Origin of the sequence: Pseudomonas sp. B21-047, assembly GCF_024748775.1 — a bacterium.
In the GTDB taxonomy this organism is placed as follows: Bacteria; Pseudomonadota; Gammaproteobacteria; order Pseudomonadales; family Pseudomonadaceae; genus Aquipseudomonas; species Aquipseudomonas capeferrum.
On sequence record NZ_CP087169.1, the window covers coordinates 4,674,450 to 4,732,120 of the forward strand.

Here is a 57,671-nt window from a genome sequence, read left to right on the forward strand (position 1 = left end):
GCGAATGACCCGAAAACCCTGGCGGCACAAAGCTTCGACCACGTCGTCCGGCCAGTGGATCAGTTGCCCGCCCAGGCCCATGACCAGCAGCAGTGCCGGGTCTCGAGGCGCACCCACGCTCTGGTAGACCAGGCTCAGGTTGCCCAGCTCCGCCCGCTGAGCCGCCACGTGAACGTCGCAGCGCTGCTCGGCGAAGCTAGCCGGCACGCTGACAAGAAGGAACAAAAACAGCAGAAAAGCCCGCATGAAAGAAACACCAGAATGCAGATCCCCAGTAGAACGCGAGTCTGATGAAAATCATTCAAGCGCGCTGCCACAGTTCAATGACAATTTCGTGAACCTCGCCAGGCGGTCAGTGTGGCAACACACGTAAACCCTGATGACAGCCAGGCCAACTTGAGCCAGACTCAACGACTACCCCGTTTCCTCCCGTATTCCCAATGGAAAGTCGTTGTGCTTGAAATTCGCCACCTGAAAACCCTTCATGCCCTGCGCGAGTCCGACAGCCTGGTGGAGGCCGCCGAGCGCCTGCACCTGACGCAGTCAGCCCTGTCGCACCAGTTCAAGGAGCTCGAAGAGCGCCTTGGCCTGCCGCTGTTCGTGCGCAAGACCAAGCCGATCCGCTTTACCAGCGCCGGGCTGCGCCTGCTGCAACTGGCCGATGCCACCTTGCCGCTGCTGCGCGGCGCCGAACGTGACATCGCCCGCCTGGCCGGCGGCACCGCCGGGCGCCTGCACATGGCCATCGAATGCCATAGCTGCTTCCAATGGCTGATGCCGACCATCGACCAGTTCCGCGATGCCTGGCCGGAAGTGGAGCTGGACCTGGCCTCAGGGTTCGCCTTCGCCCCGCTGCCAGCCCTGGCCCGGGGTGACCTGGACCTGGTGGTCACCTCCGACCCGCTGGACCTGGCCGGTATCACCTATGTACCACTGTTCACCTACGAAGCCATGATTGCCGTCGCCAACCAGCATCCGCTGGCCAGCAAGCCTTACATCGTGCCGCAGGACCTGCTCGACCAGACCTTGATTACCTACCCGGTGGAACGCGACCGCCTGGATATCTTTACCCGCTTCCTGGAGCCGGCCGACATCGAACCGGCCGCCGTGCGCACCTCCGAGCTGACCGTGATGATGATGCAACTGGTCGCCAGCGGCCGCGGGGTGTGCGGCATGCCGCACTGGGCGCTGCACGAGTACAGCTCGCGCGGTTATGTGAAGGGCAAGCGCCTGGGCGAAAAGGGCCTGTTCGCCACGCTTTATGCGGCCGTGCGCACCGACATGCTCGACGCACCGTACATGCGCGACTTCCTGTTGACCGCCAAGGACACCTCGTTCGCCACCCTCGACGGGGTCAGCGCGGTACGCTGACCGCTTTGCGGTAGAGCGGCAGGATCAAGTCGCGGGTCAATGGCGCCAGCTCAAGAGTGGGCGCCTGGTCGGCGGCCAGCCAGACCACTTCTTCGATTTCCGCCGCTGGCACCACGGCCTCGGCGCTGTCGACCCGAAACAGCTCGGCCTGTACCTCATGACCTGGCTCGTTGGCCGCCGGGGCGCTGAAGCGGCCCAGGGGGATGGCCTGTGCAGGGTCGATGCGCAGGCCCAATTCCTCGTGCAGTTCGCGCACCAGTGCGGCCACCGCTGTCTCCCCTGCATCGATCTTGCCCCCAGGCTGCATGAAGGCCCGGGTGCCGCGTTTGCGGACCAGCAGGGTGCGGCCCTGGGGGTCGATCAGCAGGGCGGCGGCAATGCGGATGGTCTTGGTCATGGGATGGGCTCACAGGCAAAGCCAGAGAGCATCCCATGGGGCTCATGGCCAGACAAGCACAGGTAGCCTCCCCCATGCACAGACGAACGGCCCCTTGCCAACCCGCCGCCGACCCTCCATAACCAACACATGAACCTGCCCGCCCAACAGCACCCGGTGCTCGCACTGTTCCACCCCGCCGTCGGCACCTGGTTCCGTCGCCATTTCGCCACGGTCACCGACGCCCAGGCCCGTGCCTGGCCATTGATTCACGCCGGTCAGTCGATGCTGCTGGCCGCGCCGACCGGTTCGGGCAAGACCTTGAGCGCCTTCCTCGCGGTGCTCGATGAGCTGTTCCGCCAAGGCCTTGAACACGGCGGCGAACTGCCCGCACAGACGCAGGTGGTCTACGTCTCGCCGCTCAAGGCCCTGTCCAACGATATTCGCCTGAACCTGCAGGCCCCGCTCGAAGGCATCAGCCAGGCGCTCGAAGACCAGGGCCTTGAAGCGCCCCGTATCACCACCGCCGTGCGCACTGGCGACACACCGCAGAAAGAACGTGCAGCCATGCGCAAGCTCGCCCCGCACATCCTGGTGACCACGCCGGAGTCACTCTATGTGCTGATGGGCTCGGCCTCGGGCCGTGCCGGCCTTGCCAATGTGCACACGGTGATCGTCGATGAGATTCACGCCCTGGCCGGCAACAAACGCGGCGCCCATCTGGCGCTGACCCTTGAGCGCCTGCAAGCCCTCGCCGAACGGCCCTTGCGGCGCATCGGCCTGTCCGCCACCCAGCGGCCGGTGGAGCGCGTGGCGCAGTTTCTGGTGGGTCATCAGCGCCCCTGTGCGATCGTCGACATCGGCCACGCACGCACGCGCGACCTGGCCCTGGAAGTACCACCCGTGCCCCTGGGTGCGGTGATGGCCACCGACGTGTGGAACCTGGTCTACGACCGCCTGGCAACCCTGGCCCGCGAACACCGCACGACGTTGGTATTCGTCAACACCCGGCGCCTGGCCGAACGCCTGACCCGCCACCTCAGCGACCGCCTGGGCAAAGAAGCCGTGGCCGCGCACCACGGTAGCCTGGCCAAGGAGCTGCGCCTGAACGCCGAACAGCGCCTGAAGCAGGGCCAGTTGCAGGTGCTGGTGGCCACGGCTTCGCTGGAGCTGGGCATCGATATCGGCGATGTCGACCTGGTCTGCCAGATCGCCTCGCCAGGTTCGATCGCGGCCTTTTTGCAACGTGTCGGCCGCTCGGGCCACCAGGTCGAGGGCATTCCCAAAGGCCGGCTGTTCCCGACCTCGCGGGACGACCTGATCGAATGCACGGCCCTGCTCGACTGTGTGCGCCGAGGCGAGCTCGACCAGCTGCACATCGCCAAGGCCCCCCTGGATGTACTGGCCCAGCAAATCGTCGCCGAAGCCAGCAACCAGCCGTGGCAGGAGCAGGCGCTGTTCGACTGCCTGCGCCAGGCAACGCCCTACGCCGAACTCGACGTGCAGCATTACCAGGCGCTGCTGAGCATGCTTGCCGAGGGCTACAACGGCCGCCAAGGCATCCGTAGCGCCTACCTGCACCGCGACGCGGTGAGCGGCACCTTGCGCGGCCGTCGCGGCAGCCAGCTGACGGCCTTGACCAGTGGCGGCACCATCCCCGAGACCGCCGACTACGCCGTGCTGCTCGAACCCCAGGCGCTGAGCATCGGCAGCGTCAACGAAGACTTCGCGGTAGAAAGCATTGCCGGCGATATTTTCCAGTTGGGCAATGCCTCGTACCGGATCCTGCGGGTCGAACCTGGCCGCGTGCGGATCGAGGACGCCCATGGCCTGCCGCCGACCATTCCGTTCTGGCTGGGTGAAGCACCAGGGCGCAGCGATGAGCTGTCAGCGGCGGTCGCCCGCTTGCAGGCACGCATCGACGAGCGGCTGGGGTTGCCGGGTGCAGATAGCGCGGCGGTGGTGCAATGGCTGCGGCGCAGCTTCGAACTGGGCGAAGACAGCGCCAGCCAGTTGCTCGATTACCTGGGGCGCACGCGGGAAGTACTGGGCGCCCTGCCCTCGCAACAGACGCTGATCATGGAGCGCTTCTTCGACGAGTCCGGCGGCACCCAACTGATCATCCACTCGCCCTATGGCAGCCGTATCAACCGCGCCTGGGGCCTGGCCCTGCGCAAGCGCTTCTGCCGCACGTTCAATTTCGAGCTGCAAGCGGCGGCCAGCGAAGATGCCATCGTGCTGTCGTTGTCCACCAGCCACAGTTTCGCCCTGGACGAGGTGTGGCGCTACCTGACCAGCCGCAATGCCGAACAGGTCCTCATCCAGGCCCTGCTCGACGCGCCGCTGTTCGGTGTGCGCTGGCGCTGGAACGCTGCCGTGGCCATGGCCTTGCCGCGCTTCGTTGGTGGGCGCAAGGTGGCCCCGCAGATCCAGCGGATGAAAAGCGAAGACCTGATTGCGTCGGTGTTCCCCGACCAGATCGCCTGCCTGGAAAACATCGTCGGCGAACGGCAGATCCCCGATCATCCGCTGGTCGAGCAGACCCTCGACGACTGCCTGCACGAGGCCATGGACAGCGAAGGCTGGCTGGCCCTGCTGCGGCGTATGGAGAGCGGCGAGGTGCGAATGATCAGCCGCGACCTGCCGGCACCGTCACCGCTGGCCTCGGCCATCCTCAACGCCAGGCCCTACGCGTTTCTGGACGATGCACCGCTGGAAGAACGCCGAACCCAGGCGGTACTCAACCGACGCTGGAGCGACGTGCGCAGTGGCGATGATCTGGGCGCGCTGGATGCCGACGCCATCCGCGCCGTGGAAGACGAGGCCTGGCCGCAACCGGTCAACGCCGATGAGATGCACGAGGCGTTGATGAGCCTGGGCGCCATCACCCAGCATGAAGCCCAGGCCAACCCCAGTTGGGCCCTGTTGCTTCGGCAACTGGCCAAGGCAGGCCGAGCCTTGCACCTGCCCGATCAACAGCTCTGGCTGGCCCGTGAGCGCCTGAACCTGCTGCAGGCGCTGTATCCAGGTGCAGCCACAGAGCCGGCCTTGAACCTGCTGCCCGGCTTTGATCAGGCCATCGACCCCGACACTGCGCTGAGCGAGCTGCTGCGCGCCCGCCTGGGAGGTTACGGCCCGCAGACCTTGGCGCAGATCGCCAGCCCCCTGGGCAAACCCCTGCCGGACATCGAGCAGGCTCTGGCTCGCCTGGAAAGCGAAGGCTATGTGCTGCGCGGCCATTTCAGCCCAGGTGCACACGACCTGCAGTGGTGCGAGCGCCACTTGCTGGCGCGCATCCACCGCTACACGGTCAAACGCCTGCGCCGGGAGATAGAACCGGTCAGCCTGCAGGACTTCATGCGCTTTCTGTTCGATTGGCAGCACCTGGCCGCAGACGAACGCCTGCGCGGGCCGCAGGCGGTGGCCGAGGTACTGGGTCAACTGCAGGGGTTTCCGAGTGCTGCGGGTGCCTGGGAAGCCGAGCTGTTGCCTGTGCGGATCAAGGACTACAGCCCGCACTGGCTCGACGACGCGTGCCGCAGCGGGCAGTTCGCCTGGAGCCGCCTGGCAGCGACGCAGTCGAGCAGCACGTTGGCTAGCACCCCGCTGGTGTTGTTGCCCCGGGACCAGCTCAATACCTGGCGCAGCCTCGCGCCAGCCCCTTCCCCCGAGGCGCTAGGCCCGCGCGCGCAACGTGTGCATGAAGCGCTGAAAACGGAAGGTGCGCTGTTCTTCGATGAACTGGCCAAAGAGGCGCACCTGTTGCCCAGTGAGCTGGAAACGGCACTGCAGGAACTGGTGGGCTCAGGCCTGGCCGGCGCCGACAGCTTCACCGGCCTGCGCAGCCTGATCACACCAGCGGCCAAACGCGCGCCACGCCACAGCCGCCGCGGCCATGCGCCGTTTTCGAACAGCATGGCCCACGCCGGGCGCTGGGCGTTGTTGCGGCGCGGTACCGCCAACCTGAACGAAGACCAGCGCCTGGAACACATTGCCCGCACCCTGCTGCGTCGCTACGGGGTGATCTGCTGGCGCCTGCTGGAACGCGAGAGCGATGTGCTGCCCCCGTGGCGAGCGTTGCTGCGCTGTTATCACCGGCTGGAAGCCCGCGGCGAAATTCGTGGCGGGCGGTTTATCGCCGGGTTGGCCGGCGAGCAGTTCGCCTTGCCGGAGGCGGTAGGCCTGTTGCGGCAAGTGCGACGGCGTGAGCCGGAGGGCGCCCTGGTGATGGTCAGTGCCAGCGACCCGCTGAACCTGGTGGGCTCGCTACTGCCGGGGGCCAAGGTACCGGCAGTGAGCGGCAATCGGTTGCTGTACCGCGATGGGGTACCCGTAGCGATGCGGGTTGCCGGGCGATACCAATTTCTCATCGACGCGTCGTTGGAAGAACAGCAAGCCTGGCGCCACCGCCTGTTACTCAAGCAGCACGACTGAGCAACCAGCCCGTTGTGCGAATGATTTTCGATACCCCGATTTTCATTTTCACTACCGCCCAACCGGGCTATGGTCGGGGTTTGCCCCAGGCCCCTGAGCCTGACCGCGCCATCGCAAGGACCCCGTATGAGCCTGTCACTTCTCAGCCGCTACGCCTTCTTCGCCGCCTGTGTACTGTTCACCCTGGCGAGCCTGCCGTTCACCCACCACGAGTGGTTGTGGCCCTTCACCCTGACCACTGCCGTACTCAGCCTGATCGGCGTGTTCGACCTGCTGCAAAAGCGCCACGCAGTACGCCGCAACTACCCGATCCTCGGCAACATCCGCTACCTGGTCGAGGGCATTCGCCCGGAAATCCGCCAGTACCTGCTCGAAGCCGACAGCGACGCCCTGCCCTTCTCCCGCGCTCAGCGCTCGCTGGTGTATGCCCGGGCCAAGAACGAAGCCTCGGACAAACCCTTCGGCACCCTGATCGACGTTTACCAGTCCGGCTTCGAATTCATCGGCCACTCCATGCGCCCGGCACCGCTGACCGACCCTGCGGGTTTTCGCATCGTCGTCGGCGGGCCGCAGTGCAGCCAGCCGTATTCGGCGTCGATCTTCAACATTTCGGCGATGAGTTTCGGTTCACTCAGCGCCAACGCCATCCGCGCCCTGAACGAAGGCGCCAAGCTGGGCAACTTCGCCCATGACACCGGCGAAGGCAGCATCAGCCCCTACCACCGCGAACACGGTGGCGACCTGGTGTGGGAGCTGGGCAGCGGCTACTTTGGCTGCCGTACCGCAGACGGGCGGTTCGACCCGGAACGCTTCGCCGCCCAGGCACGTACCCCCCAGGTACGGATGATCGAAATCAAGATGAGCCAAGGCGCCAAGCCCGGCCACGGCGGCATCCTGCCCAAGCACAAGGTGACCCAGGAAATTGCCGAAACCCGCGGCATCCTCATGGGCGAGGACTGCATTTCGCCGTCGCGCCACAGCGCCTTCTCGACGCCGATTGAAATGATGCAGTTCATTGCCCAGTTGCGCGAGCTGTCCGGCGGCAAGCCGGTGGGCTTCAAGTTCTGCCTGGGCCACCCATGGGAGTTCATGGGCATCGCCAAGGCCATGCTGGAAACTGGCATCCTCCCCGATTTCATCGTCGTCGACGGCAAGGAAGGGGGCACTGGCGCGGCGCCAGTGGAGTTCACCGACCATATCGGCGTGCCGCTGCGCGAAGGCTTGCTGTTCGTGCATAACACCTTGGTCGGCCTGAACCTGCGCGACAAGATCAAGCTCGGTGCCAGTGGCAAGATCGTCAGTGCTTTCGACATCGCCAGCGTATTGGCCATCGGCGCCGACTGGGCCAACGCAGCGCGTGGCTTCATGTTCGCGATTGGTTGCATCCAGTCGCAGAGCTGCCATACCAACAAGTGCCCGACCGGTGTGGCCACTCAGGACCCGTTGCGCCAGCGCGCACTGGTGGTGCCGGACAAGGCCCAGCGGGTACTGAACTTCCACCACAACACCCTGCGCGCCCTGGCCGAAATGCTCGCTGCGGCCGGCCTGGAACACCCGGCACAGCTGGAAGCCAAGCACTTGGTGCGACGGGTATCGGCCACTGAGATCAAGCTGTTCTCGCAGATGCATGTGTTCCTCAAACCGGGGGAGTTGCTGACCGGTGAGGTGGATGGGCAGTTCTATTCGCGGATGTGGCAGATGGCGCGGGCCGACAGTTTCGAGCCACAAGCGGCCTGAGGCGGCTCACGGTTCAGCGATTGGCTTGTTCTGGCACTGCAAACAACAATGCCTTGAACGAGCCCTCGACGATTTCATCAACTTTCACCCACCCGTCGAGGGGCATACGCGGCGTGTAAGCAGACGAAGGTTCAGTCACCAGCCAGAGACGTTTGAAGTGGTTCGCCAGTCTCTGTGGCGTTGTTACGTAAAGCTCATCCGAGCGTTGATAAAACAACGTCAAGGTACCGTAGGTGGTCGCCGCCTTACCGGTCGCATCAGGTTCAATCTGGGTATAGAGAAATGCCGGGCGTCCCGTGGCATTGTAGTACTCGATCGAGAGGTAGTGCCTTTTGCGATCGCCTAACAAAGCATCCCCTGAGCGCCAGTACTTATTAACATGTGCCATCACCGTACCCAGATCACCCCCCGGCTTGGCCTGGTAATTGTAGGCATAGGCCAGCCCTGCAAGTTCGATGAACAGACAGCCAGCAACCGATGCCAGTAACGTTCGCCTCGGCCACGTATCAGCGGCGACCGCTACCAGCAACGGCAGCCCCATGAGGGAGAAAAGCAGATAACGGTTGATGAATAACGGCATGGCATAGGAGACCAGCCAGACGACAAGGATGGGAACAAAGCAATAACTCAATAGCAATACATTCGGCTGCCCACGCGTCGAGACATGGCGCAATACCCGTAGCGAAGCAAGCACGAGAAAAATGGACAGCAACACAGACAAGACGTCTGCATAGGCAGCCTCCTCACATTGGGTAAACGCATTCCAGAACGATCGCGGCATGCTCAAGAGGGAAGCCGGATAGTGAACAATCCAGGCCACCAACTCACGGTGATGCAGTTGACGATACAAGATGGGCAGCCAAGGCAGATAGGCCAAGACGATTCCCACATGCCCCACCCACCAGGCACGAGCCAACACAAGTCGCTTGCCATGTGAATCCCTAGTCACTGACAGGTAGACCCAATTGGCCAATGCGCACAAGGCTGCAAAGTAGTGGGTGTACAACGCGGCGACCATGAGTAGGCTGTAGGCAACCAGGTAGAGGTTTTTTTGCCTGGATACCCACTGCCAAAGCATGTAGATCGCCGACAGCAGCAGCAGACTCAGCAACGCGTACATTCGGGCTTCCTGGCTAAAACGTATGGCCATGGGAAAGAATGCCAACAAGAGGCCAGCAATCATTGCGGCACGCCAAGACGCCAGGTGCCTTGTCAGCAACATACCCATGCCTACCGAAGCGACGCCCGCGCAAACGCTCAAACTACGCACCGCCAGCGCATCGCTGCCAAACCACTGCATCCAGTAATGCAGAATCAAGTAATACAGGGGCGGATGGACGTCCCGGGCGGTATGAAACAGTATCTGCTCAGGCGACAGGCGGCTGAGTAAGACACTGAATGCCTCATCCAGCCAGATAGTGCGCGTCGTCACCTGATGAAAGCGCAAGGCAGCACTCATCAGCAAAATTGCCACGACCACGCAAGCTTTTGCACGGGTCTCTTGCCAGCGTAGCGAAACGGCCATTATCTCTCCTTGATCAACACCCGCCCTGATTGCGCCGGGTCACACCCGACCTTGCCCCTGACGACATAACGAGGGCGATGCTTGGATTCCATGTAGATACGGCCAATGTATTCACCCAAGACTCCGATCCCGATCAACTGCACGCCACCGAGAAACAAGATGGCCGTCATCAGCGAGGGATAGCCTGGGACAGGGTTGCCAAAGATCAGCTTGTCAGCGACCAGCACCGCTGCGTAAACCAACGCTGTGAAGGCGATAGTCCCGCCCACATAGGTCCACAGCCGCAACGGTACAGTGCTGAACGAGGTGATGCCGTCCAATGCCAGATTCCATAACTTCCAGGCGTTGAAACGGCTACCGCCCTGAGCCCGTGCAGCGCGCTCATATTCAACCACCGTGGTGCTGAACCCCGCCCAGGACAGCATGCCTTTCATGAACAGCTGTTGTTCAGGCATCGACTTGATCACGTCCACGACTTTGCGGTCGAGCAGCCGGAAGTCACCGACGTTCTCTTCAATGTGTATCTGCGATATCCGCTTGAGCAAAAAGTAGAAGCCTCCGGCCGTTAATCGCTTCAAGTAGCTGTCACTGGAACGGTCCCGGCGCTTGGCAAGCACCACTTCAAAACCGGCTCGCCACTGCTCGATCAACAGGGGTATGACCTCTACCGGATCCTGCAGGTCGACATCGATAGGGATAACTGCATCGCCACGGGCCATTTCCAGCCCGGCGAGGAGTGCCGCTTCCTTGCCAAAGTTACGTGAGAGGTCGACCAGCATGACATCCGGGTCACCCGCAATCAGCTGACGAACCTGCTGTTCACTGCCGTCCTGGCTGCCATCATTGACGAAGATCACCTCGACCCTCGCCGGTTCCCCGTGCAGCGCACGGCGCACCGCGTCATAGAATGGGCGGATTGCCAGTTCTTCATCGAATATCGGGACGATCAGCGAAATAACCATTTGCGCTGCTCCGTGAAGATCCACCGCGACACCAGGAAACCCAGCAGCAGACTCATGGCTGAGTACAACGTGACAGTGACAACCGGCCGCCACTGCTGATTGTCAGCGATAGCCCCCAGCGTCAGGCTGAGGCTGCCCATACCGGCCACGAACACCAGATACCGCAAGAGCGAAATACGCACCTTGAAGGTATATCGGGAGTTGGCCAGAAAAGAGAACGACAACGCTGTGAAGAAGGCAGTGAGGTTACTGATCGCCTGGTCAGTACCGGCAAACAGTTGCATGGCAGTGAACACTGCCACGTGGATGGCGGTATTGAAGATACCGACGATCACGTACTTGAAAAACGCGGGTGCTCTGCATCGCATGGTCACAGATGCCCTTCCTTGCCTGGCCTGAACGCCACGTTAGGCAATAAATCTAGGGCGTTCTACTGACAAAAATGCCAGTTGACGAGCAATGACCCAGAAGGGCTGTAGCTGAAAGGGCCGCCCGAAGGCGGCCCCCGGCCTCGTCAGGACGCTGGGCTGACGATGCCCTGCGGCTGTTTCGGCGCCAGGCGGAAGGTGTAGTACAAGGCGGTCAGCAACACCAGGAACGCCGGGCCGATATACAGCGCCACGCGGGTGTCTTCGAAGTACGCCATCAGCCCTACCACCAGCACCAGGAAGGCCAGTGCCAGGTAGGAGCTCAGTGGCCACAGCCACATGCGGTATTTCAGCGCCTTGCGCTCGGCAGTGGTGAGCCCGGCGCGGAACTTCAGCTGCGCCAGCAGGATCATCACCCAAGTCCAGATCGCGCCGAAGGTGGCGATCGACGTCACCCAGACAAAGACCTTTTCCGGCACCAGGTAGTTGGCCAGCACGCCCAGCAGCAGCGCGCCGATCGACAGCAGCAGCGCATTGCGCGGCACGCCGTTTTTCGAGGTGCGGGCAAAGGTGGCCGGGGCCTGGCCATTCTGCGCCAGGCTGTACAGCATGCGACCGGTGCTGAAGATACCGCCGTTGCACGACGACAGTGCTGCAGTGATGACCACGAAGTTGATGATGCCGGCAGCGGTCTTGATACCAAGGCGTTCGAAGGTCATGACGAACGGGCTGCCCTGGCTGCCGATCTCGTTCCACGGGTAGATCGACAGGATCACGAACAACGCCCCTACGTAGAACAGCAGGATGCGCCAGAACACCGAACCGATGGCCTGCGGAATGGTTTTTTGCGGGTTGCGTGCCTCGCCGGCGGTCAGGCCGATCATTTCCACGCCCAGGTAGGCGAACATCACCATCTGCAGCGACATCAGCACGCCGGTCACGCCGTTGGGCATGAAACCGCCATTGCTCCACAGGTTGGAGATACCCATGGCCACGCCGTCGTTGCCCAGGCCGAAGGCAATGATGCCGATACCGCCCAGGACCATGGCAATGATGGTGACGATCTTGATCAGGGCGAACCAGAACTCGAACTCACCGAACGCCTTGACCGCCACCAGGTTGACCGCGCCCATGCTGCCCAGCGCCGCCAAGGCCCAGATCCAGCGGGGGACGTCGGGGAACCAGATGCCCATGTAGATGGCCACGGCGGTGATTTCCGCCACGCAGGTCACCAGCCACAGGAACCAATAGTTCCAGCCGGTGAGAAAGCCCGCCAACGGGCCGAGGTAATCCTGGGCATAGCGGCTGAACGAGCCGGCAACGGGGTTGTGCACGGCCATCTCGCCGAGGGCACGCATGATCACCAGGATGGCCAGGCCACCAATGATGTAGGACAGCATGATGGCTGGGCCGGCCATTTCGATGGCTTTGGCCGAACCGAGGAAAAGACCGACACCGATACAGGCGCCCAGCGCCATCAGACGGATGTGCCGTTCGCCAAGTTCACGCTTCAGAGGGCCGCCCTGAGCGGTCTCGGCGTGGGCAGGGTGGTTGCCGACGGGCATAGCAATACAACCTCATTTTGTTATTGGATTTGACCTTCGTGCAGCACCGGCCGCGCCGATAGGCGGGACGTAGACTTGCCGGGCTGGCCTCGTGGGCCGGCCCGTGTGCCGGCGTAGAGCGTCCGGCAGGGCGAAGGGGGCGAGCAGTATAGGAAGCTCCCTGTAGGGATTTTCACTGTATAAACGGGGAAATTCGGCGAGAAATCTCGCCCCTGCGGGCGCGGCCTTGAGTCGCGACAAGGGCTGCGAAGCCGCCGTAAAAATCCTGTAGCCACCTTAACAACATCGCCTCCCCCCGAAACCCACACCAAAGCCGCATATCCCTACGCCACTTTTCTCGCCCTCTTACAAATTTTTCACCTAACCCGGTCAACGTCTAAGCTTCAGACAAGCAAGACGAAAATACCTGGCCGGATTGAAGACTATGGGCGCACTGTGGCAATCGGAACCAACCAGAACGGAAGCACCCGCAACCCCTCCGGCCGAGACGCCACCTGTAAAGTCCCCACGTCAGCGTCGGCTCTGGTGGCGGCTGATCATCCTCATCCTGCTGGTGGCCATCATCGCCCTCGGCTTTGCCGCCTATGACGAATTCCGCACCTCCAATCTGCAATCGCGGGAATTCAGCAAACTGGCCACCACCCTGACCTATTCGCTGCAGCCAGGGCCCAGCGATGCCATCGTCTACCCCGGTGAAGGCCCCTTCGACAAACGCCTGGGCTACAGCGCGCTAGGCGAATTCCTGCCGCGGTTGCTCAAGCGCGACTACCTGATCAGCGAACAGGTGAAGTTCTCCCCCGCGTTGATGAACTACGTCGATCACGGCCTGTTCGCCCCCTATATCGAGAAGATCCAGGCCGGCCTGTCGATCACCGACTGCCGTGGCGACACGCTCTACCAATACAACTACCCGCAACACCTGTACCCGAACTTTGCGGCGATCCCGCCGGTGATCGTCAACAGCCTATTGTTCATAGAAAACCGCGACCTGCTCGACAGCAAGGACCCGCGCAACAACCCTGCGGTCGACTGGCCGCGCTTCGCCAAGGCGGCCTACAGCCAAGTGGCCAAGTACTTTGCCCTGCCCGGCCAGTCGGCTGGCGGCAGTACTTTGGCAACGCAGCTTGAGAAGTACCGCCACTCACCGGATGGCCTGACCGTTTCTGGCGCCGAGAAGATTCGCCAGATGATTTCTGCCAGCGTGCGCGCCTATCAAGGCGGCCCGGACACCACCGAGGCGCGCCAGCGCATCGTGCGCGACTACCTCAACAGCGTGCCGCTTTCGGCAGTGCCGGGCCACGGCGAAGTGCATGGCATGGCTGAGGGCCTGCGGGTGTGGTACGGCGCCGATTTCGACCAGGTCAACCAGGCCCTGACCTCGACCGCCCAAGACCCTGAAAGCCTGGCCGCGCGTGGCCTGGCCCTGCGCCAGGTGCTGTCGTTGATGATCGCCCAGCGCCGCCCCTCGCATTACCTGTCCAAAGGCCGGGTCGAACTGGCCGAACTCACCGACTCGCATGTTCGCGTACTCGCCGCCAACCAAGTCATCGACCAGCCGCTGGCCGACGCGGCGCTGGCCAGCAAGGCGGTGTATCGCGACTGGGTGGCGCAACCGACCATCGTTCCGATCATCACCAACAAAGGCATCAGCCTGGCCCGTAATCGCCTGGCGGCCATGCTCAACCGCCCGCTGTACGACCTCGACCGCCTCGACCTGTCGGCCACCAGCACCTTGCAGGCCGACCTGCAGATGCAAGTAAGCCAGTACCTGAAAAACCTCTCCGACCCCGAGTTTGCGGCACAGATCGGGCTGATCGGCGAGCGCCTGCTGACCGCCAAGACCACCGACCAGGTGCGCTACAGCTTCACGCTGTTCGAGCGCACCGAAGACGGCTCGCGGGTGCGGGTGCAGACGGACAGCACCGACCAGCCCTTCGACATCAACGAAGGCAGCAAGCTGGAGTTGGGTTCTACCGCCAAACTGCGGGTGCTCACCACCTACCTTGAGATCATTGCGGAGTTGCACGACAAGTACGCCGGCAAACCTGCTGCCGAGCTGAAAAAGGTCGAGGTGGCCGAACTGGACCGCCTCACCCAGTGGTCGCTGGAATGGCTGATGCAAAACAGCAAAAACCAGAACCTCGATGCGATGCTCGACGCCGCCCTGGAACGCAAGTATTCGGCCAATACCGGCGAAGCCTTCTTCACCGGGGGGGGCATGCACGTGTTCAACAACTTCCGCAAGGAAGACAACGGCCGCAACCCGACCCTGAAGATTGCCCTGCGCGAGTCGATCAACCTGCCGTTCATCCGGCTGATGCGCGACGTGGTGCGTTATGTGACCTACCAGCAGCCGTTCAACCGGGTACCGCTGCTCAAGGACGACGCCGACCCACGCCGCCAGGAATACCTGGCCCGCTTTGCCGACAAGGAAGGCACCAACTACCTGATGCGGTTCTGGAAGAAGTACCAGCGCAAGACCTCACAGCAGCGCCTGGACACCTTCCTCGACAGCATGCGCGTGACCCCACAGCGCCTGGCGGCAGTGCACCGTTACCTGTTCCCCGAAGCCGGCCAGGAAACCTTCAATGGGTTTGTGCGCGCCCACAGCAAGGACGACAAGATCGCCCTGGGCAAACTCACCGACGGTCGCCTGTCGGAAATGTACGACGCCTACGGCCCAGGCAAGTACGACTTGCCCGACCAGGGTTACATCGCTAAGGTCCACCCCCTCGACCTGTGGCTGCTCGGCTACCTGCTCAAACACCCAAGCTCGACGCTGACCGAAATGGTCAATGCCAGCCGCTTCGAACGCCAGGAGGTGTACGGCTGGTTGTTCAAGAGCCGTCACCAGGGCGCCCGCGACAGCCGCATCCGCACCATGGTCGAGATCGAAGCGTTCCTCGACATCCACCAACGCTGGAAGCGCGTGGGCTATCCGTTCGACCATCTGGTGCCGTCACTGGCCACCGCCATCGGCAGCTCGGGCGACCGCCCGGCCGCCCTCTCCGAGCTGGTCGGCATCATCCAGAACGACGGCGTGCGCCTGCCCACGTTGCGCATCGATACCCTGCACTTCGCCGATAACACGCCCTACGAGACCAAGCTGGTGAGTGACCCGGACCGCGGCCAACGGATCTTGCCGGTGGAGGTTGCTCGTGCGCTCAAAGGGGCCATGTCGCAAGTGGTAGACGCGGGTACCGCGCGGCGTATTTCCGGCAGTTTCAAGCTGCAAGACGGCACGCCACTGGTGATGGGCGGCAAGACCGGGACCGGCGACAACCGCATCGAAAGCTTCGGCGCTGGCGGCCGCTTGATCGGCTCGCGTTCGCTGAACCGTACCGCCACGTTCGTGTTCTTCCTGGGCGATAACCACTTCGGCACATTGACCGCATTCGTACCGGGGCGCACGGCGGAAGCCTTCAAATTCACCTCGGCATTGCCGGTGCAGGTGCTCAAGGGCATGGCACCGATCCTCATGCCATACCTGCAACCGGGCAACCCGAATGAGTGCAAAGCGCCCCAGGTAGCCATGCATGGGAATAACCCATCAACTATTTAGTTGATAATCATCTGCATCTAGGGCTTGTCTTTAGATATATCTTGAGTAATATCTTAAGATATATCGCACAAGACGGAGCCCATGATCATGCGCGAACATTCACCCCACGACCCTTTCGAGCGACGCCCCGGCCGCGGTGAACGCGGCCCACGCGTATTCGCCCCCGGCGACCTCAAGCTGCTGATGCTGGCCTTGCTGGCTGAGCAACCTGGCCACGGTTACGACCTGATCCGCCAGATCGAGAACCAGTTCGACGGCAGCTACAGCCCAAGCCCCGGCGTCATCTACCCGACCCTCAACTTCCTTGAGGAAGCCGAGCTGATCAGCGGCCAGCCCGAGGGCAGCAAACGCCTCTATGTCATCACCGATGCCGGCCGCAACGCCCTGGCCGAACAGGCTGTGGCCCTTGACGGCGTGCGCATGCGCATCGAAGTCAGCAAGCGCGCCCTGCGCGGCCACGACCGCCCACCCGAGATCCACGAAGCGGTCGGCAACCTGCGCCATGCCCTGCACATGCACAGCGGGCGCTGGACACCCGAAGAAATCGAGCGCGTCCGCGACCTGCTCAACACCACTGCCAAGGCCATCGCCTCCGGGCCGGCCAACCCTGTTTCGGAGAACACCCCATGAGTGACACCATTCACCGCGTCAACCATGAGATACGCCAACGCCGCCTCGAGGTGCTGCGCGTCACCGACCTGACCCCGCGCATGCGCCGTATCACCCTGGGGGGCGCGGAACTGGCGGGCTTTACCAGCGTCGGCACTGATGACCACGTGAAGCTGTTGTTTGCCGAAACGCCGGAGCAACAGCAAGCGATCGAAGCACGCAATCTGGGCCGCGACGGTGGCGCACGCCCCACCATGCGCGAATACACCCCACGGCGCATCGACCTGGTCGGCCATGAGCTGGACCTCGACTTCGTCCTGCACGGTGATGGCCCTGCCTCCACCTGGGCCGCCCAGGCTAAACCGGGCCAGTACCTGAACATCGCCGGCCCACGGGCCTCGATGGTGGTACCGGACATCTTCGACAGCTACTTGCTGATCGGTGACGAAACCGCGATTCCTGCAATCGGGCGGCGCCTGGAAGAACTGCCTGCGGGGCGCCAGGTGCTGGCGGTGATCCAGATCGAAGACGAACAGGAGCGCCAGCCGCTGCCAAGCAAGGCACAAGTGGACGTGATCTGGGTACGGCGCCAGGAAGAAGACCTGCTGGCGCTGTTGAAGAACCTGACCTTGCCGCAAGGCAGGCTGTACGGTTGGGTAGCCCTGGAAAAAGCCCTGACCCGCCAGGCCAAGGCCTTGTTGCTGGAGAAAGGCGTGCAGGAAGATGCGCTGAAAGCGGCTGCCTACTGGCGCGCCGACGGTACTGCGGACGACGCGTGATGGGCCCGGGTACAAACAACCTGACAGTCACCAGAACCCCGCTAAATCAATGATTTAGCGGTTGTTCCATGACAGAGCGGCCGCGCCACCGGTCCAGGCCAAGCAGCACCAGGCCAATCGCCCAGAACCCTGCCAACACCCCCAGCGCATTGAGCATCACCTGCCCATACCCGAGGCTCGCCACGTCGATGAACGGGTAGGCATAGACGCCAATCTCACTCCCCCGCCACAGTGCATAGGCAAAATACAGCGCCGGGTACAGCGCCCAGGCCGCCAGGTGCCACAGCCGCAACCTGCCCTTGGGCACGGCAAACCACCAGTACACCACGAACAGCGCGGGCATCACATCGTGCAGCAACTCGTCCGCCAGCCACTGCCAGCCCTCGGGCTGCCACAGGTGGCGCAACAGCACGCTGTAGGCCAGCGCGACCAGCACGATACTGGCCGCTACAGCAGAACTCACCGACGGCAGTAGAAAGAAGCGCCTGGCGCGACCCTCCCGGCCGAATGCCGCATAACTCAGCACCGTCGCCACCAGGGTGTTGGTCAACACGGTGAAGTAGCCGAACACGTTGACCAGGCCGCCAATCAGGCTGGCCTGCTCCTGCCAGCGCGCCAGCAATACCAGGTAGACCTGCACGGCCAGGCCGAACCAGCCGAGCACGGCGGCCAGGCACAGCCACGGGTGGCGCCGCATCTCAGGCGTTGCGCTGCAGCTTCACGTACAGCTGCTCGACCTTCTCCCGCGCCCAAGGGGTCTTGCGCAGAAAAGTCAGGCTCGACTTGATGGTCGGGTTGCTCTTGAAGCAGCGCACGTCGACGCGCTCGGCAAGGCCCTGCCATTGGTAGTGAGCCACCAGCTCGGTGAGGATCTGCTCCAGGGTCTTGCCGTGCAGCGCGTTGTGTTGGGCCGTGCTCATGCCAGTGCTCCAGCGTGGGAAAGGTGCGCACCTTACACGAGTGTAGTGGCCGGGGAACCTCAAGCCGCTTGAAAAACCGCTGGCCAGAGGCAAAACCCTTGTGATGAAATAGCAATGTTATACAGTTACATTACAACCGCCTCTGCCAAGGAACGCCCCATCCCCATGCTGTACATCCCGCTCCGCCTCTCCCCCCTCGCCGTCGCGCTCTGGCTGGCCTCATCCCCCAGCCAGGCCGTTGAACTCGAACCCCAGGTGATCACCGCCAACCCGCTGGGCAACCGTCAGCTGGCCGCCCCAAATACAGTGCTCGAAGGCGACGACCTGCTGCAGCAGCAACAAGGCAGCCTCGGTGAAACCCTGAACAAACAGCCCGGTGTCGCCTCTACCTGGTTCGGCCCAGGCGCCAGCCGCCCGGTGATCCGCGGCCTGGACGGCGACCGCATTCGCATTCTGCGCAACGGCGTCGGCGCCCTCGATGCGTCGTCGCTGTCCTACGACCACGCCGTGCCGCTCGACCCGGTGACCGTGGAGCGCGTCGAAATCGTCCGCGGCCCCGCCGCCCTGCTGTATGGCGGCAATGCGATAGGCGGGGTGGTCAATACGTTCGACAACCGCATCCCCGATGCCCCCATCGAAGGCATCCACGGCGCTGGCGAGCTGCGTTATGGCGGTGCCGACACCACCCGCAGCAGCGCCGGCAAACTGGAGGCCGGCAACGGCGCCTTCGCCCTGCACCTGGACGCCAACAGCCGCCAGTTCAACGACCTGCGCATCCCCGGCTACGCCCGCAGCTCTAAAGTACGTGATGCCGACGAGCCGGGCAGCAAGCACCGCCTGGAGAACAGCGACGGGCGCCAGGATGGCGGAGCGATCGGCGGCGCCTACCACTGGGATCACGGTTATGCCGGCTTGTCCTACAGCCGCTATGACAGCAACTACGGCTCGGTGGCCGAGCCTGGCGTACGCCTGGACATGCAACAGGATCACTACGGGTTCGCCTCCGAACTGCGTGACCTGGACGGCCCGTTCAGCTCGGTCAAGGTCGATGCCGGTTATACCGACTACGAACACCGCGAGATCGAACAAGGCGAGGTGCACACCACCTTCAAGAACAAGGGTTACGAGGCGCGCATCGAGGCACGCCATCAGCCACTCGGGCCCGTTGAAGGGGTGATCGGCGCCCAGGTCAGCCGCAACGAGTTCTCGGCACTCGGCGAGGAGGCTTTTGTGCCGCAGACCGATACCGACAGCCTGGCGCTGTTCATGCTCGAACAATGGCAGGCCACCGAGCGCCTGAACCTGAGCCTGGGCGCGCGTCTGGAACACACCCGGGTCGACCCAGATGCCAAGGGCAACGAAACCTTTTCCGCCGCTGACAGCGCCAGCAGTTTCAATGCTTTCAGCCTGTCATCGGGGGCGGTGTATCAACTCGACCCCATATGGTCGTTGGCCGCCAACCTGGCCTACACCGAGCGCGCCCCCACCTTCTATGAGTTGTATGCCAACGGTGCGCATGTGGCCACGGGGGCCTTTGAGGTGGGCGATGCCAGCCTGAACAAGGAAAAGGCCATTTCCGCCGACCTGGCCCTGCGCTTCGACAATGGCACCCACAAGGGCAGTGTCGGCGTGTTCTACAGCCACTTTCGCAACTACATTGGCCTGATCGGCACGGGCAACCTGCGTGAAGGCCATGACCACGACCATGGCGAAGATGACCATGACCACGATCATGACCACGACCACGGCGGCTTCCCGGAATACCAGTATCAGGGCGTGCGGGCGCGCTTCTATGGCATCGAAGCGCAAGACCGCTGGCAACTGGTGCAGAACCGTTACGGCAGCTTCGCGCTGGAACTGTCCGGCGACTACACCCGGGCCAAGAACCTCGACAGTGGCGAGCCACTGCCGCGTATCGCACCGCTGCGGTTGAACAGCGGCCTGGTCTGGGAGCTGGATCGTTGGCAGGCGCGGGTCGATGTGCAGCACGCCTCGTCGCAACATCGCAAGCCGGGCAATGAGACCAGCACCGATGGCTACACCACGCTGGGCGCCAGCGTGGGCTACCGCTTCGACATCGGGCAAAGCCAGTGGTTGGCGTTTGTGCGGGGTGAAAACCTGACGGACCAGACGGTACGTTATGCCAGTTCGATTCTGCGGGACATCGCGCCAGCGCCTGGGCGCAGTGTGCAAGTCGGGTTGCGTACGTCGTTTTGAAGTCCCCGGAGGGGGCGCTTTGCGCCCCTTCGCGGGTCAACCGGTCCCACAGGGTGGGCAAACGTCAGTACCGCCTGGGACACTGTTACAAGTTCAACAACAATCAACTGCGACAATTTGTCTTTTTTTCTTACAACTTCCCCTATATCCTCCCCGCCGCAAGCTGAATCGCTTCATCGAATCCACCTTGTTGCCATTTCCATTGACGGGCTCGCCCTTCGATGCCCTTGCCGTTTGTTCAATAATCAAAAGATAGCGCTATCTCATGTTTCTGTTGCCCAAAAACTGTTTCATCGGCCTCGCCTTGACCACACTTGCCGCCCCCACCAGCGCCAGCGAGATGTTCGCCAGCGATTCCCCCTGGATGCTGGGCGACTGGGGCGGTACCCGCAGTGAACTGCAGGCAAAAGGTTACGACTTCACCCTCGGCTACACCGGCGAGATGGGCAGCAACCTGCACGGTGGTTACGACCACGATCGCACCGCGCGCTACAGCGACCAGTTCACCTTCGGCAGCCACCTGGACCTGCAGAAGATTTTCGGCTGGAACGACACCGAGTTCCAACTGACCCTCACCGAGCGCCACGGCGACAACATCAGCAACGACCGTATCAACGACCCACGCGTCGGCGGCTTCACTTCCGCCCAGGAAGTCTGGGGCCGTGGTGAAACCTGGCGGCTCACGCAGCTGTGGGTCAAACAGAAGTATTTCGACGGCGCGCTGGACGTCAAATTCGGCCGCTTCGGTGAAGGTGAAGACTTCAACAGCTTCCCCTGCGACTTCCAGAACCTGGCCTTCTGCGGCTCGCAGGTGGGCAACTGGGTCGGCGGCATCTGGTACAACTGGCCGGTCAGCCAGTGGGCCCTGCGCGTGCGCTACAACCTGGCCGACACCCTGTATGCCCAGGTCGGCGTGTACGAGCAGAACCCCTCCAACCTGGAATCGGGCAACGGCTTCAAGCTCAGCGGCAGCGGCACCCAGGGCGCGATCATGCCGATCGAACTGGTGTGGAGCCCACGGGTCAATGGCCTGAAAGGGGAATATCGCGCCGGCTACTACTACAGTAATGCCAAGGCACAGGATGTGCTCGACGACAGCAACGGCCAGCCGGCCGCCCTCAGTGGCGCCGCCTACCGCAGCCGTTCGAGCAAGCACGGCATGTGGCTCGGCGCCCAGCAGCAGGTCACCTCGCTGGCGTCCGACCAGTCGCGCGGCCTGAGCCTGTTCGCCAACGCCACTTTGCACGACAAGAAGACCAATGCCATCGACAACTATGTTCAGGCAGGACTGGTATACAAAGGGCCTTTCGATGCCCGCGCCAAGGACGACATCGGCTTCGCCCTCGCCCGCGTGCACGTCAACCCGGCCTATCGCAAGAACGCCCGCCTGGCCAACCAGGCCGCCGGCCTCGACGACTACGACAACCCTGGTTTCCTGCCTGTGCAGGACACCGAGTACAGCGCCGAGCTGTACTACGGCATTCACCTGGCCGACTGGCTCACGGTGCGCCCCAACCTGCAGTACATCCGCCATCCGGGCGGGGTGTCGCAGGTGGACGGCGCCCTGATCGGCGGCCTGAAAATCCAGAGCAGTTTCTGAACCCACTTTTTGACCTAACGGAGAACCTACGATGAGCACTGACGGTGCCAAGAATGGAACCCGCTGGCTACCGCGCCTTCTGGGCGTGCTGCTGCTGCTGATGGGCCTGGCCCTGCTGGCTGGTGGTATCAAGCTGAGCCAGCTGGGCGGATCGCTGTACTACCTGATCGCAGGCATCGGCTTTGCCTTGTCCGGCATCCTGCTGCTGGCCCAGCGCCGCATCGCCCTTGGGCTGTATGGCCTGGTGCTGCTCGGCAGCACGGCCTGGGCATTGCTGGAAGTGGGCCTTGACTGGTGGCAACTGGTGCCGCGCCTGGCCATCTGGTTCGCCATCGGCGTGGTTCTGCTGCTGCCATGGGCGCGTCGCCCGCTGATTGGCCCGGCAGCCAAGGCCAACACCGCGCTGCTCGGCGTTGCAGTGCTCGCCTCTGGCGCCTGTGCCCTGGGCAGCCAGTTCACCCACCCCGGTGAAGTGTTCGGCGAAATCGGCCGCGAGAGCAGCGAGATGGCCAGTGCCGCGCCCGCCATGCCCGACGGCGAATGGCAGGCCTACGGCCGCACCGAGCATGGCGACCGCTACTCGCCACTGCGCCAGATCACCCCGCAGAACGCCTACCGCCTGGAAGAAGCCTGGCGCATCCGTACCGGCGACCTGCCGACCGACAACGACCCGGTGGAGCTGACCAACCAGAACACCCCGTTGAAGGTCAACGGCATGCTCTACGCCTGCACCGCGCACAGCAAGCTGCTGGCACTGGACCCGGACACCGGCGCGGAGATCTGGCGCTACGACCCTCAGGTAAAGAGCCCGGTCGGCACCTTCAAGGGCTTCGCCCACATGACCTGCCGTGGCGTTTCGTACTATGACGAGAACAACTACGTCAGCCGTGACGGCAGCCCGGCACCGAAAATCACCGACGCCGGCCAGGCCGTCGCCCAGGCCTGCCCGCGCCGCCTGTACCTGCCCACCGCCGACGCCCGCCTGATCGCCATCAACGCCGACAACGGCAAGGTCTGCGAAGGCTTCGCCAACCAAGGCGTGATCGACCTGACCACCGGTATCGGCCCGTTCACCGCTGGCGGCTACTACTCCACTTCGCCTGCGGCGATTACTCGTGATCTGGTGATCATCGGCGGCCATGTCACCGACAACGAGTCGACCAACGAGCCGTCCGGCGTCATCCGCGCCTATGATGTGCACGACGGCCACCTGGTGTGGAACTGGGACAGCAACAACCCGGACGACACCAAGCCACTGGCACCCGGCAAAACCTACAGCCGCAACTCGGCCAACATGTGGTCGATCGCCAGCGTCGATGAAAACCTGGGCATGATCTACCTGCCGCTGGGCAACCAGACCCCAGACCAGTGGGGCGCCGACCGCACCCCGGGCGCCGAAAAGTACAGCGCCGGCGTGGTCGCCCTCGATCTGGCCACCGGCAAGGCCCGCTGGAACTACCAGTTCACCCACCACGACTTGTGGGACATGGACGTCGGCAGCCAGCCGACCCTGGTCCACCTCAAGACCGCCGATGGCGTGAAACCGGCGATCATCGTGCCGACCAAACAGGGCAGCCTGTATGTGCTGGACCGCCGCGACGGCACACCGATCGTGCCGATCCGCGAAATCCCGACGCCACAAGGCGCGGTGAAAGGCGACCACACCTCGCCAACCCAGGCCCGCTCCGACCTCAACCTGCTCGGCCCTGAGCTGACCGAACAGGCCATGTGGGGTGCCACGCCGTTCGACCAGATGCTGTGCCGCATCCAGTTCCGCGAACTGCGTTACGAAGGCCAGTACACCCCGCCGTCCGAGCAGGGGTCGCTGATCTATCCGGGCAACGTCGGCGTGTTCAACTGGGGCAGCGTGTCGGTCGACCCGGTGCGCCAGTTGCTGTTCACCTCGCCCAACTACATGGCGTTCGTGTCGAAGATGGTGCCACGCGAGCAAGTGGCCGCCGGCAGCAAGCGCGAGAGCGAAACCAGCGGCGTGCAGCCGAACACCGGTGCACCGTATGCCGTGACCATGCACCCGTTCATGTCGCCGCTGGGCGTACCGTGCCAGGCACCGGCCTGGGGCTATGTGGCGGCCATCGACCTGTTCACCAACAAGGTCGTGTGGAAGCACAAGAACGGCACCACCCGTGACAGCACCCCGGTGCCAATCGGCCTGCCGGTGGGTGTACCGAGCATGGGTGGTTCGATCGTCACCGCTGGCGGCGTCGGCTTCCTCAGCGGCACCCTGGACCAGTACCTGCGTGCCTACGACACCAACAACGGCAAGGAACTGTGGAAAGCCCGCCTGCCGGCCGGTGGCCAGGCCACGCCGATGACTTACAGCGGCAAAGACGGCAAGCAGTATGTGCTGGTGACCGCTGGTGGCCACGGCTCGCTGGGCACCAAGATGGGGGATTACATCATCGCTTACAAACTCGCCGACTAAGCTTCTAGCGGCAAGCTACAAGCCACAAGAGAAAGCGGGGCCTGCATGGCCCCGTTTTTTTTGGAGCTTGCAGCTTCTAACGCGAAGCTTGAAACCCATTCCCCCGCGCCCCATCTAAGCACCATAGTCATTCACGCAGGTGCACCATGAACGACCAGCAGGATTTCCCGGAACACCCCGACGAACACAGCGAAGTCGAGCATACCGACACCCAGGCCGTACCCGGCCACGCCCTCGCACTGCCTGGCCAACAGCTGCCGGACAAGGTCTACGTGATCCCGATCCACAACCGCCCGTTCTTCCCCGCCCAAGTGTTGCCGGTGATCGTCAACGAAGAGCCCTGGGCCGAGACCCTCGACCTGGTGGCCAAGACGCCGGACCACTGCCTGGCGCTGTTCTTCATGGACACGCCGCCCGAAGACCACCGCCATTTCGACACCTCGGCGCTGCCGGAGTACGGCACCCTGGTCAAGGTGCATCATGCCAGCCGTGAAAACGGCAAGCTGCAGTTCGTCGCCCAGGGCCTGACCCGCGTACGCATCCGCACCTGGCTCAAGCACCATCGCCCGCCCTACCTGGTCGAGGTGGAATACCCGCGCCAACCCGCCGAGCCTACCGATGAGGTCAAGGCCTACGGCATGGCGCTGATCAATGCGATCAAAGAGCTGCTGCCGCTGAACCCGCTTTATAGCGAAGAGCTGAAGAACTACCTCAACCGCTTCAGCCCCAACGACCCTTCGCCGCTGACCGACTTTGCCGCGGCCCTCACCTCGGCCACCGGCACCCAGCTGCAGGAAGTGCTCGACTGCGTGCCCATGCTCAAGCGCATGGAAAAGGTACTGCCGATGCTGCGCAAAGAGGTCGAGGTGGCGCGCCTGCAGAACGAGATCTCGGCCGAGGTCAATCGCCAGATCGGCGAACACCAGCGCGAGTTCTTCCTCAAGGAGCAGCTCAAGGTCATCCAGCAAGAGCTGGGCCTGACCAAAGACGACCGCAGCGCCGACCTCGAACAGTTCGAGCAACGCCTGGAAGGCAAGACCTTGCCCGCGCAGGCCCAGAAGCGCATTGACGAAGAGATGGGCAAGCTGTCGATCCTCGAGACCGGCTCGCCGGAATACGCCGTGACCCGCAACTACCTCGACTGGGCCACCGCCCTGCCGTGGGGCGTTTACGGCAAGGACAAGCTCGACCTCAAGCACGCCCGCAAGGTGCTCGACCAACACCACGCAGGCCTTGACGACATCAAGGAACGCATTCTCGAATTCCTCGCCGTGGGTGCCTGGAAAGGCGAGATCAGCGGCTCGATCGTGCTGCTGGTGGGCCCACCCGGTGTGGGCAAGACCAGCATCGGCAAGTCCATCGCCGAATCGCTCGGCCGGCCGTTCTACCGCTTCAGTGTCGGTGGCATGCGCGACGAAGCGGAAATCAAGGGCCACCGCCGCACCTACATCGGCGCCCAACCGGGCAAGCTGGTGCAGGCACTGAAAGATGTCGAAGTGATGAACCCGGTCATCATGCTCGACGAGATCGACAAGATGGGCCAGAGCTACCAGGGCGACCCGGCTTCGGCGCTGCTCGAAACCCTCGACCCCGAGCAGAACGTCGACTTCCTCGACCACTACCTCGACCTGCGCCTGGACCTGTCCAAGGTGCTGTTCGTCTGCACCGCCAACACCCTCGACTCGATCCCCGGGCCCTTGCTCGACCGCATGGAAGTAATCCGCCTCTCCGGCTACATCACCGAAGAGAAACTGGCCATCGCCAAGCGCCACCTGTGGCCCAAGCAGCTGGACAAGGCCGGCGTGGCCAAGACCAGCCTGAGCATCAGCGACAGTGCCCTGCGCACCGTGATCGAGGGCTATGCCCGCGAGGCCGGCGTGCGGCAGCTGGAAAAACAACTGGGCAAACTGGTGCGCAAGGCCGTGGTCAAGTTGCTGGAAAACCCCGATGCCAAACTCAAGATTGGCAGCAAGGACCTGGAGGCTGCGCTCGGCATGCCGGTGTTCCGCAGCGAACAGGTACTGGCCGGCAAGGGCGTGATCACCGGCCTGGCCTGGACCAGCATGGGCGGCGCCACGCTGCCGATCGAAGCCACCCGCATTCACACCCTCAACCGCGGTTTCAAACTGACCGGCAAACTGGGTGATGTGATGAAGGAGTCCGCCGAAATCGCCTACAGCTACGTCAGCTCCAACCTCAAGCAGTTTGGTGGCGACCCAAGCTATTTCAACGAAGCCTTCATCCACCTGCACGTGCCCGAGGGCGCCACGCCCAAGGATGGCCCGAGCGCCGGGGTAACCATGGCCAGCGCCTTGCTGTCGTTGGCACGCGACCAAGCGCCGAAAAAAGGCGTAGCGATGACCGGTGAACTGACCCTCACCGGCCAGGTGCTGCCGATTGGCGGTGTGCGTGAGAAGGTGATTGCCGCCAAGCGGCAGAAGATCTTCGAGTTGATCCTGCCTGAGGCCAACCGCGGCGACTTCGAAGAACTGCCCGACTACCTGCGCGAAGGCTTGACGGTGCATTTCGCCAAGCGCTTTGCCGACGTGGCGAAAGTGCTGTTTTGATTCTGTGCAGGCCTCTTCGCGGCGCGAACCGCGAAGCGGCCTATACCGGTAGGTAGCACAAATCTGCATGTGGTTCGGTTATCCTCAGGCCATCGCCAGCCTTCGGAGCCAACATGGCCGCCCCACGTCTGCTCGTTCCCCTGAGCCTCGCCCTGCTGACTGCCTGCGCCCAGCAGCCCAGGCAAACCGTCCAACTCGACGCTGAAAGCGAATGCCCCAAGCGGCTGCAGGTCGGTCAGGCGCTGACCCTGACCCTGCCCAGCAACCCCACTACCGGATACCGCTGGTTGGTGCAGAACCCCGCCTCGAATGTACTGCGTAGCCTCGGCCCCGAGGTTTACAGCGCCCCCGAGGATGCCGGTATCGTTGGCAGCGCGGGCATTTCCTCCTGGCGCTTCGAAGCCCGCGCTGTTGGGGAAGGGCATTTGGTGTTGGTCTATCAGCAGCCGTGGGCGCCGGAAGTGCGCCCCGTGCAGACGTTTGATTGTTCAATCAACGTGAATTGAACGCACTTCAGACCGTTTCGAAACGGCGGCGCAAGGCTAGCAGGTAATCACGTGCTTGCCCTAACGCAGCCCCAAGTGCTTCTGGTGTAGTGGAAGCACTCAATGCATCGCAATGAACCTGCCATGCATCGGTGAACTTGCCCGCTTGTTCCAACCAGGGTGTACGGTTCTCAAGCAACGCCTCCACACTGGCAAATTGACCGGCTTCATACTCTGCCTTTTTCAGTTGCTGTCGAAGATGATCCAACGTTCTTTTTTGTTCGACCTGAGCATCGCTAAGTTTCTTTCTGGCCGTAACGACATCGGCGAACCTTCGGCCTTGCTCCAGCAGATCCAGGTGCTTGTTGAGGTTGCTCAAGGCCGCCTTGACCAGTTCTGGGCTAACCGTGGGATCTTTAATCGTTGTCAGCACGCGATCTATATCACGTTCCTCTGGAACGGTGTTGCGCAACGCCTTGCGTACAGAAGGCCGATCGAGTGTCTCGAACAGAGCATCCACTTCTTCCAGCTTTGAAAGCTTGTCGGCGAGCATTTTTTCGACCTCTGCAATGCCCTCTCGCTGCTTCACGACAACAGCCTCATGCGCTTGCTTAAGTTCTATAACACTCGGTGAGCGATAGCCACCTACCCGCCCTATAGCCTCGACAATATCGCTGACTTCTGCACGCAGGTCTTGGCGGATACGCAGCAATTCTTGTTCATCCTGCTGGGGCAGCGTGTCATCAAGGGCGAGGTTCAATGCGATCAAGCTTACCACCGCTTTTTCCCGCAGAGCATCATTGCCGGCTCCGACCAAGGTGATCAGATCCAGCAAGCGCTCACGCACGGCGGGCAGCATTGCAGTGGACTCACTGTAGTAAAGACCTTTCATCCGAGTCTCGACCTGCAGCATAACTTTTACATCAGGAAGGTCATCCATTATTATTTCCATAGCAGCACAGCTCCTTAATCACCCCGCAGGGTCTCATTGAACAGCTCAGAGAGTTTCTTGGTAATACCTAGAATGTCACGCCACGGTGTGATTACCCGCTCAAAACCAGCGGCAAACTGCTTAAGCTCTAACTGGGTCGACACACGCTTCACTTTTTTTAGCGAGTTAGTTGCGTAGGCCTCCAACAACACCCAAACATCTTCGAGATTTTTGGTCGCCGTGCTCACATCCACCAACCTGAATTGCATATCATTCAAAATAGCCTTGATACCTTCGAACTCTTTGACTCCTCCCCCCAACAATACATCCTTATTAACGGACAGTTGCTCATGTTGTTTGATCAGCACGTTTTTCTGCGCCCTGACGGTTTCAGCTTGAGCGCCATAGATTCCGCCTGTTACTAACAGCCCGAGCGGCCCAAAAACCAAGCCGTAGAACGCGGCACCGACAAGGCCATTGTACTCGTCAAGTTTCCGCTTAATGTCGCCATCGAGTTGGACGAGTTGATCTTCGATCGATTTCAGCCTGTCAGCAGCATCGTGACTCTTAAAATTATCTAACAAACTTCTGGCCGTAGGCACCAAGTGATTGGTAATCGTATCACCAAAACGATCAATGAGCTTTTTGACCTGCCGAATACTTTCTAGCTTGTCGGCTATATCCTGAGTAATGCCCGCCAGATGAGCATCCACACCTTCATTAAATGTTTTAGATTCGAAAGCAGAAAGCGTGAGAGTCGCAAGAACAGCGGAATCTTCTGGCAAGGAATCCCACGCGTCGAGGTTCTTGATGATTGCTAAAAGGTTGACGCCATCCTGGATCAGGTTCTCAGCAAATATCTGCAGCTCAGCCCCCATTTTTTTGCACGAATCTTCAATGTCATCCCAGGTGTCTACGTGCGCGCGCAGGTTATTGAAAAACGCGTTGATGTCCTCTGCCTCAAGACCGAGATCGGACAGCACCTCGATTTCTGAAACTCGGGCAGGCGTCGGCAGCTGGCGAACCTTATCCCCATAACGCTTGATCGCTATCAGATTCTCCCGACTAAAAATAAAGGCAGGCTCTTTCGCCTTTAATTTAAATATCTGACTGGGTATCAGTATTGCCCGCTGCTCTTCAGTCAGCTCTTCAAATGGCTTCCGTTCATGCTGCGCACCACTACCTTTAAAAAAAGGCACATTGTCTACGCTACTGTTTCCCATACAAAAGCTCCACGGCGGATATGAAGTATTCCAAGCAAGATCTAACCACCCAAACAAAGTAGCGCTGGCAGCTGATTACTGAAGTCAGGGTATTGTCGATAACTTGCCGGAAAAGTCGCCATGCGCGGACGGATCAATGAATGGGGGAACACGCTCCCCCCCTCCCCTCTGCCACTTCGGTCCGATAAATAGGCAGCCGCAGACTCTTTTCGCTAGAATATTGCCCCCTCATTACCCACGCCTGAGTCTGCCGTGAGCCAATCCCCCGACCGCCTCTTCGCCCACCCCCTGGAGCAGGTACCCGATTTCGCCTTCAACGAAGACGTGGTGCGCGTATTCCCAGACATGATCAAGCGTTCGGTGCCGGGCTACCCGACCATCGTCGAGAACCTCGGCGTGCTGGCCGCACGCTTCGCTCAGCCGAACAGCACGCTGTATGACCTGGGTGCTTCGCTGGGCGCCGTCACTCAGTCACTGCGCCGTCATGTGCGCAATGATGGTTGCCGGGTCATCGCCGTCGACAACTCTGCGGCCATGGTCGAACGCTGCCGCCAGTACCTCACGGCCCAGGACTCGATGTTCCAGGAGTTGCTGCCAGTGAACGTGCTGGAAGCCGACATCCTCGCCCTGCCCTTCGAGCCGGCCTCGGTGGTGGCGATGAACTTCACCCTGCAGTTCATCGCCCCCGATCAGCGCCTCGAACTGCTTGGCCGTATTCGGCAGGCGCTGTTGCCGGGTGGCGCGTTGATCCTCTCGGAAAAGCTGCACTTCGCCGACGACGACGAACAGACCCTGCTCAATGAACTGCACCTGGACTTCAAACGGGCCAACGGCTACAGCGACCTGGAAATTGCCCAGAAGCGCAGCGCCATCGAAAACGTGATGAAGCCAGACACCCTGGAGACCCACAAGGCGCGCCTGCGCGCTGCCGGGTTCTCGAAAGTGGTGCCGTGGTTCCAATGCCTTAATTTCGCCTCGCTGATAGCCCTGCCATGATCGATCTATCCCCCCTTGTCCGCCGCCTGGCGGGTACGCCCCTGGCTTCCTGGTCGCAAGGCCTGCAAGCACAGCTGGAAGCCAAACTGGAAAAAGGCCACGGCGACCTCGACCGCTGGCGCGGCGCGCTCGACGCCCTGCCCGCCGTGCAACCGAGCGAAATCGACCTGGTCAACGGGCTGCGCCTGGACTGCGACTGCGACGATGCCACCCGCGCGCGGATGCGTGAGGCGCTGATGGGCCTGTCGCCCTGGCGCAAAGGGCCGTTCGATCTGTTCGGCGTGCATGTGGACACCGAATGGCGTTCGGACTGGAAATGGTCGCGGGTCAGCCCGCACCTGGACCTCAAGGGCAAGCGCGTACTCGATGTCGGTTGCGGCAATGGTTATTACCAGTGGCGCATGCTCGGCGCCGGTGCCGACATGGTGGTTGGGGTCGACCCCAACTGGCTGTTCTTCTGCCAGTTCCAGGCGGTGCAGCAGTATTTGCCCGATCTGCCAGCCTGGCATTTGCCGTTCGCCCTGGAAGAGCTACCCGCCAACCTGGAAGGTTTCGACACCGTGTTTTCCATGGGCGTTTTCTACCACCGCCGCTCCCCTATCGAGCACTTGCTGGCGCTCAAGGACTGCCTGGTCAAAGGGGGTGAACTGGTGCTGGAGACGCTGGTGGTCGAAGGCGATGAGCAACAGGTTCTGGTCCCAGAAGACCGCTACGCGCAGATGCGCAACGTCTGGTACCTGCCCTCGGTGCCGGCCCTGGAGCGCTGGTTGCGCCGTGCCGGGTTCAGTGATGTGCGCTGCGTCGACGTCAGCGTTACCAGCATCGACGAACAGCGCAGTACCGATTGGATGCGCTACCAGTCGTTGAGCGACTTCCTCGACCCGAACGACCACAGCCGCACCATCGAAGGCCTGCCAGCGCCGCGCCGGGCGACACTGGTAGCGCGCAAATAAAAAAGGCGCCCAACGGGCGCCCGAACAACCTTGCGACGAGGAGCGATGGCGCCGCAGGTGGGTAAAGTCAGTCCTTGGCCACCTCGCGGGCCTGCTGCTGCGCTGTGCGCTCCCGTTCCACCACGGCCTGTTGCTTTTCACCGTGCAGGCGCTGCTGGTCCTGACGGAAGGCTTCCCAGAACTGCCGGGACCGCTCGGCGCCACCTTCGGCATAGGCGCTGACGCTGCCAAAGGCCAGGGTTGCCAGCAGCAGGTATTTGATCAGGTTCATCGTGCTTGCCTCGTGATAACCGTTCAGATGGGGCCATCCTAGCGAGGCGTAGCTAACGCCAAGGTGAGGCGGGCATTACAGTCCTGCAATGTGGCCAGGTGCCCGCTACCAGGCAGCGGCATGACGCACGGATTACAAATCCGTTATCCAGGCAAATCTTCCCCTCTCATGCCGTAACATCCTGCCGCTTGACCCTGATGTCACTACAGGGTCGAGAATCGCCCCCTTTTCACCTCTGCGAGCCCCCTTATGCGCCTACTGATCATCGAGGACGAGCTGCGTACCGCCGATTACCTACTGCAAGGCCTGCGCGAGAACGGCTACGTGGTCGACTGCGCCCATACCGGCACCGACGGCCTGCACCTGGCCCGCCAGCAGGCCTATGACCTGGTCATCCTCGACGTCAATTTGCCCGAGCTCGATGGCTGGACAGTACTGCAGCGACTGCGCGCCGAATCCGCCACGCGCATCATGATGCTGACCGCCCACGGCCGACTGGCCGACCGGGTCAAAGGGCTGGACCTGGGCGCCGACGACTACTTGCTCAAGCCGTTCGAGTTTCCCGAGCTGCTGGCGCGAATCCGTAGCCTGCTGCGCCGCAACGACCAGCAACTGCAGCCCAGCACCCTGCGCGTGGCCGACCTGGAGCTGGACCCTGGCCGCCATCGTGCTTACCGCGCAGGGCAACGCATCGACCTGACCGCCAAGGAGTTCGCCTTGCTGCACCTGCTGATGCGCCAGACCGGCGAGGTGCTGTCACGCACGCAAATCATCTCGTTGGTGTGGGACATGAACTTCGACTGTGACACCAATGTGGTCGAGGTCTCGATCCGCCGCCTGCGGGCGAAGATCGACGACCCCTTCGATGACAAGCTGATCCACACCCTGCGCGGCGTCGGCTATGTACTCGAGGCACGGTTTTGAACAACGCCAGCCTGTCGCTACGCCTGGGCTTGGGCGTCACGCTGATGGGGGCGGTGCTGGTGCTGCTGTTGGCCTGCCTGGCCGTAGTTGCCCTGGACCACGAACTGGACAGCCGCGCGCGCAAGGACCTGGCGCGCAAGATGCTGCAGGTCGAGCACAACCTGCGGGTCGACCTGCGCAGCGAAGACCTGGGCAGCCGCGCCCACCCTCTGCTTGACCTGGTGATGGGGCACGACAACCTCAGCCTCAGCGTGCTGGCCCTCGAAGGCCGCCACCCGCATCTGCTCAGCCTGGGGCCGGCGCTGGAGTCGCGCGTGGGCGAATTGCAGACCGGTGCCCGGCTGGCGTTCCACGCATGGCGCGACAGCCGTGGCAAGCAGATGCTGACTGCGACACGTCAGATGCGCTTGCGCGACGACACCCCGGTACGGGTGATGATGTCGCTCGACCGGGCCGACGACAACGCACTGCTTCAGGCTTACCTGCGTTCTACCGTGCTGGTCTTGCCTTTACTGCTGATATTGATCGGCGCTGCGGCATGGTGGCTGGTGCAGCGCGGGTTGGCCCCCCTGCAGCACTTCCGGCGCATTGCCGGGCAGGTATCGGCCCAGGACCTGCAACACCGCTTGCCCGCTACCGGCCTGCCGCAGGAGTTGGCAGCGTTGGCCACAAGCATCAACGTGATGCTCGACCGCCTCGACCAGGGCGTGAGCCAGCTGTCGCAATTTTCCGACGACTTGGCCCATGAGCTGCGCACGCCCTTGAGCAACCTGATGGGCAAGGCTCAGGTTACCCTGAGCCGTGAGCGCGACAATGCCAATTACCGGGAAGTGCTGGAAGACAGTATCGAAGAGCTGACCCGGCTCAACCGCATCATCAACGATATGCTGTTTCTCGCCCAGGTCAGCCAGCCGCATGCCCAGGTGGCGCTAAAGCCCCTGGCACTGGCCGATGAGACGGCACAGGTGGTCGAGCTGTTCGCCATAAGCGCCGAGTTCAAGGATATCGAACTGCGCATTCGCGGTTGGGGCACGGCATCGGGTGATCGGTTGATGTTCCAGCGTGCCTTGTCGAACCTGTTGAGCAATGCCCTTCGGCATGCGCCGCCAGGCAAACCCATAGACCTGGGTATCGAGCGCCAGGGTGGCGATGTCAGGGTATGGGTTGAGAACCAGGGGGTGGGCATTGCCGCAGAGCATCAGCCGCAGTTGTTCGAGCGATTTTACCGCGTGGGCGCTGGGCGCTCACGGCAGGAGGGTGGCACTGGCCTGGGGCTGGCAATTGTGAAATCGATCATGCAATTGCATGGGGGGCGGATTGAGGTCATGAGCAGCCCGGCAGGGCCGACCCGGTTTAGTCTGATATTTCCGGGTTAGCGATGGCCCTGGCAATGTCGCCGCGTGCAGGAGCGGCCTTGCGTCACGAAAGGGACGCAAGACCGCGCGTACAAAGGCCCTATGATCAGCGCGACGCCGCCACGATCAACGCCTTCATCTCCGCCACCGCCGCCTTGAAGCCGACGAACAGCGCATGGGCCACCAGCGCATGGCCGATGTTCAGCTCATTGATGCCCTTGATCGCCGCAACCGCCTCGACGTTGTGGTAATGCAGGCCGTGGCCGGCATTGACGATCAGCCCCTGGGCCACGCCAAAGGCCACACCGTCAGCGATGCGCTTGAGCTCTTCAGCCACTTCGGTGGGGGTCTGGGCATCGGCGTAACGGCCGGTGTGCAGTTCGATGGCCGGGGCGCCCACGCGGCGTGAAGCTTCGATCTGGCGCTCGTCGGCGTCGATGAACAGCGACACTTCGGCACCGGTGCGCGCCAGGCGCTCGACGGCAGCCTTGATCCGCGCCTCTTGCCCCGCCACGTCCAGGCCGCCTTCGGTGGTCAGCTCCTGACGGGTCTCGGGCACCAGGCAGATGTGTGCCGGGCGAATCTTCTCGGCAAACGCCATCATCTCTTCGGTAACGCCCATCTCGAAGTTCATGCGCGTCTGCAGCACATCCTTGAGCACCACCACGTCGCGTTCCTGAATATGCCGGCGGTCTTCGCGCAGGTGCACGGTGATGCCGTCGGCACCCGCCTCTTCGGCGTCCAGGGCAGCCTTGACCGGGTCAGGGTAACGCGTGCCCCGGGCCTGGCGCAGCGTCGCCACGTGGTCGATGTTTACGCCGAGAAGCATGCGGTTGCTGTGAGTCACGAAAGGCTCTCCTGAAGATTTAGCCACACAGCATACGACGGGATCAGCGCTTGCGAAACAGTTCCCGACTGACCAGGGGCTTAGGGCCCAGGTGAACAGCCAGTGCCTGGCGCATCAGCCGTTTGGCGGCAAGCAAGGCACCTGGGGCTTCCCAGTCTGCTTCAGCCAGGGCCAGCAGCTCGGCACCCTGGAACAGGCCTGGCTGCACTAACTCGACCCGCTCAAGCCCGGCATCCACGCGCAAACGATAACGGCCATCGGCATCGATCGGCGTCCCGTTGACGTCATGCTGCAACGAAAACGCATAGCCGAGTTCGTCCAGCAGGCGCCATTCGAAGGAACGCAGCAGCGGCTCCAGAGGGCGCCCGGCGGCCAAGGCCTGCAAGGTCAGGGTGTAGTGTTCGAACAGCGCCGGGTGTGGGGCTTCGGCCGGGAGCAAACGCATGAGTAGCTCGTTGAGGTACAGCCCGCTGAACAGTGCATCGCCATGCAGCCAGGCGGCGATACCGAGGGCATCCAGGCGGCCGACATTCTTCAGCTCACCGCGCCCGCGCAGCTCCACCTCCAGCGGCACGAACGGCCGTACCAGGCTGCCCCCTTTGCCCCGCGCCCGGCGCAGCACGGCCCGCACTCGACCTTGCGGCGTGAGGAAGTCCACCAGTGCGCTGGTTTCCTTGTAGGCACGACTGTGCAGCACATAGGCCGGCTGGCCGACTGGTTGTTCCATGGGGAGTGGCCCGAAAGCAGAGCGGCCCGGAGAGATCCGGGCCGCTGGAGGGGTTACAGGTCGCCGTAGCCCAGCGAGCGCAGGGCGCGCTCATCGTCGGACCAGCCGCCCTTGACCTTGACCCAGAGGTTGAGCATGACCTTGGCGTCGAACAGCACTTCCATGTCCTTGCGCGCATCGGAACCAATGCGCTTGATACGCTCGCCCTTGTCACCGATGATGATCTTCTTCTGGCCATCACGTTCGACCAGGATCAGCGCATGGATGTGCAACACATGCCCCTGCTGCTTGAACTCTTCGATCTCTACGGTGATCTGGTACGGCAGCTCCGCACCCAACTGACGCATGATTTTCTCGCGCACCAGCTCAGCCGCCAGGAAACGGCTGCTGCGGTCGGTGATCTGGTCTTCCGGGAAGAAATGCTCGTTCTCTGGCAGGTGCTTGGCGATCAGCCCTTCCAGTGCCTCGAGGTTATGCCCCTGCTGGGCGGAGATCGGCACCACTTCCGCGTTCGGCAGTTGCTCCTGGAGCCATTGCAGGTGCGGGATCAGATCGGCTTTTTCTTCCAGACGGTCGGTCTTGTTGACCGCCAGGATGACCGGGCCACTGACGTACTGCACGCGCTCGAGCACCAGCTGGTCCTCGTCGGTCCAGCGGGTGCGGTCGACCACGAAGATCACCACATCGACGTCTTTCAAGGCAGCCGAAGCGTTACGGTTCATGTAACGGTTCAGGGCCTTGTCGTTGGCCTTGTGCATACCCGGCGTATCGACGTAGATCGCCTGCACATCACCTTCGGTCTTGATGCCGAGCATGTTGTGGCGGGTGGTCTGTGGCTTGCGCGAGGTGATCGCCAGCTTCTGGCCGAGGATGTGGTTGAGCAAGGTCGACTTGCCCACGTTGGGGCGGCCGACAATGGCCACGTAGCCGCAGCGGGTCGGATTGTTATCAGTCATTGCCATTCTCCACGCCCAAGGCGATCAGTGCAGCCGCGGCGGCGACTTGCTCGGCGATACGCCGGCTTACACCCTGACCACGGCTCTTGTTGTTCAGCAGAACCACTTCGCATTCGACGAAGAAGGTGCGGCAGTGCGGTTCGCCTTGGATGTCCACCACCTCGTAACGCGGCAGCTCACAGCTGCGCGACTGCAGAAACTCTTGCAGGCGGGTCTTGGGGTCCTTGTTGGTGTCGACCAGGGTCAGGCTTTCGAACTCATCGGCCAGCCAGGCCAGCACACGCTCGCGAGCGGTCTGCATGTCCGCGTCCAGGTAGATGGCGCCAATCAGCGCCTCCAGGGCATCGGCCAGGATCGATTCACGGCGGAAACCGCCGCTTTTAAGCTCACCAGAACCCAGGCGCAGGTATTCACCCAAGTCAAAGCCCCGGGCCAGACGGGCCAGGGTTTCACCCTTGACCAGGCGGGCACGCAAGCGCGACAGCTGGCCTTCGCGGGCCTGCGGAAAGCGCTCGAACAGCGCCTCGCCCGCCACGAAGTTGAGAATGGCGTCGCCAAGAAACTCCAGGCGCTCGTTATTGCGCCCGGCGTAGCTGCGATGGGTCAGGGCCAGAAGCATCTGGTCCTGATCCTTGAAAGTGTATCCGAGCTTTCGCTCCAGAGTGGCAAGGGAAGCAGTCATGCGGCCACCCGTTGGTTGTTCAACGCGTTGTTCAAATCAACATCCTGAAAGACTGTTTGGCTGTGGTCCGCCGCTGCACACGACGAATCTCTCGATCCCTGAGAACACAGCCTATGTCAGAAATGCATTCGGCGCTGTCTGCTGGACAGCGCCGAAGGGTATCAATGGATCAGGCCGACCCGCGACAGGTTAGGCAGGTGGCTGAGCTTGGGCTCTGGCCAGCTCATCCAGACCGCGAAGGCCTTGCCGACAATGTTCCGGTCCGGAACCATGCCGTGCAGTTCCTTGGGAATGTTCGGATCATCCCAGTAGCGGCTATCGTTGGAGTTGTCGCGGTTGTCGCCCATCATGAAGTAGTGGCCGGCCGGTACGGTCCATTGCTGGTCCGGCGGCATGCGATAACGGCTCATCTCCTTGCGGATCAGGTGCTCGGCCTCGCCCAGCTTCTCCTTGTACAGCTCGGCGCTGCCCAAGGTGCCTGGCTCGGTGCCCACCAGTTGCTCGGCAATCGGCTGACCATTGACGTACAACCGCTTGTCATTGGTGTAGCGGATCTGGTCGCCCGGCAGGCCGACCACACGCTTGATGTAGTTGACGTTCGGGTCGCTCGGGTAGCGGAACACCATCACATCACCGCGTTGCGGGTCACCCACCTCGATGACCTTCTTGTCGATCACCGGCAAGCGAATGCCATAGGAGAACTTGTTCACCAGGATGAAGTCGCCCACTTCCAGGGTCGGTTTCATCGACCCCGAAGGGATCTGGAACGGCTCGACCAGAAACGAGCGCAGCACCAGCACGATGAACAGCACCGGGAAGAACGACTTGCCGTACTCGACCAGCAGCGGCTCCTTGTTCAGGCGCTCGACCACCGCCATCTCGGGCTGGCTGACGCTACCCTGATAGTTGGCGATTGCCGTTCGCCGGCGCGGGGCCAGGAACAGCAGGTCGATCAAGCCCAACAGGCCGCAGACGGCTACGGCGATGACTAGCAACAGCGGGAAATTTAGCGACATAGGACCTAGCTATCCAACCTGAGCACGGCGAGGAAGGCTTCTTGTGGAATTTCCACGTTACCGACCTGCTTCATGCGTTTCTTACCGGCCTTCTGCTTCTCCAGCAGTTTCTTCTTACGGCTGACGTCACCACCGTAGCACTTGGCCAGTACGTTCTTTCTGAGCGCCTTGACGGTTGTCCGCGCGATGATCTGGCCGCCAATGGCTGCCTGGATCGCCACATCGAACATCTGCCGAGGGATCAGCTCCTTCATCTTCTCGGTCAACGCACGGCCTTTGTAGGCCGCGTTGTCGCGGTGCACGATCAGGGCCAGGGCATCGACCTTGTCGCCGTTGATCAGTACATCCAGCTTGACCAGGTTGGCCGACTGGTAGCGATCGAAATGATAGTCCAGCGAAGCGTATCCGCGACTGGTCGACTTGAGGCGGTCGAAGAAGTCCAGCACCACCTCGTTCATCGGCATGTCGTAACGCACCTGCACCTGGCTGCCAAGGAACTGCATGTCGCGCTGTACGCCACGCTTCTCGATGCACAGGGTGATGACGTTGCCCAGGTGCTCCTGCGGCACCAGGATGGTCGCGGTAACGATCGGCTCGCGGAAGTCGGTGACAGCCGAGACGTCCGGCAGCTTCGACGGGTTGTCGACGATGATGGTTTCGCCGGTCTTGAGTTCGAGCTCGTAGATCACGCTAGGAGCGGTGGTGATCAGGTCCAGGTCGTACTCGCGCTCCAGGCGCTCCTGGATGATCTCCATGTGCAGCATGCCCAGGAAGCCGCAGCGGAAACCGAAGCCCAGGGCGTCGGAGCTTTCCGGCATGTACTGCAACGACGAATCGTTGAGGGTCAGCTTTTGCAGGGCGTCACGGAAATCTTCGAAATCCTCGGAGCTGACCGGGAACAGGCCGGCATAGACCTGTGGCTGGATCTTCTTGAAGCCTGCGAGCACTTCGACTTCCGGGGTCGAGGACAGGGTCAGGGTGTCACCGACCGGTGCACCGTGAATGTCTTTGATGCTGGCGATGATGAAGCCCACTTCACCGGCCTTGAGGTCGGCGGTCTGGGTGTGTTTCGGGGTAAAGACGCCGACGCTGTCGACCAGGTGCACCTTGCCGGTGGACTTGACCAGGATCTTGTCGCCCTTCTTGACCCGGCCCTGGCGCACGCGCACCAGCGAGACCACGCCCAGGTAGTTGTCGAACCAGGAGTCGATGATCAGCGCCTGCAGCGGCGCGTCGATCTCACCCACAGGCGCGGGGATGGTGTGCACCAGGCGCTCGAGCACCTCGTCGACGCCCATGCCGCTCTTGGCACTGCAGGCCACGGCGTCGGTGGCGTCGATGCCGATGATCTTCTCGATCTCGTCCTTGACGCGGTCCGGGTCAGCCTGGGGCAGGTCCATCTTGTTCAACACCGGCATGACCTCGAGGCCTTGCTCGATGGCGGTGTAGCAGTTGGCCACGGACTGGGCTTCGACGCCCTGGCCGGCGTCCACCACCAGCAGCGCGCCTTCACAGGCGGCCAGCGAGCGCGAGACTTCATAGGTGAAGTCGACGTGGCCGGGGGTGTCGATGAAGTTCAGCTGGTAGGTCTTGCCGTCTTGCGCCTTGTAGTGAAGCGTGACGCTGTGGGCCTTGATGGTGATCCCGCGTTCGCGCTCCAGGTCCATGGAGTCAAGGACTTGAGCTTCCATTTCGCGCGCAGACAGGCCACCGCACATCTGAATGAAACGGTCGGCCAGCGTCGACTTGCCATGGTCGATGTGGGCGATGATGGAGAAATTGCGGATATGACTCAAATCACTCACGGGTCAACACTCGAAAAGGCTGCGAGCCGGGACGCCCGCCGAAAAATAGCCGGGAATTGTACCTCAAGCAGCAGGGATATGGGAGATTCCTGATCGGCTGTCTGTATGGGCCCTGTCGCCGGCAAGCCGGCACCCATAGCGACAGCAACCCGCCTGAAACCGGCGTAGTACCGGTGAAGGCCGGCTTGCCGGCGGTAGGTACCGCACATGACCCCTGTCTATTTTCATGAAAAAGGGCAGCCATGGCTGCCCTTTTCCTACCCGATGACCAGCTTATTCAGCCAGCTTGAAGGTAATGAAGCTTGCACGCCCCTGACGCAGCACGCGCATGGACACCGAACGGTTCTTCGGCAGGTCCTTGGCAATCTCGGTGAATTCCTTGGCCGAGCCGATTGCCTGGTTGTTCAGGTGGCTGATGACGTCACCCGGGCGCAGGCCGATCAACGCTGCCGGGCCATCCTGAACTTCCTTGATCACCACGCCGCCCTTGAGTTCCAGAGCTTTCTTCTGCTCGGCGCTCAGATCGGCAACGGAAACACCCAGACGGTTGCTGCTGCGCTCGGCACTGCCTTCAGCGCCTGTACCGATGTCGGCGTCATCGTCCGGCAGTGCGCCGACGCTGACGTCCAGGTTCTGACGCTTGCCGTTACGGATAATCTCGAGCTTGGCCTTGTCACCATCCTTGAGGCTGCCGACCAGGTGCGGCAGGTCGGCCGACATGATGATCGGCTGGCCGTTCATGCTCAGAATCACATCACCCACCTGCAGGCCACCCTTGGCTGCCGGGCCGTCTTCCAGCACCTGGGCTACCAGGGCACCGGCCGGCTTGTCGAGGCCAAAGGATTCTGCCAGGTCCTTGTTGACCTCCTGAATGACCACGCCCAGCCAGCCACGGCTGACCTTGCCGTCTTTTTTCAGCTGGTTGGACACGTCGATGGCCACATCGATCGGGATAGCAAACGACAGGCCCATGAAACCGCCAGAGCGGGTGAAGATCTGCGAGTTGATACCCACGACCTCGCCATTCATGTTGAACAGCGGGCCACCGGAGTTACCCGGGTTGATGGCCACGTCAGTCTGGATGAACGGCACATAGGTATCGTTTGGCAACGTGCGCCCCTTGGCGCTGACGATGCCTTTGGTCACCGAGTGGTCGAAGCCAAACGGCGAACCGATGGCCAGTACCCACTCGCCTACCTTGAGCTTCTCGGAGTCACCCAGCTTGACGGTCGGCAGGTTCTTGCCTTCGACCTTGAGCAGCGCCACGTCGGTGCGCGGGTCGGTGCCGACCAGCTTGGCCTGCAGTTCGCTGCGGTCCGACAGGCGGACGATGATCTCGTCGGCATCGGCCACCACATGGTTGTTGGTCAGCACGTAGCCATCGCTGGAAATGATGAAGCCCGAGCCCAGCGACTGCGCTTCGCGCTGGCGATCACCACGCGGCGAGCGGGGTTGCTGCGGCATGTTGCGCTCGAAGAACTCACGGAACATCGGCGGCAAGCCTTCGAGGTCCGGCATCTGCCCTGCGGCGATGCGGCGGTCCGGCAGCTTCTGCTTGGTACTGATATTGACCACGGCCGGCGAGGCCTGCTCGACCAGCGTGGTGAAGTCCGGCAGGGCTTCTTCGGCCTGGGCGGTGAGCACCTGGCCGAGCATCAGCACGGCGGCGAACATCGATAGGTAGGGTTTCAAGCGTGGAATTGACATACGGCTCCCGTCACAACGAGCGTGGTTAGCGTAAGGCCCCTGCACAAGCAGGAAAGGCCAGGCTCCAAGAAGCCTGACCTATAGAAAATTTACCGAAAGAATGCAAATGACAATGCTTAAATTTCATTTCAGAGGCAGGTCTCTCACGCCGTAAACCGCCTGAAAAAGCACGTCATCATTGCCGCGCCTGGGCATCCTGAGCCCGCATCGACAGCGCAATGCGCTCTGCGGTACCCAAGGGTATTTCACCGACCACGGTGACCAGGACCTTGCCTTTGGGGGTATTGAGGCGGCGCGATACCGCTACGGTCGGGCCCAACTGAACGCGCGTATCGATGCCTGAGTTGTCGTTGACCGGTTCGACGAATACCGATACGCGAGCCAGGCCATCGTCATACATCAAGCTGGTGACCGAGCTGTTGCGAGCCGCGTCGCGGCGTACCGAGCTGTTGACCAACTCGAAACCCGGCGGCAGCCAGTCCGAACGCCAGCCAGAGACCGCTTCTTGCGTCGTAGTGGCGCGATGCTCCACCGGCTTGCAGGCGGCACTGGCGCGCAAGTCTTCATCGGTAGGCAGGTCATCGGTATCCAGGCGGGTCATCTGGAAGCGCTCGAGCAACTGCCCTTTGTCGTTGAGCATCAACGAGCGCAGCGGCAAACCGGTACGGCGGTCCAGATGCAATTCGAAAGCGTAACGGTGCTGGTCGCGCGGGGTGAGCGTAACGATCACCGCATCGCGCCCGGCGACACGAGACTTGCCCGCCAAGCTCAGGTCGTACCAGCCCATCAACTTGAGTGGATCGAGCACACGCGGCGCGGCATCGGGCGGCGTCTTCACGCCGCTGACCAAGGCACCACTGACGCACGCCACCTTGCCGTCCACGCGCACGATTTCCTGGGCGGCGCCGTCGAGCTGCAGAAGCCGCTCGCTGACCTTACCGTCCTGAACCTTGTGCCAGATATCGTGGGAAGAAAAGCTGCCGTTGCGTTCGTAGATGAAAGAGCCTTGGTAGCTCTGCTTTTGCTCGGCCTGTGCCAGCTTGTTCAGCCACTCACTCGCCTCGGGCGAAGAGTTGGCCGCCAACGCTGGCACCGTCATGCAACTGCCTATCAGCAGCGACAAGAGAGGTAGCGCGCGCATGATCCTCCTTACTTAACGGGGTTATCCAGGCTGGCGGCGCGGGCATAAGGCAGAGCCGTTTCATTGCCCTTGAGCGCAGATTCCTGGGCATGCTGGCGCAGGTAGCCTGGCAGACGCTGATCCCAGCCGGCCTGGTTCTGCAGCACACCGTTGGCCATCGGCCCGGTCGGTTGCTCACTGCTTTCACTATAGCCTGCCAATACAGCCGGGCCCTGAGTTTGTGGCACGCTCAGCCCCTGCTGTGCAGGTTGCTGGGAAGCCAGCTCGGCACCGGTGATCTCATCCTGGTTGTACATGCGTACACCCGCCAGCACTGCGATCGTCACCGAGGCAGCAACTGCCAACCGGCCGATGCTGCGCAATGGGCCTTTCTTGACCTTGGCCGGTACCGCTTCGTCGGCCAATGCTGCAGACACCGCCGAGGCGATATCGAGGTTTGGCAGCAGCAGTTCCTTGTGCATAGCTGCGCGGGCTACCTGGTAACGCGACCAGGTGGCACGGGTTTCGGCATCGTCGACGGCACTCAGTACCCGACGTAATTCCAGTTCGTCCGCTTCGTTATCCATTACCGCGGACAGCGATTCCTGCAACGCTTCACGACTCATGGCGGTTCCTCTCTTGGCTGTAGCCGCTGTCTCAGGTTTCCTGCAACAACGGCTGCAGGGCTTTATCTATGGCCTCCCGAGCGCGGAAGATTCGAGAGCGCACGGTACCCACCGGACATTGCATGACACTGGCAATGTCTTCGTAACTCAGTCCGTCGAACTCACGCAGGGTCAACGCCGTGCGCAGGTCTTCGGGCAGCTGCTGGATGGTGCGATGGACAGTGCCTTCGATTTCATCCCGCAACAACGAGCGCTCTGGGGACTCGAGATCCTTGAGACCATGATCGCCGTCGTAAAACTCCGCATCCTCGGAGCTGACATCGCTGTCTGGTGGCCGTCTTCCACGGGACACCAGGTAGTTCTTCGCCGTGTTGATGGCGATGCGGTACAGCCAGGTATAAAACGCACTGTCTCCGCGGAAATTGCCAAGCGCACGGTAGGCCTTGATAAAGGCTTCCTGCGCTACATCCTGGGCCTCGTGGGTATCGTGAACGAACCGCACGATCAACCCGAGAATCTTGTGCTGATACTTCAGCACCAACAGATCGAACGCTCGCCTGTCTCCACGCTGTACGCGCTCGACAAGCTGCTGATCCTCTTCCTGGGTTAGCATGAACACTCCTCAGTGAACTCGAAGGAGCGTTGCAACAGCCATCGTTCAGGCTTGCAAACATAGACTCGGGCTTTGCGCAAAAGTTCTCCCCTCCAAGCAAGTTTCCTGCAGCCCTTGGTCGGCTCGCACGGAAGACGCGGCGCGGACACGGCCGGCAACGTCGATAATCAGGTTTCGAATACGCAGGTGTCAGCCCGGATAGAGCTGCCGCCCTGCGTCGCCGCGGCAATATGTGGCGTGCGGGCAGCCTTCATAGGATTTCCGGCAATGTCGGAAAGTTCCCACAAAGGTTACCGCAAGCTGGCAAGTGGCATGGAAATTGGCCACCCGGGGCTGCTATAAAGGCAACCCGGCCTGGTTTAACGATAGTTTCACAATGCCATCGGCGCGTGACTATTGTGCCGCGCCCCTTCCGTAGATTACTAGTGTCCCGACATGAGCCAACAATTCCAACATGATGTCCTGGTGATCGGCAGCGGTGCCGCCGGTCTCAGCCTGGCACTGAACCTTCCCAGCCACCTGCGCGTCGCCGTGCTCAGCAAGGGCGACCTGTCAAATGGCTCGACGTTCTGGGCCCAAGGTGGCGTCGCCGCAGTGCTGGACGACACCGACACCGTCCAGTCGCATGTCGAGGATACCCTCAATGCCGGCGGCGGCCTGTGCCATGAAGACGCCGTGCGCTTCACCGTCGAGCACAGCCGCGAAGCCATCCAATGGCTGATCGAGCAAGGCGTGCCCTTTACCCGGGACGAGCAGCACGGCGTCGACGATGGGGGCTTCGAGTTCCACCTGACCCGCGAAGGCGGCCACAGTCATCGGCGCATCATCCACGCCGCCGATGCCACCGGCGCCGCGATCTTCACCACCCTGCTGGCCCAGGCCCGAAAACGCCCGAATATCGAGTTGCTGGAGCAGCGCGTGGCGGTCGACCTGATTACCGAGCGCCGCCTGGGCCTGCCCGGCGAGCGCTGCCTGGGTGCGTATGTGCTTAACCGCAACAGCGGCGAAGTGGATACCTTTGGTGCGCGCTTCACCGTGCTGGCCACCGGTGGTGCGGCCAAGGTCTACCTGTATACCAGCAACCCGGACGGCGCCTGCGGCGACGGTATCGCCATGGCCTGGCGGGCCGGCTGCCGGGTGGCCAACCTTGAATTCAACCAGTTTCACCCGACCTGCCTGTACCACCCCCAGGCCAAGAGTTTTTTGGTCACCGAAGCCCTGCGCGGCGAAGGCGCCCTGCTGCGCCTGCCCAACGGCGAGCGGTTCATGCCGCGTTTCGACCCACGCGAAGAACTGGCCCCCCGCGACATCGTGGCCCGCGCCATCGACCACGAGATGAAGCGCCTGGGCGTGGACTGCGTGTACCTGGACATCACCCACAAGCCGGCCGAGTTCATCAAGGGCCACTTCCCCACCGTGTACGAGCGCTGCCTGACGTTCGGCATCGACATCACCCGCCAGCCGATCCCTGTGGTACCGGCGGCTCACTATACGTGCGGCGGGGTGGTGGTCGACGACCGCGGCCATACCGACGTGCCGGGGCTGTATGCCATCGGCGAGACCAGCTTCACCGGTTTGCATGGCGCCAACCGGATGGCCAGCAATTCGCTGCTCGAGTGCTTCGTCTATGGCCGCGCGGCTGCCGCAGACATCCAGGCGCACCTGGACCAGATCGAAATGCCCAAAGCCCTGCCCGGCTGGGATGCAAGCCAGGTCACCGACTCGGACGAGGACGTGATCATCGCGCACAACTGGGACGAGCTGCGCCGCTTCATGTGGGACTATGTGGGCATCGTGCGCACCAGCAAACGCCTGCAGCGTGCCGAACACCGCGTCCGCCTGCTGCTTGATGAAATCGACGAGTTCTACAGCAACTACAAGGTCAGCCGCGACCTGATCGAGTTGCGCAACCTGGCCCAGGTGGCGGAGCTGATGATTCGTTCGGCGATGCAGCGCAAGGAAAGCCGTGGTTTGCATTACACGCTGGATTATCCAGGGATGCTGGACGAGGCGAAGGACACCATCCTCAGCCCGTTCTGAAAACCATGCCGGCCTTTTCGCGGGTAACCCTGCGAAAAGGCCTGCGCCGTTTCGATCTATACCTGGCTTGCCTGCCCCCACCTGCGCCGGCTGAATTTCAGCCGTACCCGCAACCGCCGGTGCTCATCAGCCCCCAGCGCATCCGGCGCTATGCATTGGCTTTCCCCCAGCCAGCCCCCCTCCCGCACAAAGCGCAGCACCACCAGCCCCGGCACCGCCACGCTATCGCGGCACAAGCGCACCGGCTGCCAGCCTCGGGCACGGCTCAGTACCTGCCAGCCACGCGCATCACGGCGCACGCCCACAACGGCATGATCATGCGTCAACAGAATACGTCGGGGGATGGCCCAACTGGCGTGGGCAATGCAGGCGGCAGCAACAGCAAGGGACAGCCACCAGGGCAACGCACTCACCCACACGGTAAGCAGCGCCAGCACCTGGCAACTCAGGTAGGCCGTCAGCAGCAGGCGCGAGCCCTGCCAACGGCTCTGGAAAAACTCACTTGGGCTGGACACGGTCCAGGATGATGCGGACCATGCGCTGCAACTCCGGGTCTTCAGACTCGGTGCGCTCCATGAACCAGCCGAACATGTCCTGATCCTCGCAGCTCAACAGGCGCACATAGAGCTCACGGTCGGCTTCGTTGAGGGTGGCGTAGACTTCCTGGGTGAAAGGCACCAGCAGTACGTCCAGTTCCAGCATGCCGCGACGGCTGTGCCAGAAAAGCCGGTTGAGTTCAGTTTGTTCGACCATGGGGCCCTCCTCGAATGGCCCGCCAGTATACAGCCAGGCGAGCGAAGCGGCACAGGGCGTTGGTCTAGTCACCTACCTATTTTGTTACTGGCGTTCTATGATGGCCGCCAGTCTTTAAGCCACCGCGATGACCCATGGCCGATTCCGCTTTCTTCAGCCCTCTGTCCCACGAGGGCATCCTCGCCGTCCGCGGCTCCGACGCAGGCAAGTTCCTGCAGGGCCAGCTGACCTGCAACATCAACTACCTCAGCCAGGAACATGCCAGCCTCGGCGCCCGCTGCATGGTCAAGGGGCGCATGCAGTCGAGTTTTCGCATCGTGCCGGAAGGCAACGGCTACCTGCTGGCCATGGCCAGCGAACTGCTCGACGCGCAGTTGGCCGACCTGAAGAAGTACGCCGTGTTCTCCAAAGCCACCCTCAGCGACGAAAGCGCCGCCTGGGCACGCTTTGGCCTGCAGGGCGGCGATGCAGCGCTGCTGGCACTGGGTGTGACGCCACCCACCGAGGCGGGCGCCACCGTGCGCCACGCGGGCCTGATCGCCATTGCCGTGTCGGCGGGCCGGGTTGAACTGTGGGCACCGGCCGAGCAATCCAGCGCAGTGTCCGCAACACTTGCCGCAAGCTTGCCCGAAGGCAGCCTCAATGACTGGCTGCTGGGCCAGGTTCGCGCCGGCATCGGCCAGGTCATGGGCCCTACCCGTGAACTGTTCATCCCGCAGATGATCAACCTGCAGGCCGTCGACGGTGTCAGCTTCAAGAAGGGCTGCTACACCGGCCAGGAAATCGTCGCCCGCATGCAGTACCTGGGCAAGCTCAAGCGCCGTCAGTACCGCCTGGCGCTCGACCAGCAGGCCATCCCCGCGCCCGGTGCCGAGATCTTCTCGCCAACCCATGGCTCGTCGGTCGGTGAAGTGGTGATTGCTGCCAGCACCGGTGTAGGTTGTGAGTTGCTCGCGGTGCTCAGCGCCGATGCGGTGAACGATGACAACCTGCACCTGGGCAGCCTGGAAGGGCCACGCCTGCACGTGCTGAGCCTGCCCTACGAACTGGACCGCGACCGGGAAATCCAGCGCTGACCAGCCTGCCCCGTCCGCGTGACGGGGCCGCACCACCACTGCGGTAGAGAAGTCCATGAACAAGCTGGCCGAGATGGTTCAAGCACAACTGCTTGAAGCCATCGAAAAGGATGACCTGGTCCTGCCCACCCTCCCCGAGGTTGCCTTGAGCATCCGCGAGGCGGCCGAGGACAGCGAGATCAGTGTGTCGGCCTTGAGCAAGGTGATCGGCCGCGACGCAGCCCTCTCGGCGCGGCTGATCAAAGTGGTCAACAGCCCGCTGCTGCGTGCCGCGGTAGAGGTCACCGACCTGCACACTGCAATCACCCGCCTGGGCATCAACTACAGCTGCAACCTGGCCATCGGCTTGGTGATCGAGCAGATCTTCCATGCCCGCTCGCCAGCCGTTGAGCAAAAACTGCGCGATATCTGGGTAAACAGCCTGGAAGTTGCAGGTATCAGCTATGAAATAAGCCGCCGCTACACCCACCTGAAACCAGACCAGGCCACCCTCGGCGGGCTGGTCAACCAGATCGGTGCGCTGCCCGTACTGATTTACGCCGAGGAACACAACGAGCTGCTCTCCGACCCGGTCTGCCTGCATTACGTGATCGAGCAGATCCAACCGGCGCTGGGCGACAAGATCCTCAAGGCATGGGAGTTTCCCGAGCAGTTGGTCAACCTGCCAAGCCAGGTTCAGGACCTTGACCGGCAGACCGACAAGGTCGATTACATCGACGTCGTGCAGATCGCCCGTTGCATCAGCCAGCGGGGGCGCAGCCGGCCGTTGGCGGCACTGCCGGCGTACCGCCACCTGGGGCTGCCGTTCGGCACCGAGCTTGAGGTGGAAGAGTTGCTTGAGGCGCGGAGCCTGTTGCGCTGATGGCGCCGGGGCCTCCTTGAGGCCCAGCGGTTGCAGACTCAATCGGCGATAAAGCTCACGCGCACCCGCAAGCCGCCCTTTTGCCCATCGTGCAGGCTGATCTGCGCCAAGTGCGCGCGGCAGATCTCGCCGACAATGGCCAGCCCAAGCCCACTGCCCTGGGCACTGCGGCGGTAGAAGCGCTCGAACACCCGTTCGCGCTCCTCCTCGGGAATCCCCGGGCCATCATCCTCGACTTCCAGCACCGCCGGCGCCACCACCCGCAAGATCACGTTGCCACCGGCCGGGGTATGCGCCAGGGCGTTATCCACCAGGTTGCTCAACAGCTCGTTGAGCAAGGTCGGCTCGCCCTTGAGCCAGACCGGCGCCTCGGCCTCCAGGGCCAGCGCCACCCCGCGTTTGTGGGCCAGCGGCGCCATGGCCATGCCCAGTTCGCGGGCCAGTTGGCTAAGGTCCAGGCGCTGCGCGCCACCTTCGGCGATCGCCCTGGCACCATTCTCGACCCGCGCCAGAGACAACAACTGGTTGGCCAGGTGCGTCAGGCGGTCGGTGCCCTGGGCTGCGGACTCCAGGGTCTGGCGCCATTGCTCGGGCTCGGACGCGCGCAAGCCCAACTCGACCCGTGCCTTGAGCGCCGCCAGGGGGGTACGCAATTCGTGGGCGGCGTCGGCGATGAACTGCGCCTGTCGTTCGAACTGACCGCGCAAGCGCTCGGTGAAATGGTTCAAGGCACGCACCAGCGGGCCCAGTTCGCGTTGCACCTGGACCACAGGCAAGGCCCGCAGGTCGTCGGGCTGACGCTCTTCCACGGCGGTGCGCAGGCGCTCCAGCGGGCGTAGCGCCGCACTGATGGCAAACCACACCATCACCAAGGCGCCCAGCGCCAGCATGCCCAGGCGCAGCAGGGTGTCGGCCATCAACCCCCGCGCCATGCGCACGCGCGCCTCCTCGGTCTCGGCCACGCGAATTTCCGCCATGCCGTTCATGTTCGGCTCGCTGACCGGCTTGAGCAGGCTGACCACACGCACGTCCTGGCCGAGGTAGGTCGCATTGTAGAAACGCGCCAGCGCCGGGTAGTCATCCGTGCGCGGCGTGCCCGGCGGCGGTGCTGGCAGGTTCTCGTAGCCGGAAATCAACCGCTGCTTGATGTCCAGTACCTGGTAGTAGATGCGCCCGGCACTGTCGTACGCGAACGTGTCCAGGGCCACGTAGGGCACATCCGCGCTCAACGAGCCATCGCGTTGCGACAAGCCTGCGGCGATGGTCCGCGCCGAGGCCAGCAAGGTCCGGTCGTACGCCGTGTCGGCGGCTTCGCGGCCGTTCCAGTAGGCGCTCAGGCCGCTGGCCAGCATCAGCACCACCAGCAGCAGTGCCAAGTTGCCCAGCAGCCGCCCACGCAGGCTGCCGTTGTCACGCATCGCGATGCTCGAGCAGGTAGCCCAGGCCACGGAAGGTGACGATGGCCACCGGGTGGCCGTCGAGTTTCTTGCGCAGGCGGTGGATATAGATTTCGATGGCATCGGGGCTGGCCTCCTCGTCCAGGCCAAACACCTGGGCGGCCAGTTGCTCCTTGCTCATGACCCGGCCTGGGCGTGCGATCAGCGCTTCAAGCACGCTCTGCTCTCGTGAGGTCAGGGTCAGGTTGTCTTCGCCGAGGCTGAAGCGCCGGGTGTCCAGGTCGTACACCAGCGGCCCGCAGCGCTGCTGGCGCTCGCCACCGAGCACGCTACGGCGCAGCAAGGCCTTGACCCGAGCTTCCAGCTCGGTCAGTTCGAAGGGCTTGGCGAGGTAATCGTCAGCGCCCAGGTTCAGCCCGTGAACCCGGTCCTTGACGTCACTGCGCGCGGTCAGCATCAGCACCGGCAGGGTCTTGCCGCGCCCGCGCAGGCGCGCCAGCACCTCGAAGCCATCCATGCGCGGCAAGCCGACATCGAGCACGGCAACCGCATATTCCTCACTGGCCAGGGCCAGGTCGGCAGCCACGCCGTCATGCAGTACATCCACGGTCAAGCCGTGGCTTTTCAAGGCCTGGGCCACGCTTTCGGCCAGTTGCAGGTGGTCTTCGACCAACAGCACACGCATCGGTTTCTCCCTGCTCGGGTGGGGCGGTGGCGCGGAGTGTACCGCTGTAGACCCGCCTGTGAAGCCCCTTGTAACAAACCTTTCTCGTTGAAAGGTTAGCGAAAGGTTGGCGACCTAGCATCGCACCACGGTCGCCCCACGCGCCGAAAAAAGCACCAGCAAGGTGCAACCAATAAGAACAATAAACGGAGCCATCTCGATGCTGTCATCGCAGCCGCAGGCGTTCGCGCCTACCCGTTCCTTTGCCGCACGCCCCTCCGCCATCGCCAGCGCCGTTGCGCTTGCCGGTGTCGCACCGCTGAGCCAGGCCGCCTTCTTCGAAGACAGCACGGCGACCTTCGAAACCCGCAACATGTACTTCAACCGCGACTTTCGCGACGGCACCAGCGCGCAGCAATCCAAGCGCGACGAATGGGCCCAGGGCTTCATCCTCAACTTCGAGTCCGGCTACACCGATGGCACCGTGGGCTTTGGCCTGGATGCGCTGGGCATGCTCGGCATCAAGCTCGACTCCAGCCCCGACCGCACCGACACCGGCCTGCTGCCGACCCATGACGACGGCAAGGCTGCCGACGAGTACTCCAAGCTCGGCCTGACCGGCAAGATCAAGGTGTCCAAGACCGAACTGAAAGTCGGCACGCTGATCCCGGAACTGCCAACCCTGCAGCCCAACGACGGGCGCATTCTGCCGCAAACCTTCGAAGGCGGCCTGCTGACCTCGAAAGAAATCAGCCACCTGACCTTCACCGGTGGGCGCCTGGAAAAGGCCAAGGACCGCAACGACACCAACTGGGAAGACCTGGCGCTCAACAACAAGAACGGCCGCTTCGGTGGCACCTTCTCGGCCGACAACCTGGACCTTGCAGGCCTGGATTACCAGTTCACCGATCGCATCACCGGTAGCTACCACTTCGCCCAGCTCGACGACATCTACCGCCAGCACTTCCTGGGCATGGTCGCCACCCAGCCGTGGGGCCCAGGCACCTTCGGCGCCGACCTGCGCCTGGCGGTGAGTGATGACCAAGGCCAGGCCAAGGCCGGCAATATCGACAACACCACCGTCAACGGCATGCTCAGCTACGCCCTGGGCGGGCACAAGGTCAGCGCCGCCTACCAGCACCTGTCCGGTGACAGCGCCTTCCCCTACATCGACGGCGCCGACCCGTACCTGGTCAACTTCGTGCAGATCAACGACTTCGCCGGGGCCGACGAGCATTCCTGGCAGATGCGCTACGACTACAACTTCGCCGCCCTGGGCATCCCCGGCCTGACCTTCATGACCCGTTACATCAGCGGCGACAACGTCAGCCGCGCCGATGGCAGCGAGGGCAAGGAGTGGGAGCGCAACACCGAGTTCAAGTACGTGGTACAAAGCGGCCCGTTGAAAAACGTCGCCGTGCGCTTGCGCAATGCCACCTTCCGCTCGAATTTTGCCCGCGACGCCGACGAAGTGCGGCTGCTGGTGAGCTACAGCGTGGCCCTGTGGTAACCCAATAACAACAACGCTCACGGAGATTGACGATGACCTTTTCACTGCGCCGCCTCGTCCTCGCTACCGGCTGCCTGCTGCTGGCCGGCAATGCCCTCGCCGCCGAACCGAAACGCCCCGAATGCATCGCCCCCGCCTCGCCGGGTGGTGGCTTCGACCTGACCTGCAAGCTGGTGCAAAGCGCGCTGGTGCAGGAGAAAATCCTCAGCAAGCCCATGCGCGTCACCTACATGCCCGGCGGTGTCGGGGCTGTGGCCTACAACGCCGTGGTGGCCCAGCGCCCAGGTGATGCCGGCACCCTGGTGGCCTGGTCGAGCGGCTCGCTGTTGAACCTGGCCCAGGGCAAGTTCGGCCGCTTCGACGAGAGCGCGGTGAAATGGCTGGCAGCGGTCGGCACCAGCTACGGGGCCATCGCCGTGAAAAGCGATTCGCCCTACAAGACCCTCGACGACCTGGTCGCCGCGCTGAAAAAAGACCCGGGCAAGGTGGTGATCGGCTCTGGCGGCACCGTCGGCAGCCAGGACTGGATGCAGACCGCACTGATCGCCAAGGCCGCCGGTATCAACCCGCGTGACCTCCGCTACGTGGCCCTGGAAGGCGGCGGCGAAATTGCCACCGCGCTGCTGGGCGGGCATATCCAGGTGGGCTCCACCGACATCTCCGACTCCATGCCGCACATCCAGAGCGGGAACATGCGCATCCTCGCGGTGTTCTCCGAGAACCGCCTGGACGAGCCGGAGATGAAAGACATCCCCACCGCCAAGGAGCAGGGCTACGACATCGTCTGGCCGGTAGTACGCGGCTTCTACCTCGGGCCGAAGGTGAGCGACGAAGACTACGCCTGGTGGAAAGCCTCGTTCGACAAGATGCTGGCCTCCGAAGACTTCGCCACGTTGCGTGACCAGCGCGAGCTGTTCCCGTTCGCCATGACCGGTGAAGAGCTGGACGGCTATGTGAAGAAGCAGGTGGCTGACTACAAGGCACTGGCCAAGGAATTCGGCCTGATCCAGTAAGGCCTGACGACCTGTCACCGCCCGCGTGGGAGCGGGCGTGCCCCGCGAAGCCAACACCGCGATGCATGGCACCGGCTTTGCCGGTGTTCGCGGGGCAAACCCGCTCCCACAAGGGCCGCGCTGTTCAGAATAAAAACGAGGATTCCCCGATGATCCTGCAACGTCTCTTCGCCCTGGCCTTGCTGGCCGTCTGCGCCGCCCTGGCCGTGATGGCCTGGCCGTACCAGGCTGCGTTTTCCTACGAGCCGGTTGGCCCGCGCGCCTACCCGCTGTTGATGCTCGGCCTGATGGGCCTGGGCCTGCTGTACCTGGTGATCCGCCCCACGCCGATCGTGCGCAAGGACGACGAACCCGAACTGGACCGCGAAACCCTGATCAAGATCGCCGCCTGTGTCGGCCTGCTGGTCGTCTTCGCTGCCACCTTCGAAGCCCTGGGCTTCATCCTCAGCGCGATCCTGATCGGCCTGCCGATGGCCCGGCTGTACGGCGGGCGCTGGTTGCACAGCGCCATCGTAGTGGTCGGCATGAGCCTGTTCCTCTACTGGCTGTTCGACCGCGTCATGGACGTGCCCCTGCCCCTTGGCCTGCTGAGCGTACTGGAGAACTGACACATGGATACCTTGAGCTATCTGGGCCAGGGCTTTGGCGTCGCCCTGAGCCCGTACAACCTGGTCACCGCCCTCTGTGGCACCCTGATCGGCACCGTGGTCGGGCTGTTGCCGGGCCTGGGCCCGATCAACGGCGTGGCGCTGCTGATCCCCATCGCCTTTGCCTTGGGCCTGCCCCCTGAGTCGGCACTGATCCTGCTGGCCGCGGTTTACCTGGGCTGTGAATACGGCGGGCGCATCAGCTCGATCCTGCTGAACATCCCGGGCGAAGCTTCGACCGTGATGACCACCCTCGACGGCTACCCGATGGCCCGTCAGGGCCTGGCCGGCGTGGCGCTGTCGCTGTCTGCCTGGAGTTCGTTCATCGGCGCCTTCATCGCCACCTGCGGCATGGTGCTGTTCGCCCCGCTGTTGGCAAAATGGGCCATCGCTTTCGGCCCGGCGGAGTACTTCGTGCTGATGGTGTTCGCCATCGTCGCCCTGGGCGGCATGGCCGGCGACAAGCCATTGAAAACCTTCATCGCCGCACTGATCGGCCTGTTCCTGTCGGCAGTCGGCATCGATGCCAACAGCGGCGTGTACCGCTTCACCGGTGACAGCGTGCACCTGGCCGACGGCATCCAGTTCGTGGTGCTGGTGCTGGGGCTGTTCTCGGTCAGCGAAATCCTCCTGCTGCTGGAAAAGACCCACCATGGCCACCAGGCAGTCAAGGCCACCGGGCGCATGCTGTTCAACTTCAAGGAAGCCGCCTCGGTGTTCGTGGTCAACATCCGCTGCGGCCTGCTCGGCTTCATCATGGGCGTGCTGCCGGGCGCTGGCGCCACCCTGGCCAGTGCCGTGGCCTACATGACCGAGAAGCGTATCGCCGGCGAAAGCGGCACGTTCGGCAAGGGCGATGCCCGCGGCCTGGCCGCCCCGGAAACCGCCATCGGTGCATCCTGCTGCGGCGCCCTGGTACCGATGCTGACCCTGGGTGTGCCAGGCTCAGGTACCACGGCAGTGATGATCGGTGCACTGACCCTGTACAACATCACCCCCGGCCCACTGCTGTTCGAGCAGCAGCCCGACATCGTCTGGGGCCTGATCGCCTCGTTGTTCATCGCCAACATCATGCTGGTGATCCTCAACATCCCGATGATCCGCATCTTCACCCGCATCCTTGCGGTACCGAACTGGGCGCTGGTGCCGGTCATCGCGATCATCACCGCGATCGGCGTGTACGCCGTGCATGCCACCACCTTCGACCTGTTCCTGATGGTCGGCATCGGCATCATGGGCTATATCCTGCGCAAGCTGGACTTCCCGCTGTCGCCGATCCTGCTCGGTTTCATCCTCGGCGGGCTGATGGAACAGAACCTGCGCCGTGCGCTGTCGATCTCCAACGGTGAGCTGGGCATCCTCTGGTCGAGCCCGATCAGCCTGGGTGGCTGGATATTGGTGGGCTGCATGCTCTGCCTGCCGCTGCTGCGTATCTGGCGCAAGCGCAGCCAGCAACGCCGGGCCATGGCTGATGCCTGATCGGTCGTTGCCGCTGTACTGGGCTACCGGGCTGGTCGGCCTTGCTGGCGGGTATCTCGCCAGCCGGGTCGGCTGGCCTTTGCCCTGGATGGTCGGCTCGTTGCTGGCGATCATCCTGGTGCGCTGCCTGACGCCCTGGCAACTTTCGGAAATCCCCCATGGCCGCAAATGCGGGCAATGGATCATCGGCATCGGCATCGGCCTGCACTTCACCCCGGCGGTTATCGAGCAGGTGGCCAGCCACTTTGCGCTGATCTTCTTTGGCGCGCTGTTCACCACCCTGTCCAGCGTCATCAGCGTGTGGTTGCTGCGCCGCACCGGCGAGGACCGCGCGACCGCCTTCTTCGCCAGCATGCCGGGTGGGTCGGGGGAGATGGTCAACCTGGGGGCGCGCAACGGTGCAGTGCTCAGCCAGGTCGCCGCAGCGCAGAGCTTGCGGGTACTGGCAGTGGTGCTGTGCGTGCCGGCGCTGTTCAAGTTGCTGCTGGGTGACGGAGTGGCGCTGAACCACGCGGGCAGCGTCAGCTGGGGCTGGCTGACCTTGATCGCACCGCTGGGCATTGCCGTGGCGCTGCTCTGGCAACGCCTGCGCCAGCCCAACCCCTGGCTGTTCGGCCCCTTGCTGGTGGCGGCCACGTTAAGCCTTGCCGGCAACCTGCAGATCGCCCTGCCCGAGGGTGCCAGCCAAGTCGGCCAGTGGTTGATCGGCAGCGGGCTGGCATGTCACTTCAACCGTGCGTTCTTCCGCCGGGCACCGTCGTTCCTGGGGCGTACCCTGGTGGCCACGGCCTTGTGCATGCTGATCGCCGCCAGTGCCGCCTGGGCATTGAGCGTGATGACCGCACTGGACCTGCGCTCGTTGACGCTGGGGATGATGCCGGGCGGGATTGCCGAGATGAGCCTGACAGCCGAGACCCTGCAGTTGTCGGTGCCGCTGGTGACGGCATTGCAGGTGATGCGCTTGCTGTTCGTGCTGTTTCTGGCAGAGCCGTTGTTCCGGCTCTGGAATGCTGGGCAACGCTGAAATACGCATCACCTCGCGAGGGAGGTGATGCGGTCTGTCACAGCGGCGGCAAGGCCCAGTTGATCGGTGCCAACCCGCGCTGTTCAAGGAAGCCGTTGGCCCGGCTGAAATGCCCGCAGCCGAGGAACCCACGGTACGCCGACAACGGCGACGGATGCACCGACTTGAGCACCAGGTGCTTGGTGCCGTCGATCAGCTTCTGCTTGCCCTGGGCATGCGCGCCCCACAGCAGGAACACCACGTTCGGGCACTGCTCGCTGACCACCTGTATGACGCGGTCGGTAAAGAACTCCCAGCCTTTCTTGGCATGCGAAGCCGCATTGGCACGCTCCACGGTCATGGTCGTGTTGAGCAGCAGCACGCCTTGCTCGGCCCAGCTCTGCAAATAGCCGTGGCTGGCGATCGGGATGTTCAGGTCGCGCTGCAGCTCCTTGTAGATATTGACCAGCGACGGCGGCGTGGCAATGCCGGGCTGCACCGAGAAGCACAGGCCATGGGCCTGCCCGGGGCCGTGATAAGGGTCCTGGCCGAGGATCACCACCTTGACCTGCGGCAGCGGCGTCGAATTGAGCGCATTGAAGATCAGCGGGCCCGGTGGGTAGATTTCCTTGCCGGCCGCGTGCTCCTGACGCAGGAAGTCACGCAGCTGATGCATATAGGGCTGGTCGAACTCGTCGCGCAATGCGGCTTTCCAGCTGGGTTCGAGTTTGATGCGATCGTCGTCAGTCATGGGGCCATCCGTAAACAATGGCGCGACACTAGGTAAGCCACTCCCGCTTGTCAAACGATCCGACCGACGACCGGCATGATCGCCCAGGCAGGCCATACTTGAGCCATGACCTGCGAGAGGTAGTCCATGTCCATTCATTGCGAGGTACTCACCGGTGCCGACGGCGCCGGCATCGGCATCGCCACCCTGGATGCACCCAAAGCG

50 protein-coding genes (2 of these 50 cut by a window edge) are annotated in these 57,671 nt (G+C 62.7%); 24 read left to right on the plus strand and 26 right to left on the minus strand.

Going from position 1 to position 57,671, the window contains the following annotated elements; genetic code table 11:
• Positions 1-246, minus strand: the 5' portion of a protein-coding gene (locus LOY26_RS21130; RefSeq protein ID WP_258714064.1) for an alpha/beta fold hydrolase. It extends 750 nt beyond the left edge of the window; the window shows 246 of its 996 coding nt (coding positions 1-246); it begins with the start codon at positions 244-246; its stop codon lies off the left edge, out of view.
• A gap of 207 nt (positions 247-453) precedes the next feature.
• On the opposite strand from LOY26_RS21130, the gene metR reads away from it, so the two are divergent.
• On the plus strand, positions 454-1,371 hold the full coding sequence (gene metR, locus LOY26_RS21135; RefSeq protein ID WP_033702687.1) for a transcriptional regulator MetR: 918 nt from the start codon (positions 454-456) through the stop codon (positions 1,369-1,371).
• Here metR and LOY26_RS21140 read toward each other — a convergent pair.
• Positions 1,355-1,768 carry an NUDIX domain-containing protein gene (locus tag LOY26_RS21140; protein WP_186656693.1) on the minus strand — a complete coding sequence of 138 codons (414 nt, stop codon included), beginning with the start codon at positions 1,766-1,768 and terminating at the stop codon, positions 1,355-1,357. The two genes, metR and LOY26_RS21140, sit on opposite strands and share 17 nt — an antisense overlap.
• A 129-nt stretch (positions 1,769-1,897) precedes the next feature.
• Between LOY26_RS21140 and LOY26_RS21145 the strand changes: the two genes are divergently transcribed.
• Positions 1,898-6,181 (plus strand): DEAD/DEAH box helicase, encoded by a 4,284-nt coding sequence (locus LOY26_RS21145; protein ID WP_258714065.1) that lies wholly within the window; start codon positions 1,898-1,900, stop codon positions 6,179-6,181.
• 126 nt (positions 6,182-6,307) lie between these two features.
• Positions 6,308-7,918, plus strand: a complete 1,611-nt coding sequence (locus tag LOY26_RS21150; protein WP_033702690.1) for an FMN-binding glutamate synthase family protein — start codon at positions 6,308-6,310, stop codon at positions 7,916-7,918.
• Between the two features lie 13 nt (positions 7,919-7,931).
• Here LOY26_RS21150 and LOY26_RS21155 read toward each other — a convergent pair whose 3' ends face one another.
• The 4 genes from LOY26_RS21155 to LOY26_RS21170 all read right to left on the minus strand — a co-directional run bounded on the left by LOY26_RS21155 (position 7,932) and on the right by LOY26_RS21170 (position 12,338).
• The gene (locus tag LOY26_RS21155; RefSeq protein WP_258714066.1) at positions 7,932-9,443 is read right to left on the minus strand and encodes a glycosyltransferase family 39 protein; all 1,512 of its coding nucleotides are present in this window, start codon (positions 9,441-9,443) and stop codon (positions 7,932-7,934) included.
• Complete coding sequence (locus LOY26_RS21160; RefSeq protein WP_186656681.1) at positions 9,443-10,405, minus strand: glycosyltransferase family 2 protein; 963 nt, start codon at positions 10,403-10,405, stop codon at positions 9,443-9,445. Before LOY26_RS21160 ends, LOY26_RS21155 begins: the two co-directional genes overlap by 1 nt.
• Positions 10,390-10,773: a GtrA family protein gene (locus LOY26_RS21165; RefSeq protein WP_258714922.1), complete on the minus strand. Its 384-nt coding sequence runs from the start codon at positions 10,771-10,773 to the stop codon at positions 10,390-10,392. Before LOY26_RS21165 ends, LOY26_RS21160 begins: the two co-directional genes overlap by 16 nt.
• Before the next feature lie 146 nt (positions 10,774-10,919).
• Positions 10,920-12,338: an amino acid permease gene (locus tag LOY26_RS21170; protein WP_033702692.1), complete on the minus strand. Its 1,419-nt coding sequence runs from the start codon at positions 12,336-12,338 to the stop codon at positions 10,920-10,922.
• 424 nt (positions 12,339-12,762) lie between these two features.
• On the opposite strand from LOY26_RS21170, the gene LOY26_RS21175 reads away from it, so the two are divergent.
• The 3 genes from LOY26_RS21175 (at position 12,763) to LOY26_RS21185 (ending at position 17,288) form a co-directional block, all read left to right on the plus strand.
• Positions 12,763-15,900, plus strand: coding sequence for a biosynthetic peptidoglycan transglycosylase (locus tag LOY26_RS21175; protein WP_186656677.1), 3,138 nt, complete (start codon positions 12,763-12,765; stop codon positions 15,898-15,900).
• A gap of 87 nt (positions 15,901-15,987) precedes the next feature.
• Entirely contained in the window at positions 15,988-16,530 is a 543-nt protein-coding gene (locus LOY26_RS21180; protein ID WP_258714067.1) for a PadR family transcriptional regulator, read from the plus strand.
• Positions 16,527-17,288, plus strand: a complete 762-nt coding sequence (locus tag LOY26_RS21185) for a siderophore-interacting protein (RefSeq protein ID WP_186656676.1) — start codon at positions 16,527-16,529, stop codon at positions 17,286-17,288. The genes LOY26_RS21180 and LOY26_RS21185 overlap by 4 nt, the downstream gene beginning before the upstream one ends.
• Before the next feature lie 46 nt (positions 17,289-17,334).
• On the opposite strand, the gene LOY26_RS21190 is transcribed toward LOY26_RS21185, so the two are convergent.
• Both LOY26_RS21190 and LOY26_RS21195 read right to left on the minus strand, forming a co-directional pair.
• Entirely contained in the window at positions 17,335-17,985 is a 651-nt protein-coding gene (locus LOY26_RS21190) for a Pr6Pr family membrane protein (protein WP_186656675.1), read from the minus strand.
• A gap of 1 nt (position 17,986) precedes the next feature.
• Positions 17,987-18,208 (minus strand): VF530 family DNA-binding protein, encoded by a 222-nt coding sequence (locus tag LOY26_RS21195; protein WP_095064225.1) that lies wholly within the window; start codon positions 18,206-18,208, stop codon positions 17,987-17,989.
• A gap of 165 nt (positions 18,209-18,373) precedes the next feature.
• On the opposite strand from LOY26_RS21195, the gene LOY26_RS21200 reads away from it, so the two are divergent.
• From LOY26_RS21200 to LOY26_RS21220, 5 genes are all read left to right on the plus strand, one after another.
• Positions 18,374-20,425 (plus strand): TonB-dependent receptor, encoded by a 2,052-nt coding sequence (locus LOY26_RS21200; protein ID WP_258714068.1) that lies wholly within the window; start codon positions 18,374-18,376, stop codon positions 20,423-20,425.
• 265 nt (positions 20,426-20,690) lie between these two features.
• Entirely contained in the window at positions 20,691-22,025 is a 1,335-nt protein-coding gene (locus LOY26_RS21205; RefSeq protein WP_047583634.1) for a carbohydrate porin, read from the plus strand.
• 31 nt (positions 22,026-22,056) lie between these two features.
• Positions 22,057-24,468, plus strand: coding sequence for a glucose/quinate/shikimate family membrane-bound PQQ-dependent dehydrogenase (locus LOY26_RS21210; protein ID WP_186656673.1), 2,412 nt, complete (start codon positions 22,057-22,059; stop codon positions 24,466-24,468).
• Positions 24,469-24,614: 146 nt separating this feature from the next.
• On the plus strand, positions 24,615-27,035 hold the full coding sequence (gene lon / locus LOY26_RS21215; protein ID WP_186663431.1) for an endopeptidase La: 2,421 nt from the start codon (positions 24,615-24,617) through the stop codon (positions 27,033-27,035).
• Between the two features lie 113 nt (positions 27,036-27,148).
• Positions 27,149-27,541: a protease inhibitor I42 family protein gene (locus LOY26_RS21220; RefSeq protein ID WP_186656670.1), complete on the plus strand. Its 393-nt coding sequence runs from the start codon at positions 27,149-27,151 to the stop codon at positions 27,539-27,541.
• A 7-nt stretch (positions 27,542-27,548) separates the two neighbouring features.
• Here the strand turns inward: LOY26_RS21220 and LOY26_RS21225 are convergent, their stop codons facing one another.
• Both LOY26_RS21225 and LOY26_RS21230 read right to left on the minus strand, forming a co-directional pair.
• Entirely contained in the window at positions 27,549-28,460 is a 912-nt protein-coding gene (locus LOY26_RS21225; protein WP_186663430.1) for an alpha-xenorhabdolysin family binary toxin subunit B, read from the minus strand.
• A 26-nt stretch (positions 28,461-28,486) separates the two neighbouring features.
• Positions 28,487-29,674 (minus strand): alpha-xenorhabdolysin family binary toxin subunit A, encoded by a 1,188-nt coding sequence (locus LOY26_RS21230; protein WP_258714069.1) that lies wholly within the window; start codon positions 29,672-29,674, stop codon positions 28,487-28,489.
• 252 nt (positions 29,675-29,926) lie between these two features.
• On the opposite strand from LOY26_RS21230, the gene cmoA reads away from it, so the two are divergent.
• Both cmoA and cmoB read left to right on the plus strand, forming a co-directional pair.
• A complete protein-coding gene (gene cmoA / locus LOY26_RS21235; RefSeq protein ID WP_258714070.1) occupies positions 29,927-30,670 on the plus strand; it encodes a carboxy-S-adenosyl-L-methionine synthase CmoA in 744 nt (247 codons plus the stop codon).
• On the plus strand, positions 30,667-31,623 hold the full coding sequence (cmoB, locus tag LOY26_RS21240) for a tRNA 5-methoxyuridine(34)/uridine 5-oxyacetic acid(34) synthase CmoB (protein WP_033702704.1): 957 nt from the start codon (positions 30,667-30,669) through the stop codon (positions 31,621-31,623). Before cmoA ends, cmoB begins: the two co-directional genes overlap by 4 nt.
• 67 nt (positions 31,624-31,690) lie before the next feature.
• Here cmoB and LOY26_RS21245 read toward each other — a convergent pair whose 3' ends face one another.
• Positions 31,691-31,894, minus strand: a complete 204-nt coding sequence (locus tag LOY26_RS21245) for a hypothetical protein (protein WP_186663428.1) — start codon at positions 31,892-31,894, stop codon at positions 31,691-31,693.
• A 249-nt stretch (positions 31,895-32,143) separates the two neighbouring features.
• Here LOY26_RS21245 and LOY26_RS21250 point away from each other — a divergent pair, with 249 nt between their 5' ends.
• Together LOY26_RS21250 and LOY26_RS21255 are read left to right on the plus strand one after the other, a co-directional pair.
• Positions 32,144-32,818: a heavy metal response regulator transcription factor gene (locus LOY26_RS21250; RefSeq protein ID WP_033702706.1), complete on the plus strand. Its 675-nt coding sequence runs from the start codon at positions 32,144-32,146 to the stop codon at positions 32,816-32,818.
• A complete protein-coding gene (locus LOY26_RS21255; RefSeq protein WP_186663427.1) occupies positions 32,815-34,194 on the plus strand; it encodes a heavy metal sensor histidine kinase in 1,380 nt (459 codons plus the stop codon). Before LOY26_RS21250 ends, LOY26_RS21255 begins: the two co-directional genes overlap by 4 nt.
• Before the next feature lie 85 nt (positions 34,195-34,279).
• On the opposite strand, the gene pdxJ is transcribed toward LOY26_RS21255, so the two are convergent.
• The 10 genes from pdxJ to rpoE form a co-directional block, all read right to left on the minus strand.
• A complete protein-coding gene (pdxJ, locus tag LOY26_RS21260) occupies positions 34,280-35,002 on the minus strand; it encodes a pyridoxine 5'-phosphate synthase (protein ID WP_156310258.1) in 723 nt (240 codons plus the stop codon).
• Between the two features lie 61 nt (positions 35,003-35,063).
• Entirely contained in the window at positions 35,064-35,747 is a 684-nt protein-coding gene (gene recO / locus LOY26_RS21265; RefSeq protein WP_186656619.1) for a DNA repair protein RecO, read from the minus strand.
• Between the two features lie 53 nt (positions 35,748-35,800).
• Positions 35,801-36,703 (minus strand): GTPase Era, encoded by a 903-nt coding sequence (gene era, locus LOY26_RS21270; protein WP_027594149.1) that lies wholly within the window; start codon positions 36,701-36,703, stop codon positions 35,801-35,803.
• On the minus strand, positions 36,696-37,385 hold the full coding sequence (rnc, locus tag LOY26_RS21275) for a ribonuclease III (RefSeq protein ID WP_033702710.1): 690 nt from the start codon (positions 37,383-37,385) through the stop codon (positions 36,696-36,698). Before rnc ends, era begins: the two co-directional genes overlap by 8 nt.
• A 161-nt stretch (positions 37,386-37,546) precedes the next feature.
• Entirely contained in the window at positions 37,547-38,401 is an 855-nt protein-coding gene (gene lepB, locus LOY26_RS21280; protein ID WP_033702711.1) for a signal peptidase I, read from the minus strand.
• Positions 38,402-38,406: 5 nt separating this feature from the next.
• On the minus strand, positions 38,407-40,206 hold the full coding sequence (gene lepA / locus LOY26_RS21285) for a translation elongation factor 4 (RefSeq protein ID WP_033702712.1): 1,800 nt from the start codon (positions 40,204-40,206) through the stop codon (positions 38,407-38,409).
• A gap of 273 nt (positions 40,207-40,479) precedes the next feature.
• Positions 40,480-41,880: a DegQ family serine endoprotease gene (locus tag LOY26_RS21290; RefSeq protein ID WP_408980779.1), complete on the minus strand. Its 1,401-nt coding sequence runs from the start codon at positions 41,878-41,880 to the stop codon at positions 40,480-40,482.
• A gap of 208 nt (positions 41,881-42,088) precedes the next feature.
• Positions 42,089-43,054, minus strand: coding sequence for a MucB/RseB C-terminal domain-containing protein (locus LOY26_RS21295; protein ID WP_033702714.1), 966 nt, complete (start codon positions 43,052-43,054; stop codon positions 42,089-42,091).
• Positions 43,055-43,062: 8 nt separating this feature from the next.
• Positions 43,063-43,659: a sigma-E factor negative regulatory protein gene (locus LOY26_RS21300; protein WP_033702715.1), complete on the minus strand. Its 597-nt coding sequence runs from the start codon at positions 43,657-43,659 to the stop codon at positions 43,063-43,065.
• 31 nt (positions 43,660-43,690) lie between these two features.
• Positions 43,691-44,272, minus strand: coding sequence for an RNA polymerase sigma factor RpoE (gene rpoE, locus LOY26_RS21305; RefSeq protein ID WP_003252049.1), 582 nt, complete (start codon positions 44,270-44,272; stop codon positions 43,691-43,693).
• A 435-nt stretch (positions 44,273-44,707) separates the two neighbouring features.
• Here rpoE and nadB point away from each other — a divergent pair, with 435 nt between their 5' ends.
• Entirely contained in the window at positions 44,708-46,312 is a 1,605-nt protein-coding gene (gene nadB / locus LOY26_RS21310) for an L-aspartate oxidase (RefSeq protein WP_033702716.1), read from the plus strand.
• A gap of 56 nt (positions 46,313-46,368) precedes the next feature.
• Here nadB and LOY26_RS21315 read toward each other — a convergent pair whose 3' ends face one another.
• Positions 46,369-46,827 (minus strand): protein YgfX, encoded by a 459-nt coding sequence (locus LOY26_RS21315; protein ID WP_258714071.1) that lies wholly within the window; start codon positions 46,825-46,827, stop codon positions 46,369-46,371.
• The gene (locus LOY26_RS21320) at positions 46,811-47,065 is read right to left on the minus strand and encodes a succinate dehydrogenase assembly factor 2 (protein WP_027594141.1); all 255 of its coding nucleotides are present in this window, start codon (positions 47,063-47,065) and stop codon (positions 46,811-46,813) included. The genes LOY26_RS21315 and LOY26_RS21320 overlap by 17 nt, the downstream gene beginning before the upstream one ends.
• Before the next feature lie 134 nt (positions 47,066-47,199).
• Here LOY26_RS21320 and LOY26_RS21325 point away from each other — a divergent pair, with 134 nt between their 5' ends.
• Both LOY26_RS21325 and LOY26_RS21330 read left to right on the plus strand, forming a co-directional pair.
• Positions 47,200-48,141, plus strand: a complete 942-nt coding sequence (locus LOY26_RS21325) for a folate-binding protein YgfZ (protein ID WP_033702718.1) — start codon at positions 47,200-47,202, stop codon at positions 48,139-48,141.
• Between the two features lie 55 nt (positions 48,142-48,196).
• Entirely contained in the window at positions 48,197-49,003 is an 807-nt protein-coding gene (locus LOY26_RS21330) for an HDOD domain-containing protein (protein ID WP_186656611.1), read from the plus strand.
• A gap of 38 nt (positions 49,004-49,041) precedes the next feature.
• On the opposite strand, the gene LOY26_RS21335 is transcribed toward LOY26_RS21330, so the two are convergent.
• Complete coding sequence (locus tag LOY26_RS21335; protein ID WP_033702720.1) at positions 49,042-50,421, minus strand: sensor histidine kinase; 1,380 nt, start codon at positions 50,419-50,421, stop codon at positions 49,042-49,044.
• On the minus strand, positions 50,414-51,085 hold the full coding sequence (locus LOY26_RS21340) for a response regulator (RefSeq protein ID WP_027594137.1): 672 nt from the start codon (positions 51,083-51,085) through the stop codon (positions 50,414-50,416). The genes LOY26_RS21335 and LOY26_RS21340 overlap by 8 nt, the downstream gene beginning before the upstream one ends.
• A 199-nt stretch (positions 51,086-51,284) precedes the next feature.
• Here LOY26_RS21340 and LOY26_RS21345 point away from each other — a divergent pair, with 199 nt between their 5' ends.
• The 5 genes from LOY26_RS21345 (at position 51,285) to LOY26_RS21365 (ending at position 56,737) form a co-directional block, all read left to right on the plus strand.
• The gene (locus tag LOY26_RS21345; RefSeq protein WP_047583619.1) at positions 51,285-52,574 is read left to right on the plus strand and encodes an OprD family porin; all 1,290 of its coding nucleotides are present in this window, start codon (positions 51,285-51,287) and stop codon (positions 52,572-52,574) included.
• A 32-nt stretch (positions 52,575-52,606) separates the two neighbouring features.
• Positions 52,607-53,587 (plus strand): tripartite tricarboxylate transporter substrate binding protein, encoded by a 981-nt coding sequence (locus LOY26_RS21350; protein ID WP_033702722.1) that lies wholly within the window; start codon positions 52,607-52,609, stop codon positions 53,585-53,587.
• A 149-nt stretch (positions 53,588-53,736) separates the two neighbouring features.
• Positions 53,737-54,195 carry a tripartite tricarboxylate transporter TctB family protein gene (locus LOY26_RS21355; RefSeq protein WP_186656609.1) on the plus strand — a complete coding sequence of 153 codons (459 nt, stop codon included), beginning with the start codon at positions 53,737-53,739 and terminating at the stop codon, positions 54,193-54,195.
• 3 nt (positions 54,196-54,198) lie between these two features.
• Entirely contained in the window at positions 54,199-55,713 is a 1,515-nt protein-coding gene (locus LOY26_RS21360) for a tripartite tricarboxylate transporter permease (RefSeq protein ID WP_186656606.1), read from the plus strand.
• On the plus strand, positions 55,706-56,737 hold the full coding sequence (locus LOY26_RS21365; RefSeq protein WP_186656602.1) for an AbrB family transcriptional regulator: 1,032 nt from the start codon (positions 55,706-55,708) through the stop codon (positions 56,735-56,737). The genes LOY26_RS21360 and LOY26_RS21365 overlap by 8 nt, the downstream gene beginning before the upstream one ends.
• Positions 56,738-56,774: 37 nt before the next feature.
• Here LOY26_RS21365 and ung read toward each other — a convergent pair whose 3' ends face one another.
• Entirely contained in the window at positions 56,775-57,467 is a 693-nt protein-coding gene (gene ung, locus LOY26_RS21370) for a uracil-DNA glycosylase (RefSeq protein WP_186663421.1), read from the minus strand.
• A 126-nt stretch (positions 57,468-57,593) separates the two neighbouring features.
• Here ung and LOY26_RS21375 point away from each other — a divergent pair, with 126 nt between their 5' ends.
• Positions 57,594-57,671: the beginning of an enoyl-CoA hydratase/isomerase family protein gene (locus LOY26_RS21375; protein ID WP_156310221.1), read on the plus strand. The gene runs 1,038 nt beyond the window's last position; 78 of the gene's 1,116 nt are visible here — the first part of the coding sequence; the start codon lies at positions 57,594-57,596; its stop codon lies off the right edge, out of view.

Excerpts from the sequence above, each read along its gene's own strand:
- LOY26_RS21140 (WP_186656693.1), bottom strand. The coding sequence starts at position 1,768 with ATGACCAAGACCATCCGCATTGCCGCCGCCCTGCTGATCGACCCCCAG.
- LOY26_RS21145 (WP_258714065.1), top strand. The coding sequence starts at position 1,898 with ATGAACCTGCCCGCCCAACAGCACCCGGTGCTCGCACTGTTCCACCCC.
- LOY26_RS21150 (WP_033702690.1), top strand. The coding sequence starts at position 6,308 with ATGAGCCTGTCACTTCTCAGCCGCTACGCCTTCTTCGCCGCCTGTGTA.
- LOY26_RS21155 (WP_258714066.1), bottom strand. The coding sequence starts at position 9,443 with ATGGCCGTTTCGCTACGCTGGCAAGAGACCCGTGCAAAAGCTTGCGTG.
- LOY26_RS21160 (WP_186656681.1), bottom strand. The coding sequence starts at position 10,405 with ATGGTTATTTCGCTGATCGTCCCGATATTCGATGAAGAACTGGCAATC.
- LOY26_RS21165 (WP_258714922.1), bottom strand. The coding sequence starts at position 10,773 with ATGCGATGCAGAGCACCCGCGTTTTTCAAGTACGTGATCGTCGGTATC.
- LOY26_RS21170 (WP_033702692.1), bottom strand. The coding sequence starts at position 12,338 with ATGCCCGTCGGCAACCACCCTGCCCACGCCGAGACCGCTCAGGGCGGC.
- LOY26_RS21175 (WP_186656677.1), top strand. The coding sequence starts at position 12,763 with ATGGGCGCACTGTGGCAATCGGAACCAACCAGAACGGAAGCACCCGCA.
- LOY26_RS21180 (WP_258714067.1), top strand. The coding sequence starts at position 15,988 with ATGCGCGAACATTCACCCCACGACCCTTTCGAGCGACGCCCCGGCCGC.
- LOY26_RS21185 (WP_186656676.1), top strand. The coding sequence starts at position 16,527 with ATGAGTGACACCATTCACCGCGTCAACCATGAGATACGCCAACGCCGC.
- LOY26_RS21190 (WP_186656675.1), bottom strand. The coding sequence starts at position 17,985 with ATGCGGCGCCACCCGTGGCTGTGCCTGGCCGCCGTGCTCGGCTGGTTC.
- LOY26_RS21195 (WP_095064225.1), bottom strand. The coding sequence starts at position 18,208 with ATGAGCACGGCCCAACACAACGCGCTGCACGGCAAGACCCTGGAGCAG.
- LOY26_RS21200 (WP_258714068.1), top strand. The coding sequence starts at position 18,374 with ATGCTGTACATCCCGCTCCGCCTCTCCCCCCTCGCCGTCGCGCTCTGG.
- LOY26_RS21205 (WP_047583634.1), top strand. The coding sequence starts at position 20,691 with ATGTTTCTGTTGCCCAAAAACTGTTTCATCGGCCTCGCCTTGACCACA.
- LOY26_RS21210 (WP_186656673.1), top strand. The coding sequence starts at position 22,057 with ATGAGCACTGACGGTGCCAAGAATGGAACCCGCTGGCTACCGCGCCTT.
- lon (WP_186663431.1), top strand. The coding sequence starts at position 24,615 with ATGAACGACCAGCAGGATTTCCCGGAACACCCCGACGAACACAGCGAA.
- LOY26_RS21220 (WP_186656670.1), top strand. The coding sequence starts at position 27,149 with ATGGCCGCCCCACGTCTGCTCGTTCCCCTGAGCCTCGCCCTGCTGACT.
- LOY26_RS21225 (WP_186663430.1), bottom strand. The coding sequence starts at position 28,460 with ATGGATGACCTTCCTGATGTAAAAGTTATGCTGCAGGTCGAGACTCGG.
- LOY26_RS21230 (WP_258714069.1), bottom strand. The coding sequence starts at position 29,674 with ATGGGAAACAGTAGCGTAGACAATGTGCCTTTTTTTAAAGGTAGTGGT.
- cmoB (WP_033702704.1), top strand. The coding sequence starts at position 30,667 with ATGATCGATCTATCCCCCCTTGTCCGCCGCCTGGCGGGTACGCCCCTG.
- LOY26_RS21245 (WP_186663428.1), bottom strand. The coding sequence starts at position 31,894 with ATGAACCTGATCAAATACCTGCTGCTGGCAACCCTGGCCTTTGGCAGC.
- LOY26_RS21250 (WP_033702706.1), top strand. The coding sequence starts at position 32,144 with ATGCGCCTACTGATCATCGAGGACGAGCTGCGTACCGCCGATTACCTA.
- pdxJ (WP_156310258.1), bottom strand. The coding sequence starts at position 35,002 with ATGCTTCTCGGCGTAAACATCGACCACGTGGCGACGCTGCGCCAGGCC.
- recO (WP_186656619.1), bottom strand. The coding sequence starts at position 35,747 with ATGGAACAACCAGTCGGCCAGCCGGCCTATGTGCTGCACAGTCGTGCC.
- era (WP_027594149.1), bottom strand. The coding sequence starts at position 36,703 with ATGACTGATAACAATCCGACCCGCTGCGGCTACGTGGCCATTGTCGGC.
- rnc (WP_033702710.1), bottom strand. The coding sequence starts at position 37,385 with ATGACTGCTTCCCTTGCCACTCTGGAGCGAAAGCTCGGATACACTTTC.
- lepB (WP_033702711.1), bottom strand. The coding sequence starts at position 38,401 with ATGTCGCTAAATTTCCCGCTGTTGCTAGTCATCGCCGTAGCCGTCTGC.
- LOY26_RS21290 (WP_408980779.1), bottom strand. The coding sequence starts at position 41,880 with ATGTTCGCCGCCGTGCTGATGCTCGGCCAGGTGCTCACCGCCCAGGCC.
- LOY26_RS21295 (WP_033702714.1), bottom strand. The coding sequence starts at position 43,054 with ATGCGCGCGCTACCTCTCTTGTCGCTGCTGATAGGCAGTTGCATGACG.
- LOY26_RS21300 (WP_033702715.1), bottom strand. The coding sequence starts at position 43,659 with ATGAGTCGTGAAGCGTTGCAGGAATCGCTGTCCGCGGTAATGGATAAC.
- rpoE (WP_003252049.1), bottom strand. The coding sequence starts at position 44,272 with ATGCTAACCCAGGAAGAGGATCAGCAGCTTGTCGAGCGCGTACAGCGT.
- nadB (WP_033702716.1), top strand. The coding sequence starts at position 44,708 with ATGAGCCAACAATTCCAACATGATGTCCTGGTGATCGGCAGCGGTGCC.
- LOY26_RS21320 (WP_027594141.1), bottom strand. The coding sequence starts at position 47,065 with ATGGTCGAACAAACTGAACTCAACCGGCTTTTCTGGCACAGCCGTCGC.
- LOY26_RS21325 (WP_033702718.1), top strand. The coding sequence starts at position 47,200 with ATGGCCGATTCCGCTTTCTTCAGCCCTCTGTCCCACGAGGGCATCCTC.
- LOY26_RS21330 (WP_186656611.1), top strand. The coding sequence starts at position 48,197 with ATGAACAAGCTGGCCGAGATGGTTCAAGCACAACTGCTTGAAGCCATC.
- LOY26_RS21335 (WP_033702720.1), bottom strand. The coding sequence starts at position 50,421 with ATGCGTGACAACGGCAGCCTGCGTGGGCGGCTGCTGGGCAACTTGGCA.
- LOY26_RS21340 (WP_027594137.1), bottom strand. The coding sequence starts at position 51,085 with ATGCGTGTGCTGTTGGTCGAAGACCACCTGCAACTGGCCGAAAGCGTG.
- LOY26_RS21345 (WP_047583619.1), top strand. The coding sequence starts at position 51,285 with ATGCTGTCATCGCAGCCGCAGGCGTTCGCGCCTACCCGTTCCTTTGCC.
- LOY26_RS21350 (WP_033702722.1), top strand. The coding sequence starts at position 52,607 with ATGACCTTTTCACTGCGCCGCCTCGTCCTCGCTACCGGCTGCCTGCTG.
- LOY26_RS21355 (WP_186656609.1), top strand. The coding sequence starts at position 53,737 with ATGATCCTGCAACGTCTCTTCGCCCTGGCCTTGCTGGCCGTCTGCGCC.
- LOY26_RS21360 (WP_186656606.1), top strand. The coding sequence starts at position 54,199 with ATGGATACCTTGAGCTATCTGGGCCAGGGCTTTGGCGTCGCCCTGAGC.
- LOY26_RS21365 (WP_186656602.1), top strand. The coding sequence starts at position 55,706 with ATGCCTGATCGGTCGTTGCCGCTGTACTGGGCTACCGGGCTGGTCGGC.
- ung (WP_186663421.1), bottom strand. The coding sequence starts at position 57,467 with ATGACTGACGACGATCGCATCAAACTCGAACCCAGCTGGAAAGCCGCA.